This window comes from Aestuariispira insulae (assembly GCF_003385955.1).
Classification (GTDB): Bacteria; Pseudomonadota; Alphaproteobacteria; order UBA8366; family Aestuariispiraceae; genus Aestuariispira; species Aestuariispira insulae.
Genome location: NZ_QRDW01000007.1, coordinates 57,672 through 114,328, shown reverse-complemented (window position 1 = coordinate 114,328; position 56,657 = coordinate 57,672). Strand labels below are relative to the sequence as shown.

The following is a 56,657-nucleotide window of genomic DNA, read 5'->3' as shown; positions in this document are numbered from 1 at the left end:
CGGGTAGGCTGCGACCGGTCTCCGCACCATTGCGGATGGCGCTGCATATAGCAGTTTTACTGGGGTTTGGGAAGAGTTGGAGGGGAAATCACTATCCCGGATTTTTTGAAGCTGTCCCAAGAAACCCTGAAAGGCGCCTCTATTTCTCCAGCAGTCTCGGCATCAGCTCGACGAAGTTGCACGGACGGTGGCGGAAATCCAGCTGGCTTTCCAGGATGCCGTCCCAGGCATCCTTGCAGGCGCCGGTGCTGCCGGGCAGGGCGAAGAGATAGGTGCCATGGGCAACACCCGCCGTGGCGCGGCTCTGGATCGTGCTGGTGCCGATTTTCTCGTAAGAGAGCATGCGGAAAAGCTCGCCAAAGCCGGGGATCTCTTTTTCGCAGACTGCCTCAAACGCTTCCGGTGTGACATCGCGCCCGGTGACACCGGTGCCGCCGGTGGTGATCACAACATCGACCTGGTCATCCTCGATCCAGTCGCTCAAACAGCCGACGATTTCGTTGGCGTCATCCTTGATGATCGCGCGGTCGGCCAGCACATGGCCTGCCTTTTCCAGACGGTCCACCAGGGTTTGCCCGGATTTGTCATCTGCCATCGTCCTGGTGTCGGATACGGTCAGGATCGCGATGCGCACCGGTTTGAAGGGGCGGTTCATATCAAGGGCCATAGAGTGATGCTCCTGGAAAACTAAGGAAAAGGGCTCTTGCTATATACGGGGTTGCAAGGCCGCCGCCAAGGGCGGCCTTTGCGTCGTCGGGTTTAATTAGAGACCCTGGCCAGGCGCTGTTTGCCATCCTGGGCCACATAAACCGGCCACTGGCCCGACACAATCGCATCCAGGGACGGTGATTGCTGTCCCATCCGGTTGCGGTAGATCCACAGGTTGGACAGCACATGCTCGACAAACAAGCGGGTCTCCCTGGACGGCAGGCTCTCGATAAAGAGCAGCGGATCATCCTTGTAATCCACTTTGCTCATCCATTTCTGCAGGTTGCCCGGCCCGCCGTTATAGGCTGCGGTCAGCATGAAGAGATTGCCGCCGTCGGTGTAGGATTCCAACAGGTGCGAGATGTATTTCTGGCCCAGACTCAGATTATAGGCCGGATCATACAGTTCCTCCCGGGTTTTCCCGGAAAACCGCTTGCCCGCGACAAATCCCGCAGTGGCCGGCATCAGCTGCATCAGGCCACGGGCACCGACATGGCTTTTGGCGCGCGGACGGAAACGGGATTCCTGGCGCACAAAGGCATAGATCAGCGCTTTGTCCAGGCTGAACCCATCTTGCGGTTCCCAACCGGGAAGCGGATAGATCGCTGAATCAAGTTGGACCTGATCCCTGCGTTCCAGATGGGCACCGATCCGGTAGGCAACATCAGCCAGGCCTGCCGCATCGGCAAAGGCCAGCATGGAACGTGACAGGGATTCCGGCAGGTTGCCGACAAATCGGCGCAACTCGGTCTCTGCCCGGCGTGCCTGACCGATCTGGATTAGGGCCAGAGAGCGGCGCACGGCCGGCACACGCAAGACCAACTGGCTTTCCAGCGGAGACAATACTGGCGGCATCCAGTCAAAGCCCGGATCCTGGCCCAGCGCCCGATTGGCCAGTAGGCCATAAAATGTACGCGGTTCTTTGGCGGCCTGGGCCAATGACGGGTTCACCAGATGTGGCTGGCCGCCGACAAGATAGGCGCGGGAAGCCCAATAGTGGGCGGCGGTCCGGGTCTGGGTGTCAACATATTTGCTCTCGCCCAGCTTGGTGAAATAGCGCGCAGCCAGATCATACTGTTCCGAGCGGAAAGCGGCCAAACCACCCCACCATAGCGCGTTTTCCGCCGTTTCCGGTGCCAGGCGATAGGCGCGATCGGCAACGTCCAGCGCCTTGTCATCCAAATTGTAACGGTAATAGCCGCGCACAACGATACCAAGGCTTTCCGCGTAGGAAACTTTGTCGAACAGCTTGACCACCGGCTTTTGCTGAAGCTTTTCATAGGCGATGGTGACGCTGCCGCGTTGGACCAGACGCCGGACCCGGCTTTGGTAGCTGCGGATTTTCTTGCGGTCCGCCTTGGACCGGTAAGGGCGCTGCGGCTTTGCCTTTTTCGGGCGCGAAACCGGTTCGTCGGGCGAAACATCATCTGCCAGATCGGAAAGATCCACATCTTTCGGGCGGACCGGATATTTGTAGTTTTTCGGCCGGCGTTTGATTGCCAGATCATAGATGCGTGGCGCACCCGGATGGTCGGCATAGGCCTCCATCCAGTCTTTTAGTTCCAAATATTTCGACCGGTAGTGGGTAGGGTGCATATAACGCTGGAACAGGACATGACCCATCAGGATGTCGTCACCCAACTCCCGGATCAGTCGGTCGGCCTTGCGCCAGTTGCCGCTTTCCTGGATCTCGAAAATCTGCCGATACAGGCTAACATCCTTTTCGGTGAGCAGGCGTGGCAGGTTGAATTCGGGCTGTTGCTCGGCGACGCTGCCGGCAGGCGGCAATGCCGCTGTTTCCTGGGCGGCAACGTTGGGTGCCGCAAACGCAAAACAGGCCGCCACGATCGTGGCAGCCATACAGCTGTTCACTGTTTTAAACCAAGCCCTTGCCATATATTTTCCACGCCCGGGACTGCCATCCCGTTACTGTACCGACCCTTTGGGTCATTAAGTTACCAAAGGATACACATAGCTTATCTTGCGGATTTAGACAAGATATAGCAGCATTTCTGCCGTTTTTCGGGTGGTCCAAAACTGGGGGCGGCGTTTCCGTCCATGATTCCAGCAGCTTCCTAAATGCCGGTTTCTTCCATTTTGCGTTTCAGGGAAAGCAGATCCCGCCAGACAAGCTGTTTCTGTTCTGCATTGCGCAACAGATAGGCGGGATGGAAGATCGGCAGCGCCGGTATGGCGGCCGCCATGTTCTGGGTCTGGTATTCCGACCATTTCCCGCGCAGCCGGGTGATCCCCGCGGTGGTTGCCAGAAAGGTCTTGGCCGAACGGTTGCCGACCAGCACCAGTATTTTGGGATCGACCAGTTCAATCTGACGTTCCAGGAAGGGCAGGCAGCTTGCCACCTCGCCGTCGGTGGGCGTTCTATTGCCCGGCGGCCACCAATAGAGTGTGTTGGTGATATAGAAATTTGTCTGCCGGTCCAGCCCGATAAAAGACAGCATTCGGTCCAGCATTTGGCCGCTGACACCGACAAAGGGTTTGCCTTCCCGATCCTCGTCCCGGCCCGGCGCCTCGCCGATAAACATAATATCGGCATTTTCCACACCATCCCCGAAGACCGTGTTGGAAGCGGTCTGTTTCAAGGCGCAGCCCTCAAAACGTTCAACAGCCTTGCGCAATTCTTCAAGATTGTTGCAGGCCATTGCCAGCTTGCGGCTTTCCGCCGCAGCATCGGCCGTCCCCAGAGGTGCGCTTTCGGAAAGGCCGGGGCGATAGCTTGCCGGGGCTTCTTGCATCTGCTGGCCTGCCGGTGGCATGGTTGCACGCGGGCTCGCCCGCCCGGAAGTGCGCGCAGCCAGTTGCTCGGCCACCCATTGGTAGCGGTCGATCGGCATATCGGAAACGGATTCGTCGGCCCCCATGGCTAGCTGCCAGGCCAAAGCTTGCACCAAATCGTCGCTATCGGTCATTTTACTGTCGTACTGGATCATTTATGCCCCTGCAATCCGGCTATTTTAACACATAAGCATTGGAACCCAAGCCATCTTTGGGTAAGAAAGCGCGGGATCAGGATTTTTTTGTGGGAGAAGACGATGACCGTTGAACGGGAGTCAATGGAATATGACGTCGTGATTGTAGGCGCGGGCCCGGCGGGCCTGTCGACCGCGATCCGTCTGAAACAGTTGGAACAGGAAACCGGAAAAGAGATTTCCGTCTGTGTTCTGGAGAAGGGCTCGGAAGTGGGCGCCCATATCCTGTCAGGTGCCGTTCTGGAGCCGCGCACGCTCAATGAACTGATTCCAGACTGGAAGGAAAAGGGCGCGCCGCTCGACACGCCGGCCAAGGAAGACCATTTCCTGCTGCTGAGTGAAAAGGGCAGCATCCGCCTGCCGACACCACCGCAGATGCATAACGAAGGAAATTACATTATTTCCCTCGGCAACTTCTGCCGTTGGCTGGGCGAACAGGCCGAAGCCATGGGCGTTGAGATTTATCCGGGCTTTGCCGCAGCAGAGATCCTTTATCATGAGGACGGTTCGGTCAAAGGGGTCGCCACCGGCGATATGGGCGTTTTGAAAGACGGCAGCCACGGGCCGATGTATCAGGTCGGCATGGAGCTGCATGCCAAGCAGACCGTCTTTGGCGAAGGTTGCCGCGGGCATTTGGGCAAGGTCCTGATGGACCGGTTCGACCTGCGCAAAGATTCGAGCTTCCAGACCTATGGGATCGGCATCAAGGAATTGTGGGAGATTGATCCCGCGAAATCCGAACCGGGCAAGATCGTGCATACCACCGGCTGGCCGATGAAGGCCGATACCTATGGCGGTTCCTTCCTGTATCATCTGGAAGGCAACCAGGTCGCGGTCGGTTTTGTTGTCGGGCTTGATTATTCCAACCCGCATCTGTCGCCTTATATGGAATTCCAGCGTTTCAAACATCATCCTGATATCAAGAAATATCTGGAAGGTGGCCGACGCATTTCCTATGGCGCGCGCGCCATTAACGAAGGCGGTTTCCAGTCGATCCCGAAACTGACCTTCCCGGGTGGTGTGATGGTCGGCTGTGAGGCAGGTTTCCTGAACGTGCCGAAAATCAAGGGCACGCACACCGCGATGAAGTCCGGCATGACCGCCGCCGAGGCGATTTTCGAGGCCCTGACCGGTGAGGCGGAAGCGCCGCGCGAGATTGTGGCCTATTCGGATGCCATGAAGAAAAGCTGGGTCTGGGATGAGCTTTACCGGTCCCGCAACCTGCGCCCATCCTTCAAATGGGGCTTTTATGCAGGCATGCTCTATTCCGCGATCGATACCTTCCTGTTCCGGGGCAAGGCACCCTGGACCCTGAAGCATCACGGGCCGGATCATACCTGCCTGAAAAAAGCATCGGAAGCGCCGAAGATCGATTATCCGAAGCCGGATGGTGTGATCAGCTTTGACCGCCTGACCAACGTGTCTTTCTCGGCCACCGCCCATGAAGAGGACCAGCCCAGCCATCTGACCCTGAAGGATGAGGCTGTGCCGATCGAAGTTAATCTGAAGGAATATGATGCGCCGGAACAGCGTTTCTGCCCGGCAGGTGTTTACGAGATCGTCGCCGATGATGATGGCTCCAACCCGCGCCTGCAGATCAACGCGCAGAACTGCGTCCATTGCAAAACCTGTGACATTAAAGACCCGACCCAGAACATCAACTGGGTTACTCCGCAGGGGGCCGAAGGACCGAACTATCCGAATATGTAAGGCCCGCAGGTTTTACGAAAAATTAGGGTCGCCTGAGAGTGTCGGGCGGCCCTAATTTATGGATTTCCCTGATCTGCTGTCAATGAGACCCTCAAAAGGCTATAGGCTTCAAGGGGTCCGGTTTCCGAACGATACTCAAACAATAAATTGTTTTCCAAAATTTCGCCTGTTTGCTCGTCGAGCAAAATGTATCCACTGCATTGTATCAGGTGAGATGGGCGAGGCATCGTTGGCATGTTGAGCAAGGCGCCATAGTGGCAATTTGTCTGCAAGACCAAAACTGATCTTCCTTCAAGCTGAGACAGGCCAATTGGTCTTTGAAAGAATTTCAGAATGTCATTGCCCGCCTGGGCTAAGAATTCATGATCTTTCCCATCATGATACCCCTTCGCAGAAAGAACAGGGAAAACCACCTGGCTGATATCGGTAAACCAGCGTCCCAATAACCGTCTGTCGCGGTTCGGCATATCAAAGGTTATATGACTGCCGTTTTGCCAAGGAAAGCCAGTTGCATCTGTGACTAAAAAGTATCCTTGATCTTTGTAGCTGCCTTGTGAATCTATCGTCAGGCTTTCGAAACGAATTTGTTGTTTTAGGAATTTATTCGGTCGATTGCTTGGTTCCCTCATGGATAAAAACAGAGGGAGCTCACCTTCAAAGACATGGTCAGTCACAAAGACCTTTCCAGTTCCTTGAGCGACGCGACCAATGCTCTTCCCGCTTTCATTATAGTTTTCGATTGAAATAGAAAATTTCCAGGGCGGATGGATTGTTTTCTCGAGCAGTGTTGTCTTCTTTAACGGCTGGATTTTACCTCCGAATTCGGGAATTGCAGGTTTGGTGTCTGCGTAGCCTGCACCCGCAGCTTGGCCTACAAGAAGTGCGCCAACGACAACTGCAAATAAGTATCTCACTCTATCTCTCCGCTATGAAACCCATCTGAAGGTGGGGCTGTGATGAGGGTAATTTATTTCATTTTTTCAAAAAGGTAAGGATGTAAATGCCAGCCTATGGTAATGCTTCCATGGTTTGGCAGGGATGGCTGGGGACCGGAAGTTGCAAATGATCTTGGCGGGTGCTGAGGTAAGGGTCTGTTAACCCAAAAAAGCTACAATTTCCCCTGAGCAACCTTTGGGGGAAGGTGCCTTTGAGGCTGAGATTATCGTTTTTCATGTTTGCGCTATTCCAGGGCGGCTGTCTGGCGGCCCTGTTCCTGACCCATCTGCGCGGACAGGAAAATACCATCAATCAGATGATGATTTTGATCAGCGCAGGCTCATTCGCGGTTTCGGTCGCCTTCATGATCTGGGTCTATTTTCAACTGGATGTGCGCCGCACGGCCCATGAACGCTCGGAAAGCCGGATCCGGGAGATATTCGAATCAAATCCCAACGCCCTGATTTTGTGCGACTCGCGCGGGCGCATTCAGATGGTGAACCGGGAAACCGAGGAATTGTTTGGCTTTTCCCGGGAAGCCCTGGTGGGAGAGCCAATAGAAATTTTGGTACCCCAGGACCGCCGCGATCATCACAAACGCCATGTGGAGAAGTTTTTCGAAGATCCGGAAAAACGCAACATGGGCGAGGGCTGGGATTTGGGGGGGCGCCATGCAAGTGGCGAAGAATTCCCGGTTTCTGTTGGTTTGACCCCGATCATGATGCCGGAAGGTTTGTGCACGCTCGCGGCGGTGATCGATATCAGCGACCGGGTCGAGGCAGAGGAGGAAATCAAACGGTCCAATCGCGAATTGGAGCAGTTTGCCTATGTCGCCTCCCATGACCTCAAATCGCCGCTGCGCGGGGTTGCGCAGCTTGTCGAATGGATCACGGAAAAGCTGCAGGGTGATGAGGATGAAGAGCTAAAGCGTTATCTTGAATTGCTGGGCAGCCGTGTGGATCGCATGCAGGTTATGCTGAACTCATTATTGGAATATTCCAGGGCGGGCCGCCGGGAGGATCGCCTGGAAGAGGTGGATGCCAATCAATTGGTGCAATCCATATCTGAAAGCTTGGCGCCGATGAATGGTTGGACCGTCAGGATTGACCGCTCTTTGCCGGTGTTGATTACTCAACAAAGTGCCCTGAGTCAGGTATTCCATAACCTGATCGGCAATGCCATCAAACATCATGACAGAGACACGGGGGAGATTGCCGTGTCGGCATTGGATAACGGGGCGTTTTGCGAATTCAGCGTCTATGATGACGGGCCGGGGATACGCCCCGAATTTCACGAACGGATCTTTGGCATGTTCCAGACCTTGCGACCGCGTGACGAGGTTGAGGGCAGCGGTATGGGGCTGTCTTTGGTGAAGAAGCTGGTGGAACAGCAGGGCGGTGTTATCCGTATTGAATCGGACCCGGCGCAGGCCAGGGGCACCTGTTTTCGCTTTACCTGGCCAAGGGAGGTGGAATGTCGCCGGAGCGCATGAATATTCTGGTTGTGGATGATGACGAGATCGATACCGAAAGCGTGCGTCGGCTGTTTCGCAAACGCCAGATGCCGGTCAATCTGCATGTTGCCAAGGACGGTGTTGAAGCTTTGGCTGTGATACGGGGTGAGGGCGGGTATCCCTGTCTGAAACATCCCTGCATGCTGTTGGTGGATATTAATATGCCGCGCATGAATGGCCTGGAATTGTTGGAGGCAATCCGGGAGGATCCGGCCCTGAGGGATCTGCCGGTGTTCATTCTGACCACATCTGATGCGGCACAGGATATTCAGGCAGCGAATGAATGCGCTGTGGAAGGGTATTTCCTGAAAGGACAGGACGAGGATTATTTGATGCAGGCGATCCAGTCGGCAATGGGGGTTGGGGCAACATGAGGCTGTATATTCGTTAATTTTAAATAAACTAATGGTTGCTAATCTTTGAGGGGTGCCATTATGGGGTTGAATGAAACATCATATATACCGGAAGTAAATCCCAACAATAATAACCATAAGGTTGTAATTCTAAGATGCGGGATTCAAGTTTGGTTCAACAAATCTGCCGATGGCTGCTATGTGCGAGGGCCGATGGTTGGAAGAAGGTGACACGCATATGTTGAATAGTGCACAGACCTCGGGAGAGGGGGCCGTTGGGGAGCCGGAAGGAAATGAGGCGCAGCATCGCCGAATCTGTGTATTGATCATTGATGACGATCACCTGGACCGGTTGGTAATTAAGAAAGCCCTGATCGACTCGGGGCGCCGGGTAGAGATTCTCGAGGCGGATCGTCTGGAGACTGCTGAGGAAATTCTTGAGCAGCGATCGCCGGACTGTATTTTTCTCGATTATCTGATGCCCGATGGTTCCAGCCTTTCATTTTTGGAAACACTGCAAGCGGATTTCAAAAACCGTTATCTGGGCGTGATCCTTATTACCGGCCAGGGCGATGAGGAGGTGGCGACCACGGCCATGCGGCTTGGCGCCATAGATTATCTGCCCAAGGACCGTATGACCCCAGACAAGATCATGGCGGCGGTGCGACAGGCACTGGCCGATTTGAAATTGAAAAGGGAGGTGGATGCCCAACGTCACGTGATCGAGAATTTCGCGGCTCTTCTGGCGCATGATTTGCGCGACCCGCTTTCGGCCACGCTTGGCTTTTTGAATTTGGCACTTGAATCTGACAGGCTTGAAGGCGAAGACCGGACCAATGTCACCCGCGCTCTGGAAGGCGCGCGCTATGCGGTCGGTTTGGTCAATGAACTGGTGCAATATGCCCGCAATGGCAGCCGGGAATTTGCCATCAAGGCTGTCTCGCTGGAGGAAGTCCTGCTTTATGCCCGTGATGTGGTCCTGCAATCCCAGGCCGTCGCCGAAGGGGTTGAGATAGAGTTGCACGGCCCCTTTCCCTGGGTGGAGGGCAATTTCGAGGCGCTCACCCTGTTGTTCCAAAATCTGTTTCAAAACAGCGTGAAATACCGCAAGCCGGACGAAATCGCGCATGTATCGGTCCGTTTCCGGGAAGTTGGGGATAAATCCGAAATCCGGGTGCGCGATAACGGGCGCGGGATCGCGCCGGAGGAACGGGACAGAATATTCCGTCCCCTGACCCGTGGCAGCCAAGTGGGCGAACAGCGGGGATATGGACTGGGTCTGGCGACCTGTGTCCGGGTTGTCGGTTTGTTTGACGGTGATATCAGGGTGGAATCGGCGTTGGGTGAAGGGGCTGAGTTTATTGTGACCCTGCCAACCCTGTTCAAGGCGGACCCGGAATAGGGATCAGATGGTTTCGCGCCCCCGGGTGGCATGGGTGCGCAAATACCGCAATTCGCCGCTTTCCAGCGCCCGCATCAGCCAGAGCCAGCGCTGGCCTTCGGCGAGCAGGTGGTCGACAAATTCACTTTTCATGTCGTCTTTTTTCAAGCTGGCGACAAAAATCCCCCACCCTTCCAGAACCATATGACGGTACTCTTCGGTTTTATCCTCGAAGATATGCAGATCCATGGACAATTCCATGATCCGTTTCTTGTAATCGGCCATGGTCCAGGGGCGCGCGCTGCCGGGAACCGATTTGATCCAGGTTTCAACGGCCTTGTTATCCTCTGAATCGGATGTTTTCAGGACAAAATCAGTGAATACAAGGTCGCCTGCGGGTTTCAGGGCATTGAAAACCGTATCGAGTATCGCGCGTTTGTTTTTCATGGCGTAGAATACTTCCCGGGCGAGGATCGCGTGATATTTTTTATCCGGCAATTCCAGTTTGTCCGGATCGTATATGCCAATGGGTGCGCGTTTGGACAGGCCGTGCTGTTCCGAGAGTTTGGAAGCGTGTTCTGCGAGGCCCGGATCCATTTCCAGACCGGTGATCCAGAGATTAAATTCCTTCGACAGTCGCCTGGTGCCGCCGCCCAGGCCGGAGGCCAGATCCAGCACGGTCTTTTTTTCGTTTAATGCCATGGGCTTGGCCAGGGTCAGGGTGTATTCGGTGCCGCCGGGCTGAACCACTTCTTCCTGATTTTCCCCGCCCCATAACAAACGACAAACGGCGAGCCTGGTTTCCGGCCAGCTCTGATCGGCGAGGGTTTCTTCGGTCTTTAAGGCGGCTTTTGGACCTGAGGCCGTGCTGGCGTCCGCCTGATCGAGATCCTCATCCGCCAGCAGCGCCATCTCCGGATCGCGGCCTTCCCACCAGGCGACGAACCGCTTTTTGAACGGGATATAGGGGGCATCCCCGGCGGGATCGTCGTCCCCTTTCTTTTTAAACAGTTTGAGCAACGGGGCCTGCGCGCTAAGAGTTGATAATGATTAATTAAACAGCGATTCGCATTAAAAAACGATGAATGATTGGCATCTCGGTCTCATCCCAGAACTTCAAAAGCATCTTCCTGGAGCCGGGCCCGTCCATCCGGCTGTAAGACCCAGATTTCCCTGGTGATTATCCCGTGGGCCTTGTTCATGCGCCAATGGGCCGTCAAATTGATGCGGCGGCTGTCCAAGATCTCCAGTTTGGGCGCGATGTAGGTTACGTCGGTAAACCCCTGTGAGATGAGATCCCGCCAGAAAGCTTCAATCTGGACTGCGCCTTCGAACCGGCCGAAGGGGCTGGCCTCCATCACCGCATTTTCTTCATAGGCGCCTGCGCAGCCTGCGGCATCCCCCCGGTTGAACGCATTCATCCAATCCTGGCTGGCTTTGTTAACGGCTTTGATCAAAGTGGCATGATGTTGATCGCTCATCTGCTTTCTCCTGACTTGAATTTGGTCGTTGGAGAGACTTTAATTGAATGATCTTCTTTCTATAATCAGTCTATTCAAGAACAAACTGTTTAGCTAAGATTAACAATGAAACCGAATATTGCCGATATGCTGTTGTTCGTTGCGGTGATGGAGCAGGGAAGCTTCACCGCAGCCGCAGCGCATCTTGGCTGTACAAAATCCGCAGTCAGCCAGGGCATCAGCCGGATGGAGGAGATGCTTCAAACCCGCCTGCTCCACAGGACGACGCGGCGCTTGACCCTGACCGATACCGGGGCACGGTTTCATGATCATTGCCGGGCGATTGCGCGCCTTTATGAACAGGCGGTGACAGAAGCGGCCGCCGGCGATGGCAAGGCAAGGGGGCAACTCGTGCTGACCGCGCCCACGGCCCTTGGCTCCGGGCTGCTGGCGCCGGTGCTGGATCGGTATCTCCAGGAAAATCCCGATGTCAGGCTGGATCTGAGGATATCGGACGAACGGCTTGACCTGATTGCGGAACAGGTGGATCTGGCTATTCGGGTCGGTGAGCCAACCGAGCAATCGGCCCGGATTGTGAAATTGGGTGATATGCATGATCAATATTGTGCCAGCGAAACCTATGTGAACCGCAAAGGCGGCTCGCCCGGATCCTATCGGGAACTGGCGCAGTGGGATCATGTGGCCAGCCGGTGGCAGGGAAATAATCCTGCGGTCCTGGCCCCGGATGGCAGTCGCTTCCCCGCCCAGGTGCGGATCCGATGTGACCATTTGCAGGATGTGCTGGATTTTGTGCGACGCGGCTTTGGTGTTGGTCGGTTGCCGGATTTTGCCGTGCGGGATGATCTGGCGACCGGGCGTTTGCGACCGCTGCTGGTGGAGGGGCCGGTTGTCCGCCAGGGGATCTATGCGCTGCATCATTATGAGCGTCATCCGCCCGCGAAACTAAGGCGCATGATTGCTTTGCTGCGCGAGGAGCTGGATTTCCCCGCCGGGGCATGACAAGAGAACCGTTGCGGTGGTGTGGTTCCGGCGACACTATGCCGAACCGGCTTTGAGGCCGGTTCTGGTCATTTCCAGGAAATTTGCGGGAGAGGGGAATTCATGACGCCGCCAGTGATTTTGACAATTGCCGGTTCCGACAGCAGCGGTGGGGCGGGCATCCAGGCCGATCTGAAGGCGATCGCGGCCAATGGCGGCTATGGTGCAACGGCGATTACCGCATTAACCGCGCAAAATACCGCTGAAGTGCGGGCGGTTTATCCGTCCAGTCCGGAGAGTGTTCAGGATCAAATCGAGGCGGTCCTGGATGATATGCCGGTGCGCGCGATCAAGATTGGCATGCTGGCCGAGGCAGGGATTGTGGCGATGGTGGCGGCTTGCCTTGCGCGGGTGCCGGCTATTCCGGTGGTTTTGGATCCTGTTCTGGTCTCTTCCAGCGGGCGCGCCCTGCTGGCGGCTGAGGCGTTGCAGCTGTTCCGGCGGGAACTGATGCCGAAAGCAACGCTTATGACACCGAACCTGCCGGAGCTTGCGGCCTTGCTGGAGGTTCCTGAGCCGCGTTCTCCAGACGAGATTCTGACCCTGGGGTCTGATTTATTGGCCCTGGGCGCGCAGGCATTGTTGATCAAGGGCGGGCATGGCGCGGGCGCGGTCCTGACGGATTTTCTGCTGACCGAGCAAGCGATGGTTCGTTTTGACGCGCCTCGTCAGGAGAGCTGCAATCTCCATGGCACCGGCTGCACATTATCCGCGGCCATTGCCACCTGCCTGGCGCGCGGTATGGCTTTGCCGGATGCGGTGGCCCGGTCCCATGCTTATCTGCAGCGCGCTATCGCCGCCGGGGCGGGCCAGTCCTATGGCGCTGGCGCCGGGCCGGTCGATCATTTCTATTCCATAGCAATCGAGGGCGCCGATGTCTGATCCTATTCTGGTCCGCAATCGGCAGGCGCGACATCTGTTCATGCAGTTGCAGGGGCTGTCGGCCCCGGTCCGGGCCAAGCAATCCCCCGAGGATCTGCTTGATTTGATCCGGCAGCTGGGCTTTGTCCAGGTGGATAGTATCCAGACGGTGGCGCGTGCCCATCATATGATCCTGTTTGCCAGGAACCAGACCTACCGGCCGGAAGCGCTGACCGGTCTCTTGGAGCAATCTCGGGATTTGTTTGAACATTGGACCCATGATGCGGCGGTGATCCCGGCGGCTTTTTATCCCTATTGGCGGCACAAATTTGAGCGGGAACGCACCCGCCTCAAGGAGCGTTGGCAGAAATGGCGGCGCGACGGGTTCGTTGAGGTGATCGACCAGGTGTATGAAACCGTGTGCGACCGGGGGCCCACCATGGCCCGGGAGTTGGGCCAGGATCAGAAAAAGCCGTCTGGCGGCTGGTGGAACTGGCATCCGGAAAAAACCGCGCTGGAATACCACTGGAGAACCGGCAATTTTGCTATTTCGGGCCGGGAAAACTTCCAGAAGGTCTATGACCTGACGGAACGGGTGTTGACACCAGATACCCTGTCAGCGGAGTGCGATGAGGCCGGGTTCATCGACTGGGCCTGCCAAAGTGCTCTGGCACGGTTGGGGATTGCGACGTCGGGAGAGATGGCCGCCTTTTGGGACCTGATCAAACCGGCGGAGGCGGCAAATTGGTGCAAGGCAGAGCTGGAGGGAGGTCGCCTGGTGGAAGTCACGGTCGAGGGCGCGGACCGGAAGGCGGCGCCGCGCAAGGCATTTGCCTTTCCGGATATTGAACAGCAGCTGGCCGAGGCCGCACCGCCTTTGAAACGGCTCAGGCTGCTGTCCCCCTTTGATCCGGTCATCCGGGACCGGAAGCGCCTGGAACGGCTGTTCGGCTTTGATTACCGGATTGAGGTGTTTGTGCCTGCGGCCAAACGCAAATACGGCTATTACGTTTTCCCGATTTTGGAAGGGGACCGCTTCATTGGCCGGATTGACGTCAAACATCAAAAAGACCGTGACAGTTTGCATGTAACCGGCTTGTGGCTGGAGCCGGGTGTCGGTTTCGGTCGGCAGCGCGAACGCGGCCTGATGGCAGAGTTGGACCGCCAGCGGCGCTTTGTCGGCGCGTCGGCGGTGACATTTGAAAAGGGCTATCATAAATGCTGATCCGGTCACAAAGCTCGCCAGACGGGCGGCCAGTTGATATATCCGGCGGTAAATAGTTGCAGATGGAACGGAAAATGTCCGCAGAAACAAGACCCAGCCAACCGGGCGATCTCGCGCTCGGGGAATTTGTCACCCTGATGGCGGTGCTGATCTCGCTGATCGCGCTTTCCATTGACGCCATGCTGCCCGCCCTTGCCATGATCGGCGAGGATCTCGGCGTGGCCCAGGCCAATGACACCCAGATGGTGGTGACTTCGCTGTTCTTGGGGCTGGGGGTCGGCACATTGTTTTATGGGCCGCTTTCCGATTCCATCGGGCGCAAACCCTCGATCTATCTGGGGCTTATTATCTTCATCCTGGGATCGGTTGTGTCGATCATCGCCCCCACCTTCGAAATTTTGCTGGCGGGGCGTGTTTTGCAGGGCTTTGGCGCGGCGGGGCCACGCATTGTCACCATGGCGCTGGTCCGGGATCAGTATGAAGGCCGGGCCATGGCGCGGATCATGTCCCTGGTGATGGCGGTTTTCATCATTGTGCCGGCCTTGGCGCCGTTGGTTGGGCAGGGGATTTTATATTTTGCGGGCTGGCGCTCGATTTTCACGGTTCTCCTGGGCCTGGCGCTGGTCGGGCTGGTCTGGTTTGGTTGGCGCCAGCCGGAAACCCTGCCCAAGCACAAACGTGTGGCCTTTTCCCTCACCCGCCTGGGCGGGGCGGTTTGGGAGGTACTGAGCAATCGGATGTCCGCCGGTTATACGGTGGCCTCTGGGCTGATCTTCGGGGCCTTTGTCGGTTATCTCTCGACCGCGCCGCAGATCTTCCAGGGACGTTATGGGCTGGGGGATCAATTCCCGTATTATTTCGGGGCGCTCGCGCTGGCCATTGGTGGCGCGTCCCTGGTCAATGCGCGGCTGGTGATGCGCCTTGGCATGCGCAGGCTCTCCTGGATTTCCCTGATCGCGCTCACCCTCCTTTCCTGCCTGTTCTTTGTGATCGGCTGGCAGATCGAGGGCGGATTGCCGCTCAGCCTGTTTATGGCCTATATGCTGATGGGTTTTTTCTGCATCGGCATCCTGTTTGGCAATTTCAATGCGCTGGCCATCGAGCCGCTGGGCCATATTGCCGGGGTTGCCTCTGCCGTGATCGGATCGGTGCAATCCTTTGTCTCGATCCTGTTTGGCTATTTCGTCGGCCAGGCCTTTGACGGCACCGCCCTGCCGCTGGTTGGCGGTTTCGCTATTCTGGGCATTGCCGCGATCCTGATGATGGCCTGGACGGAACGCGGCCAAAAATCCTGAGCCAGGGTATCGTTCTCCAGATCCAGAAAAAAAGAAAGGGCGACAGGGAGGTCGTCGCCCTTTCCGGCCCAAGCCCGGCAATCGGACTAAGGCCTTCCTCCCGTTTGTGGGGAAACAGGAGGAATTCCGATGTTTGAGGTTATTCTGCCGCTTCGGCCTCCATATAGGCGGACATCGGCGGGCAGGAGCAAACCAGGTTCCGGTCACCATGGACATTGTCCACCCGGCCGACCGGCGGCCAGAATTTATCCTCACGCAGGCTGGAAAGCGGGAAGAAGGCTTCTTCCTTGCTGTAGGGATGCTCCCAAGCGCCGTCCAGCAACAGTTTGTGCGTGTGCGGCGCGTTGCTCAGCAGGTTGTTTTCCTTGTCCGCGCGGCCTTCTTCCACATCCTTGATCTCGGCATGGATCTGAATCATCGCGTCACAGAACCGGTCCAGCTCACGCTTGGCTTCGGATTCGGTGGGCTCGATCATCAGGGTGCCGGGCACGGGGAAGGACATGGTGGGGGCATGGAAGCCGTAATCCACCAGGCGCTTGGCCACATCATCCACGGTGATCCCGGACGCATCGGTCAGCGGGCGCAGGTCGATGATGCATTCATGGGCAACCCGGCCCTGTTTGCCGACATAGAGGATCGGATAATAATCGGCCAGGCGATGGGCGATATAGTTGGCGCTCAAAATGGCCTGCTTGGTCGCCTGGGTCAGGCCCTCGGCCCCCATGGCCGCCACATAACACCAGGTGATCGGCAGGATGCTGGCAGAGCCCCAGGGGGCGGCCGAAACCGGACCGATAGTGCCGGCATCGCCTTCCGCCGGGTTCAGGCCGGGGATCATCGGATGGCCGGACAGGAACGGTGCCAGATGGGATTTCACCCCGATCGGGCCCATGCCGGGACCGCCGCCGCCATGCGGGATGCAGAAGGTCTTGTGCAGATTCAGATGGGAAACGTCGGACCCGATGTCGCCCGGACGGACCAGGCCGACCATGGCGTTCAGGTTCGCGCCGTCCATATAGACCTGGCCGCCATGTTCGTGGATCAGATCACAGATATCGCGGATCGCTTCCTCAAACACACCATGGGTGGACGGATAGGTGACCATCAATGCCGCCAGATTGGCCGAATGTTTTTCGGCCTGGACCTTAAGATCCTCCACATCCACGTTGCCGGACTCATCACAGGCAACCACCACAACCTTCATGCCCGCCATGGCGGCAGAAGCCGGGTTGGTGCCATGGGCGGATGCCGGGATCAGGCAGATGTCACGGTCCATGTCGCCATTGGCTTCGTGATATTTCTTGATCGCCAGCAGGCCGGCATATTCACCCTGGGACCCGGCATTGGGCTGCAGGGACATGGCGTCATAGCCGGTGATCTCGCAAAGCTGGGTTTCCAGCTCTTCGAACAGCTGCTGATAGCCCTGGGTCTGGTCTTCCGGTGCGAAAGGATGCAGATGGCTGAAATCACGCCAGGTGACCGGGATCATCTGGGTGGTCGCATTCAGCTTCATGGTGCAGGAACCCAGCGGGATCATTGCCCGGTTCAAGGTCACATCCTTGTCCCGCAGCCAGCGGATATAACGCAGCATCTCGGTTTCGCCGTGATACAGGTTGAAGACCGGATGGGCCATATAGCCACTGGCGCGTTTCAGGTTTTCCGGCAGGAAGTCGGAGACTTCCGCATCCAGCGCCTCGATGGAAAGATCCTTGCTGGCACCGGTTTTGAACACTTCCCAGAGCGCCACGATATTGGCGCGCTTGGTGGATTCGTCGACTGAAATACCCACATGGTCGCTGTCAATCACGCGGATATTGATTCCGGCCTCGCGGGCCTTGGCCGCCAGACGTTCAGCCTGACCGCGGGAACGGACCGTGATGGTGTCGAAGAAATGCTCGGTCACCAATTCCGCGCCGGACCGTTTCAGGCCTTCGGCCAGGATGGATGCCATGCGATGCACCCGGCTGGCGATCCGGTGGATGCCGTCGGGACCGTGATAGACGCCATAAAAACCAGCGATCACCGCCAACAGCACCTGTGAGGTGCAGACGTTGGAAGTGGCTTTTTCACGGCGGATATGCTGTTCACGGGTCTGCAACGCCATGCGCAGCGCCTGGTTCCCGGCGGAATCGACCGATACGCCGATGATCCGGCCCGGCATTTGGCGCTTGTGGGCGTCCTTGGTCGCGAAATAGGCCGCGTGCGGGCCGCCAAAGCCCATCGGCACGCCAAAGCGCTGGGTGGAGCCAACGGCAATGTCAGCGCCCATTTCACCCGGTGGGGTCAAAAGCGCGAGGCTCAGGATGTCGGCTGCGACCGTGACCAGGACCTTGTCGGCCTGGGCTTTTTCAATCACCGGCTGGATATCGCGGATCTCACCGCCTGAGCCCGGATACTGGATCAGCAGGCCAAACAGGTTGCTGGTGTCCAGGTTATCGAGGGGATCGCCGACAATCACGTCAAAGCCCATGGAACGGGCGCGGGTTTCAACGACGGACAGGGTCTGAGGATGCACATCCCGGTCGACGAAGAAGGCGTTTGTCCCTTTTTTCTTGGAAACACGATGCGACATGGCCATGGCCTCAGCCGCCGCGGTGGCTTCATCAAGCAGGGAGGCGTTGGCAATCTCCAACCCGGTCAGGTCGGTGATCATCTGCTGATAATTCAGAAGCGCTTCCAGGCGGCCCTGGCTCACTTCCGGCTGGTAAGGGGTATAGGCCGTGTACCAGCCCGGATCTTCCAGCACGTTGCGCAGGATCACGTTGGGCAGGATGGTGCCGTAATAGCCCATGCCGATCATGTTGACGAAAACCTTGTTGCGGCCGGCCATGCGGCGCAGATCGGAAAGCGTCATGCGTTCGGACCGGACCGGCGGCAGGTCCAGGCCGCGATCCATGCGGATGTTTTTCGGGATGGTTTGGTCGATGAGCGCGTCCATACTTTCCAGGCCAAGCGTATCGAGCATGGCCTGGGTCTGCGGATCGCCGGGGCCGATGTGGCGGCGGACGAAATCGTCCCGCTTTTCCAGATCGTCCAGGCTTGGGCGTGTTGCAGTCATGTTTTGGTTCCTCAGATAATAATATCCTGTGGCGTTCGGCTGAACGCGGAAAAACTTCTGTCGAAAGAGAGTGCCTGTTCCAGGCTTACTCTTCGGTGAAGGCCTTATAGGCGTCCGCGTCCATCAGGTCGTCCAGTTCAGCGGTGTTGGACAGTTTGATCTTGAAGAACCAGCCTTTTTCCTCCGGATCTTCATTGGCCAGGCTCGGCTCTGCCTCAAGGGCTTCGTTCACTTCAACGATCTCGCCGGTGACCGGGGCATAGATTTCGCTGGCCGCTTTCACGGATTCAACAACACCCGCATCGCCGCCTTTTTCAATCTCATCGCCCACTTCGGGCAATTCCACGAAAACCACGTCGCCAAGCTGCTGCTGGGCGAAGTCGGTGATGCCGACGGTGGCTACGTCACCGTTGACCAGGACCCATTCATGCTCTTCAGAGAATTTCATTGTCATTGCTACCGTTCCCAAAGTTAGTTTTTCGTTTCGTTTATTGTTCTTTGCCGCAGGCCGCTATCGGCCCTTGGCGGCATTGTTTGATTACCCGCGGTAAAAGCCGGGTTTCACAAAAGGCAGTTTGACCACCTTGGCCGGGACTTCCTTGCCACGGACCAGAAGGTGGATGGCTGTGCCCGGCTCCTTGTGGGAGGCGGCCACATAGCCCATGGCGACAGGCCCACCCACGGTCGGGCCGAAGCCGCCGCTGGTGATTTTGCCGATCTCATTGCCGTTGCCATCGGTGACCGGGGTGCCTTCACGGGCAGGTGCGCGGCCTTCCGGCTGGATGCCGACACGTTTGCGTTCCACACCGTCGGCGATCTGTTTTTGGATCACGGATGCCCCCGGGAAACCGCCTTCTTCGCGACGGCGTTTGCCGATGGACCAGATCAGGCCCGCTTCGATCGGGGTCGTGGTGGTGTCGATATCGTTGCCATAGAGGCACAAGCCCGCTTCCAGGCGCAGAGAGTCACGTGCGCCAAGGCCGATTGGTTCAACGATGTCCTGATTGATGAAGGCACGGCTGAGCGCTTCCGCCAGATCGGCAGGAACAGAGATCTCATAGCCGTCTTCACCGGTATAGCCAGAGCGGCTGATCAGGCAGGGTTTGCCTTCAAACGGCAGGACCTGCTGGCTCATGAAGGATTGGGTGCGCACAACATCACCAAAAATCGCGGCGGTCGCATCAACGGCCTTCGGACCCTGGATCGCGATCAGGGCGTGATCATCGATGATTTCCAATTTAGCGCGGCCAGCCAGCTTTTCGGTGATCAGGGCGAAATCCTGATCCTTGCAGGCAGCATTGACCACCAGATAGAGGCGGTCCTGTTTCTCGGTTTCCACCGGGCGGGTGACCATCAGGTCATCCAGGATGGTGCCGTCTTCGTTCAACAGTTGGGTATAGCGCTGCTGCCCGGCTTCCAACGCCTGCAATTCGGCGGGCACCAGGGTTTCTAGCGCGGCGGCGGCATCTTCGCCGACCAGCCAGGCCTGTCCCATGTGCGAAACATCAAAAAGGCCGGCATTTTCGCGGGTGTGATTATGTTCTTTCAACACTCCAAGCGGATATTGCACCGGCATTTCGTAACCGGCAAAGGGGACCATCTTGGCGCCCAATTCCACATGGAGATCGAAGAGCGGTGTGCGCTTACAGCTTGCGGCTGGCGTCTCGGCCATTCTCACATTCTCCTAACAGGTTGAGTTACCACGCCGATCCTTATACCGGATCGGATGGACCCCTTCTGTCATCGAACCTGAGAGTGTGACCATTTACATCCTTCCGGGAAAATATCCCAAGATGTTCCGGCTTACCCCTTCGGTGGAATGGCCCTTTCCTATCCCTAAGTCCCGGCCAATCACTTTCCAGAATGCCTTCCGTGCGCGGTCCCTTTGCCTGAGAGATTCCGGGGTGGTTGCTCCTTCGGCGTCAAGACATCCCGAATAACTCCGGGCATCGTGAGCTCTCCCACGCACGTCAGTAGGCTGACGCACCTAAGCTATAGAGCGTCGCACAGAAGTCAATACGCTAAATTAGGTAGATCAGAAAAGAGTAGAGTTTTTATTGAACTTATATTCTTCACGGCTCAGTTCAAATGACAGGAAAATCACGAAATCATCGGCTTTCTGGCCTTCCTTGAGCGGGATATCGATCAGAAAACGCTCCAGATAGCTGATTTTGCCACGGTTGCCGGTGAAATCGAGACTGATATCCATGGTCCGGCGGTTGATGATATTCCGGTCCAAATCGGTAACCGCCATGATGATGCTCGTGGTTGTCTGGTCGGATTCGAGCGCTGGGCCTTTGGTGGCATCCAAAACCACCAGAAGTCCGACTTCGACCATTTCGTCATCGACATTGCATTCACCGGCCACCCGAATGAATTCCGTTTCCAACAGCACATCGGTGATGTCGCGGCCGCCGCCGGGCTGATACCGGACCAAGTTGGCGCCTCCGTCCAGGACGCGGGCTTCGGGGCAGGAGGCTTCCACGGGGGCGGCGAAAAAATCGCTGCTGCAGGCGGAAAGCAGGGAAGCGGTCAGAATCAAAAAGGTTACGGACAGCGCCTTGTACATGGGATTGGTCGGCCTCGGCTCAGGTTGGACGGATGGTTTTGGTGAGAAAGTTAAATCTTGTTGTGGCTGCCGTCGCACAGTGGTTGTTTATGCGAATGTTTGCAACCGCAGAAAAACACGGTTCGGTCTTTTTCCGCGCTATATTTCATTGGCACGAAGTCGGATCCCTTGTGGGAGCCATCGCAAAATGGCTGTTTCGCCGATTTTCCGCAGCTGCACCAGAAATAGGATTTGCCGGCTTCGACCTCAATGGAATAGGGCGTTTTTGAGGCTATGACTGGATCAGACATCTCTGCTCTTCCTTCATCGGGCCTGCTGGTATAAACATGCGCCAAAGTGAATTACCAATCTAGAGCCAGTTGCCGGTGGCGGCAAGTGATACCAGATGACCAGATGAGGATGAAATGACAGGCGCGTTGAAGATATTGCTGGCAGGGCCGCGCGGTTTTTGTGCGGGTGTGGACCGTGCGATCCTGATCGTGGAGCGCGCCTTGGAAAAATATGGCGCACCGGTCTATGTCCGCCATGAGATTGTCCATAACCGCTTTGTGGTGGAAACCCTGGAGGCCAAGGGCGCTGTCTTCGTCGACGAGCTGGATGAATGCCCGGATGACCGGCCGGTGATCTTTTCCGCCCATGGCGTGCCGAAATCCGTACCGGCGGAAGCCAGCCGCCGGGAGATGTTGTATGTGGACGCCACCTGTCCGCTGGTCTCCAAGGTGCATCGTGAATCCGAACGCCATCATCGCAATGGCTGTCATATTGTCCTGATCGGGCATGCTGGCCATCCGGAGGTGATCGGCACCATGGGCCAGTTGCCCGAGGGTGCGATGAGCTTGGTGGAAACCGTTGCCGATGTGGACAAATTGGTGGTGCCGGAAGGTGAGCCTCTGGCCTATGCCACGCAGACAACCCTGTCCGTGGGGGAGACGGCAGATATCCTGGGGGCATTGCGCAAACGTTTCCCGGAAATCAAAGGGCCGAATAAGGAAGATATCTGTTATGCCACCACCAACCGCCAGGTGGCGATTCGTGAGGTGGCGGGGCGCAGCGACATGGTTTTTGTGATCGGGGCACCGAATTCCTCCAATTCCAGGCGTCTGGTGGATGTGGCGGTGGAAAGCGGCTGTGCCAATGCAATGCTGATCCAGCGCGCGCGCGATATCGATTGGTCGGTATTTGAGGGGATCTCGGTGCTGGGAATCACGGCCGGGGCTTCTGCGCCGGAAGAGTTAGTGGCCGAGGTGATTGACGCATGCCGGTCGCACTTTGACGCGGTAGAGGTCGAAGAAGTGGTTACGGCCGTTGAAGATGTCGAATTCAAACTCCCGCGCCAGCTGACGGCGTGAGGCATAAACGTTATCGAACAGGGCTTAACTGATGGCGGTCTATACGGAAGTCACCGACGACGATCTCGAATCCTTTGTCGCCGACTATAATGTCGGTGAGGTGCTGGCTTGTAAGGGCATCGCGGAAGGGGTGGAAAACTCCAATTTTTTCCTGCAAACCCAACAGGATTCTTTCATCCTGACCTTATATGAAAAACGGGTAAATGCAGATGATCTGCCGTTTTTCCTGGAATTGATGGAACATCTCGCCGATCGCGGGATCCGCTGCCCTTTGCCGGTGAATGGCCGTGACGGCCAGTCATTGCGCCGCCTGTCAGGCCGCCCGGCGGCCCTGTTCACCTTTCTGGAAGGGATGTGGCCACGCAAGATCCATCCCTTTCATTGCGCGGAGCTGGGCAAGGCAATGGCGCAATTCCATGTGGCGGGGCTGGATTACGGCAGGACACGCGCAAACAATCTGACGGTTGGCAATTGGCGGCCGCTGCTGGAAAGCTGTGGCGGGCGCGGGGATGAGGTCAAACCCGGGCTGACTGATTTTCTTGCGCGCGAATTGGATTTTCTGGAAGCAAACTGGCCCAAAGACCTGCCGCGTGGGGTGATCCATGCGGATATGTTCCCCGATAATGTCTTTTATCGCGGGGAAAGCCTGTCCGGCATCATTGATTTCTATTTCGCCTGCACGGATTTCCTGGTTTATGACCTGGCCATCTGCCTGAATGCCTGGTGTTTCGAGCGCGACGGCAGTTTCAACATGACCAAGGCAAAGCTGTTGCTGGGCCATTATCGCAAGGAGCGTGCGCTTTCCAAGGCCGAGATCGATGCCTTGCCGGTTCTGGCACGCGGCGCTGCCATGCGGTTCCTGCTGACGAGGCTGTATGACTGGATCAATCATCCGGAAGGGGCCTTCGTCAAACCGAAGGACCCGATGGAATATCTGCGTTATCTGACGTTCCATCAGTCAGTAACCGGGCCAAGTGCCTATGGGATCGGGGAATAGGGCCATGACGCGGGAATTGACGGATAAATCGGCGGAGCTGCCGGTTGAGATTTTCACCGATGGTGCCTGTTCCGGGAACCCGGGGCCGGGCGGCTGGGGCGCGCTGCTGCGCTGGAAGGGCACGGAAAAAGAGCTGTCCGGCGGTGAGCAAGACACCACCAATAACCGGATGGAGTTGATGGCGGCGATTGCCGCACTGGAAGCCCTGAAACGGCCGAAGAAAGTGGTTTTGACCACAGACAGCATCTATGTGCGCGACGGGATCACAAAATGGATCCATGGCTGGAAGAAAAACGGCTGGAAAACAGCAGCCAAAAAACCGGTCAAAAACGCCGATCTCTGGCAGCGGTTGGAGGCGGCCATGGCCCCTCATGATGTGGTCTGGAAATGGGTCAAGGGCCATGCAGGGCATCTGGAAAATGAACGGGTGGACGAGTTGGCCCGATTGGCTGTTCCCAAGGGATGAGATTATCCAAATGACGTGGCTGTGAACGCGCAAGGCTTCCCAGAAATCGATTAAGCCGTTAAGATGGCTTATCTTTTCTGGAGATCGCGCGCGCATGCCGTATCGGGATATCGCTGCCAAGATCAAGGCGCTTCTGCTGCATGAAAATCTCGTGCTGCTGTTCCTGGCCGTGGTGATTGGGGTGATCGGGGCCTATGTGGCCCTAGCTTTCCGGGAAGTGATCACGGTTCTACATTGGCTTTTATACAGTTCTGACATTGATATGGCGCAGGAGTTTCTGGCGCTCTTCATCGAAGGTTCGGCAAGCCATCGGGAAGAGGCGGAGCAATTGACCTCCCGCATCATCCGTCTGCAATGGTGGCACGTCCTGCTGGCACCGACATTGGGGGGGCTTCTGGTCGGCTGGATCAATCATCGGCTGTTGGAAGGTGGTCGCGGTCAGGGCATCGCCAATATCATTGAGCGTAACGCCCTTCATGGTGCGGAAATGCCGGTCAAACGCGGTTTGTTGGGGGCCATGGCCAGCGCGCTTTCCATCGGGGCCGGCGCGTCGGTCGGGCGCGAGGGGCCGATTTTGCATCTGACCTCGACGGTTTCAACCTGGGTGGCGCTGAAGATGAGGCTTGAACCCCATCATCGCCATACCTTGCTGGGCTGTGCGGTGGCGGCGGGCGTGGCGGCATCTTTCAATGCGCCGATCGCGGGGGTGTTTTTTGCGCTGGAGGTGGTGTTGCGCCATTATGCGCTTTCCGCCTTTGCGCCGGTGGTGCTTTCTTCCGTGATCGGCACCATGATCACAAGAGTGCATTACGGCGATTTCCCGGCCTATGTATTGCCGCATTATGAGATCACCACCTATTGGGAATTCCCGGCCTTCATTCTGTTGGGCATCGTCAGCGGTTTTGCTGCGATCATCTTCATGTGGTCGATCTTTTTCGCTGAGGATAAGGTCAAGAAGGTCAAGATTCCGCTCTGGCTGAAACCGGGGATCGCGGGGCTGATGATTGGTGGGATGGCGTTGGTTTTTCCCCAGGTGCTGGGCGTTGGGTATGACACGACGACCCTGGCGCTGAATGAAGGGTTGAATATCGGGGTCGAGCTGTTGCTGTTGCTGGTGGTGATGAAAACCGCGGCGACCGCGGTCTCTATCGGTGGCGGCTTTGGCGGCGGCGTATTTTCCCCCTCCCTTTTTATCGGGGCGATTGTCGGGTCCGCCTTTGGCATCATCGCAGCCGGGTTTGTCCCCGACCTCAATATTCATACAGGGCTTTATGCTATTGTTGGCATGGCGGCGACCTCTGCAGCGGTTCTGGGTGCGCCGATTTCGACGATCCTGATCATTTTTGAACTGTTGGGCGATTTCAAGATCACCATCGGGGTTATGTCGGGCGCGGCGGTCTCGTCCGTTCTGGTCCACAGCCTGCTTGGAAAATCCTATTATATCTGGCAATTGAAGCGGGCGGACGTTGAGTTGGACGGGGCGCGGGCCATGCAGATCCTGCGCCAGCAGGTAGTGGGCGATGTGGTCAAAAGGGAGTTCCAGTCGGTGGAATCCACCACCAAACTGATGGAGTTGATTGATTTTCTACATACCCAGCCGGAAGACGCGGAGGTGGTTGTGGTGGAAAACGGTCACCGGTTTATCGGCACCATCGGGCTGGAGGATGTCAAAGATGTGGCCTTTGATCCTCTGGCCAACCAGGATGCGATCGAAGCACAGATGTTTTCCAGGCTGTATCCGGTGGTGCTGACCGTAGACCAGTCCCTGGCCCAGGCGATCACCCTGATGGAGCGCTGGGATCTGGACCGCTTGCCGGTGGTGGAGGATGAGGACAGCATGACGGTGGCTGGCATGACGGACAAGAATACCTTGCTGTCGGCCTATGTGAAAGCCCTGCTGCAGGCGGAGGCAGAGGCCCATGGCGGCGGGAAGTAAGGCCAGGGCTTAAAGGGTTTTTTCATGATTAATCAAAAATAAACCGGTCTTTGTTAGCTTTCTTATCGAACGGGTTGCATGAGTGTCTTTCCTGTCAATCAAGGGAGTTGAAAGATGCTTGGAAAGAAACTGGTCCCGCTTGCCGCATTGGTGGCCCTGATGTCATCGGTGAGCCTGACCCAGGCGGCACAGCAGGTGACAATATACGGCGATAATGCCTATCCGCCTTATTCCTATAAGGAAGGCGGGGAAGAACGCGGGATCTATACGGCGATTCTCAAGGAAGCCTTTGCCAAGATGGGGGATTATGAGGTCACCATCGAAATGGTGCCCTGGAAGCGGGCGCTTTCCAGCATTGAAAAAGGTGATGGTTTTGCACTTTATCCGCCTTATCACCGGCCCAGTCTCCGGCCTTGGATCACGCCTTATTCCGAGCCGATTCTGGATGAGACCACTGTTGTTTATTGCCGTGAAGCGGTGATAGCGGAACGGGCGCCGAAGAGTTTTCCTGATGATTACAAAGGTTTGGTTTTTGTGAATAATACGGGCTATGCCTCCGGCGGGGACGCGTTCATGGCCCTGGTTGAGGCAGGCGAGATTAAGATGCAGGAAGCCAAATCGACCCAGTTGAATTTGAAAAAGATGCTGTTGGGGCGCGGCGATTGTTTCATTAATGACCGGCTGAATATTCTGAGTGAGATGAAGAAGCTGGAGGCGGCCGGAGAAGTGAAAGCGGATTCGGAAAAACTGGCTGAAGCCGCAACCCTGACGGTGGAGAAGGGCTATCTGGGCTTTTCCGGGCCAGGGGCGGCCAATTTCCCTTTCATGGGGGATTTCCTGGCCAAGTTCAACGCGATCATTAAGGAGATGCACGCGTCCGGTCGCATCGACGCGATTATCGCAGAGCAGACCGGCGGCTGATCCTTCCCCTTTGCGTTCAAGCCCTCCATTCCCAACCACTGGAATGGAGGGTTTTTGATCTCCGGCAGGTTTGTGATACAATTTCACCAATCGACAGAGGGTGATACCGCGCCCCGGAACATTTCCTGATACATGGCAGTTGTTGGCTCTGGATGGGAGACAGCTCATGAAAGTGAGTGACCTTCAGCGCGATTGCTGCCGCTATTATGATATGGCATTCAAGCCGCCGAAACCGGATCATCTGGTCTGGATTTCAGCCGGTTTTTATGATCCGACCCAACCGGTTGAAGGATCCAGGGGCGCGCTGGATTTTCCGCTGAGCGGCTGGGTGCTGACCACGCCAAAACATGACGGTCGGCCTGACAGTTTGGTTCAGGTGCATTTCCATCATATTGTGGAAAAGCGCCCGGATCTGGCGGTCTATATGGCCCTGCCGCCGGGCTCCAGTTTCCTGCTGGGCAGCCAGAGGGACCATGTCCGGTTTGAAGAATTGCCACCGCCGGAAAATGGTCTATCCAAACTGGCGTGAAGAGATCTTGATCGACAGCCGGGCTTAGGCAGGTGTGCAGGCTTCCCATTCGCCCAGGCGGCTTTCATTGACCTGGGCGGCGGCGCGTTCGATCACACCGGCATCCGCGCCGCTCTGATAGGCGTTTTCGCTTAAATAGCGGCGGAACTGCCGGGCACCGGGACAGCCGTTGAACAGGCCCATGATATGACGGCTGATATGATTGAGATGGATATCTTGTGACAACATCCGCTCCACATAGGGCAGGAATTCCCGGATGATGTCATGGCGTGTCTTGGGCGTTGTTTCCGGTTCGCCAAAAATCCGATGGTCTGCTGCCACCAGGCAATAAGGATCCTGATAGGCCGCCCGCCCGATCATCACCCCATCCAGTCTTTCGAGCTGTTCTTCCGCCTCACCGAGTGACTTGATCCCGCCATTGATTGAGATATTCAGATCGGGCAGGGTATTTTTCAGCCGGTGCACATAATGATATTTCAGCGGCGGCACATCGCGGTTTTCCTTCGGGCTCAGCCCCGCCAGGATGGCGATCCGGGCATGCACGATGAAATGATGGCATCCGGCATCCATGACAGTGCGGACAAATTCCTCCATCTCTTCATAGGTCTCACGCCCGTCAATGCCGATCCGGTGCTTGACCGTAACCGGGATATCAACGGCCTTGTTCATGGCCTCGACACATCGGGCGACCAGCGCCGGGTCCGCCATCAGGCAGGCCCCGAAATTACCATTCTGGACCCGGTCCGACGGGCAGCCGACATTGAGATTAATCTCGTCATAACCGAAATCGGCGACAATCCTGGCTGCTTCGGCCAGATCCGCCGGGTTGGACCCGCCCAGCTGGCAGGCGACAGGATGCTCAAACGGATCAAAGCCGATCAGGCGCTGGCGCTCGCCGTGAATGACCGCACCGGTGGTGACCATCTCCGTATAGAGCAGCATATGTTTGGAGAACAGCCGCAGGAAATACCGGTCATAGCGGTCGGTCCAATCCATCATCGGGGCGATGGAAAGCCGGCGGTTGAAATCTGTCAGGCGCTCGGTCACGGCCAAAGGCCTCCTTGATATGGAACATGATACCTGGGCGCAGAGATAAAGGTGAATAGCGGGAAAATCCAGCCCTGGCTTTGGAACTGGCGGTCCTTGCCCCGGCAGAACCAGTTATCGTCATCAGTGGACATCCACCTAATGTAGTGTATCATTTAATCTAGCACTCAAAGGTAGTTTTTGGTGGCGAGGGGAAGATCATGACAGCTGTTACTGACGGTGATTCCGGCTCGGCAGATACGCCGGAGTTGACGGGGGTCCAAAGAATTCTTATTGGAGTTTCAGGGGGCTTGGCCGCCGGGATCGTCAAATATCTCGGGCAGGATCATGCCCGGGCATTTCCTTCCGATGAAATCATTAACATGAATATGGTGGTCAGTATTCTGATTGGCACCGCGGTTTTGTGCCTGGCCCTAGCAATCGTGGGAGCGATATGTACCTGGGCTTCCACGGGGGAAAAAAGCAGGATCAGGTTGCTGGCAATCGCGGTGGCGGCCCCTTCGATGATCACTACATATTTTGGCGGCGACTCATCTTCTCAGGTCATCGCTTCCTTGCAAACTCAGCAGACAGATGTGGCCGCCGGCATCTTTATCTCAAACGCGCATGCCCAGGCGGTTGAAGATGATAATCGTGTCAAACAGTACGAACAGCCGGGCATTCTGGACTTGGCCGTTGGCGGGTTGAAATCTGTGCTGCGTGTTGGGGAGCGCCAATATTGGATCGTTGTGGGTTCTTTCGAAAACAGGGGGGATGCAAAGGCCTTCATTCAACGTATCGATTCCGTCGACAAAGGTTTAGGCGCTTTCGTGGGACTAAAGAGTAACGGTTTCTATCCTGTCCTGGTGGGCGGTTTGCTGCCTCGGAGTGAAGCAAAAGAGGTATTGGAACGCGCCAAGAATATTGATTTCATTGCAAGGCACGACCCGTTCCTCTCTCCGGGGTGAGGCTGCCTCCATGATAGAGGGCCCAGTGGCCAAGAGCTGCCGCGACGATAGACCAGATGTTAGTTATTGACTGTGATCAATGACTGCAATAGCGGTCGGTAATGTTCAACCGGCGGGGTTTTGACCCCGACATTTTTTCCGGCTTCTTCAAAACGGCGCAGTTTCAAAGCGTCTTCCAGATGCGGATTGGCGGCAAAGACCTTCACTTCTTCGCCATTCATTGGGCCGCCCTGAACCTCCAGGCTCTGTACCGAAGCGGGGGAGAGCATGCTAAAATAATCCGGTTCCACAGCGCAGAGATAACGTTTTGCGCCCACATGCATACGCACCGGTTCCGTGACCTCCGGCGGGAAAAAGGGGCGTAGGAAATCCGCGCCGACATCCTCATGATTATTATCGATCCCCTGTTCCAGGCAGTCCTCGTCCAGTTCATGCAGGAAATGTCCGATATCATGCAACAGGGCGGCGGCAATCAAACTGTCCGGGCTGTCGAACTGGTCGGCCACCACGGCGCATTGCAGGCCATGTTCCTCCTGGCTGATATCCTCGCCAAGATAGGAATGATTGCCCATGTCGTTGAAGAGATCGATGATGAAATCGACCACATTGTCGTGGGTGACATCCTGTTTGGCGATCATGACTGTGCCTCCAGCACGCGCAGCGCGCTCAAGAGTGAATCTTTGTCTGCATAACAGCCCTGGAGATGGCGTTTGCCCCCGCCAAATCCTTTTCGGCCATGCAGGACACGTTGGTTGTCAAAAGCCATCAGCTGGCCGTCGGTCAGTTTGAAGGTCAGTTCAAATTCCGGCCGGTGCAGCATTTTGGCAAACAGACGGTAGGCGTCATAATAGGCCTCCATCTTTTCGGCCGGCAGGTCAAAGGGCGCTGCCGAGCGGTTATTGTAACGAACCGCGATGATCCGGCCCCGGTCGTTCAACTGAATGATCGGCCCCCGGGCCTGCAGGTCAGAGGAATCGCCTCGATAGCGGAATGGTACCCAGTTTTCGCACAAAAGGCCAAAGGCAGCCGGGTTTTCCCGGCGCAGGGTTTCCGCCACATGAAAGCCGTCCACCAGCAGAGTGTCCCCGCCGTCGGGATTGGAAATCAGACAGTGCAACAATTGCAGGCCCGGCACCGGATCGCGATAGGGATTGTCCGTATGCACATTCAAGCCTAAGCCCGTATAGGCGAGATTGACCGGGTTTTCCTCGCTGCGCACCTCAAACAGGCGGCCATAGTTGGTTTCACGCACATAACCGAAAATTTCGGCGGCCCGGCATACCATCCCTTCCTCGCAAGGGACATTTTCCAGAATGCCGAAACCTTGGTCGCGAACCGCCTGAAGCCAGGCCATCCGGGTCCGGTCATCCTCCAGAACACGGGAAAAGTCGAAAACCGGCAGGGATGTCTTCAAATGCGCGCCCCAAAGATCGGGCAAAACTGTTTCGTGCTCCCGGTCATATCGGTTGTCGAAAAGCCAGGAAACCGGGAAACGTGCCACATGCCCATCGGCGGCAAAGGCCACATCCAGATGGTCATCGGTCACGACCGCCCCCTCGATGGAAAGGTCGTCCGGCAGTTCGGTGATATCAAATAGGCGCTGGTCATTATCTGCGTGCCGGGCGCTTTGCCCCCGGTCATTGTCACGCAGCCAGGCCCCGTGAAAGCGGCTGACGGTGCCGTCGGAAAAAACTGCGGTCACACCCTGTTGATCATGCATGACCTCGTTTAAGGAAACCATGGTCGAAATCTCTCCTGAACCCAAATCCGTTTCCAAAGCGATTACCATAGATCAGAACGCCATGGGAAAGGAGGAATTCTCATCGGCTTCATGGATGCATGAGGATACCCTCATGCTGTAACAAAAGAGTATTTTGGATGTCACGAAAGTGGGCCAGGGCGATAGCCGGTGACGGATTTACCACCAATCCCGGATTTCCTCGGGAATAAGCTGTCGGTCGTCAAGAGGCTGGGATTTTCCAGGTCCCGATCGAGGGCCTTTCCCATTGGCTGGGTTGAGGGGGCGGAACGTGCTGTCGACAAAGCTGCAGGTGAATTCCGGAATGGTAAGCAACTGCCCCTGTTTCTCGATTACCAAGGCCTTTTCCGGGTCGGCGCAGGTCACAAGCTGTCCATAGACCTGCGTCTCCGGCGTTTTCACCCTGAGCCGGTATTTGCCGAGCGGTACGGAGGCAAATAAGAAGCTGCCGTCAAATATTGAAACCGCCTCCCGGACATCGTCAGAAGCTTCATTCAACAGTTCCAGCTGAATGCCTTGGAGAGGCCGTTGCATCGGACTGTTATCCGCATATCTTCCCTTCAGCATGATTTGGCCCGTGATTTCGCCGGTCGGTACCAATGGTATGTCCAGAGGCAGCAATATTCCTGTTTTTAGGCGCACTTTCCATTGATTGTCCGCATTGAGGTAAAAGGGGCTTTCCAGGGTATTCTGGTCCAGGAAAATTTTGATCGGGTGGTTAACCCCCAGGGATGTGAGATGTGCCAGGCCGTCATTATTGGTGGTTGCCTGACGGCTCAAAGTCTGAACAACCACATTGGGCAGCCCCGGTTCGCCCGGATCATAAACGCCGTTGCGGTTTAGATCGGAAAAAACCCGGGCGAGTACCGCGCCCGAACTGAGGCCTTCAGGGCGGCGCATGGTGACACCTCCCTCGCTGGCGTCATCTTGTAGGCCGAATGAAAGGGAAAAAGAGAGAGAAAGATCCCCGCTGCTGTTCATGGTCAAAGAACTGCCCAGGTCGCTGTGGCTGTTTTTTGTAAGCACACCCATGGAAAATCCTGTGGTGCGTTCGGCCTTTAGGCCCTGGGTGACGCTGGCGGTCAGGTTCCAGTTTTCATTAATTGATTTGCTGAGCCGAAAATCAGCATTGTTGAAGGATTGTTCGGGGGTAACGTCATAGCTCAGGCGGGACCGGAGGGTCAGATCCTCCCATCGGTTTTGGTAGCTCAGGCTGCCTTCACCATTCCTTGAAGCCGATCCGTTGTCACTCTGCTGCCATGTCAGACGGAAGGTGTTCGATAAGGTGCCATAAGGTGTCGACAAAGACAGGTTGGGCGCGAGGGCAATCTCGGTTTTCTGGTCAGTTGTTTCCTGCCGGTCGATGTTAAATGTGTTCTGGAGCCGCCAGGAGCGGGATTGCCAATCATTGAGGGTGGCATGGGGGAGGGAAAAGAAGATATCAGTTTCCCGTTCCAAATAAGCGTCGCCTTCTTCATTCGTCAGACCCGCGAAACTGAAATACTCATTATGATTAACGCTGACAGACCTGTTAAAGAAAGGCAAACGGCTGGAGAATTTGAGAGCCTGGCCATTTGCAAACTCATGCCCCTGGGTCAGGTCAAGGGCATAGGGAACGGACGCAATACTGTGCCGGATGCCGACACCTGTAAACCCGTATCTTCCGTCATCATTGGTGGTGTGGGAGAGTGACAGATGTGCCGAGAGATTATTGCTGATGCCGTAGATAATGTTAGCCGCGTAGACTGGGTGACTGTCACCGGTTTCATCATCTGTGTTGTCTTCCAGGAGGCTTTCATTATAGCCAAGCAGGGTCCGGTTATCGTCGACAGCGGAAAAGGCGTACCAGAGATTGCCTTTTGAAGGGCGGCCCGCATTGGCGATCAAGGTTTTCTCCTGCGTTTGGACCTGGCCTTCCGGGCCGTAGAAAACGATTCGCATATCGTTGACGCCGCCATTCAAATTCACGTCTTCGAAGCGGTAGCGGCCGTTGTCGCTGACATATTGGAAATCGATGAATTGTCCGTTCCGGTAGAGCTCGACCTCCCAACCGGGCGGACCGTCGCCTTCAAACGTTTCTTCGCCGAAAACGTCAGGTGTCTGCAAAGGGCGGTTCGAGATGCCAAAACCCAGACCCTGGGCGGCAGGTGATCCATTGATGGTGCTGTAACCGGTTACATCGCCCAGAGACAGCCTGGTATAGGGAAAGCTATCATCAAATTCCGCCCGGCTGAAACTGACCCTAAGATCGCTGAGGCCGGTTTCACTATTGGCGACGGAGACCAGCTTTGCGTGGCTGCCGAGGAAATCCGCTTGGACGATATTCTGTGTTCTGCTGGTGAATTGGGCATCGGAATCCTTGTTATCCCGATAGGTGCCGCTGATAGAGGTGGACAGCGAAGGCATGCTGATCAACTGGTGTTCACCATCGACCCAGTCCTTGGGCGCTTCAGTATTCTGTTGGTTCCTTGAATTCTGCAATCTGGCGCGATCCTGTTCCCGGATGATCCGGCTTTCTGCCGGCACAGGTGAACCAGACAGCAGCATGCGCTGGCTTTGACTGTCGATATCGGCTTTCAACTGAAACCAATCATTCAGGCGTTTCCAGTTCACGAATATCCGGTTTTCACGGATCAGGAAGTCGTTTTCCGCGATAGATGAATATTCCTCCCGGATCCTGACCGTGTGGGCCGGGATATTGAGATCGAACAGCCGTTCCGGTTGCCGGATCCAGCCGGAAATCCTTTCGCCATCACGGCGGATGGCAAAATTGGCGGTCTGGGCGAGCGCCATGATATCCAGATAGATGATCTCGCGATCCCGGATCGCAGGCAGGGCATCGTGCAGGACAATGCCGCGTTTCGTTTCGACATGAAAGAACATGCTGCTGGCTTCATCGGGGCTGAATCCGAAAAGCTGTTCGAAAAGAGCCGTGCCGGAATCCGCACCGAAGGCGGAAACCGGCACGACCGGGCAGGTGACTGTGAAAAGGAACAGCCAAACCAGCGTGCCATTCAGGCCCATTCTAAAGGTCGTGGGTTTAGGCCTGGCCGGATGAGACTGTTGTGGAAACTGTGACGCCTTAAAGCGGGAAATCACGTTCAATGACAACGGGGTATGGCACTTTGCTGGTTTCATTGAATGAGATGCTCAACTTGCCGCCTGGATATTGTGCGCGGGCTTCTGTCAGTGCGGTGCTGTCCACCGGCAGCCGGACCAGCATTTCATCCAGCTCGCAATAGGCAGCCACCCCTTTTACATGTCCAAGCAAAACAGGGGCTGCGCCTTGGGTCGGGGCGATGTAATGCGCCTGCAGATTTCCACGGATGGAACGTGCAACGGACTTTCGGATCTTGATGGCCAATTGGTTGCCGCCATTGGTCGTGGGCATCAGGCGGATCTTTTCTATTTCCATTGGGTCGGTTTCGGCAGCGGGCTGGCGTAGTTTAAACAGGGGCACGATCTGGGCTGTCAGCCCGATCAGAGTCACGTTGTTTTCCTGTTGCTGGCCAGACGAAGCCTTCAGGACGGGCAGAGAGTCCGGGCTGGGATAGAAATTAAAGGCTAGATGCACCCGTTCTTCTGGTTTGCCTGCGGCAAGCGGGGCTCGCTGGATAATCTTGATTTCCTGCTGGGTGTTCCCTTGAAGAGTGAATTGCCGGGGCGAAATTTGGAAATCCGCGGGATCCGCGAAACATTCATGCGCGGTGTCATCGGATACCTGCTCCAACGCGCCGACTAGCGACATCATCCGCTTTTGAAAGGTGATGCGGACCAATGCCGGTTCCAAACTGTTATTGATTACGAGAAAAGAGCTGGTCTGGTTGCCATCCTGTATGATCTGGCGTTTGGGCCAAAGCATCATTTCCTGCGCCTGGCTTGCGGTGGCCAGGCTGAGCATGAAGATCATGCCCAGCACTGGACCGAAACTGCCCCTTTGCAGTTTTTTCATGATGAAATGCATGATGGGTGCAGATCTAAATGATCATTTGTAAGCCGCGCCGACGGTATAGCTGCAGCCGCTTTCACCATTGGTGTTGGCGTCGACAGTAACTGTGCCCCCGATATAGATTGCGGTTTTGCCGGTTTCGTAAGTGATGTCTGTGGTGGCAGAGGTGCCGTCTGCCGCGGCGGAGAGGGTTACGTCTCCGGCGGCTTGAGGATGGGTGCCAGTCAATGTCGTAAAGGCTAGCCCCGTATCACTGCAACCACCGTTAGTCAGGGTGAGTGTGACGGGCTCTGCATCATTGGCGATGAGAGAGATTTCACCCGGAGTGGAGGTGGACGAGGTGAGGCGGTAACCGTCGCCGCCGGCGACGGTGTAATCACTGCCTGCGGTATAGCTGCTAGGCGCCTTGGCTGGAATGGTGAATGCCGTGGCGGTATTGCTGCTGGAGGTGGAGGAAACCATCGTTCCGAAATTCAGGGCAGTGGTGCTGGAAATGGTGATCTGGATGAGTGCCTTTCCCCCAGTTGTTGCAGAGACCTCATCAGCCCAGGCAGTTGGGGATGCGGCCAGCAGTGCCGAAAGGCACAGTCCGGTTATGGAGAAACGGTTTTTCTTGAACATGGATCAGCTCCTGGAAAATATCTTTTAGCCTTCAGACCTTTCCCCGCTTCTGGGGAGAAGGAAATATTTGCTCGAGGTATCCAAGAACTGTCATTAGATGGCATTTTAGACAATTGTCACTTATGGCAATGGGGTTTGCAGGAAGGAAGAAGCTTTGGCGCTAAATATAGTTTCTTCAAGACTTTAGAGCTGCTCCTGAAACCATGTTCGTTTCCGGTTTTAAGACCGGCTGTTGCCTGGATGGCATGTTGATGACGTTTCGTAATCTCAAAAACCCCGTCTCCGGTCATAGAGAGGATACGGGGTTTCTCCCCGCTCCAGGCGGTGAATATTTTCGGCAACGATGCGGGCGGCGGAACGTGCATAGGTGGCGCCGCTCATATGCGGGGTGATATGGATCCCGTCATGCTGCCAGAGCGGAGAAGTTTCAGGCAGCGGTTCGGTTTCAAAGGCATCCAGTGCCGCGGCGGCCAGGTATCCACGATCCAGGACACCCAGCAGGGCGTCATGATCAATCACACCGCCGCGGCTGATATTGACCAGGAATGCCCCTTCTGGCAGCCGGGCCAGGAAATCATCATCGATCATGCCGGCGGTGGCCGGGGTAAGCGGTAGACAGTTGATCACCAGGTCCAGGCCGGTGAGAAAGCCCGCAAGCGCGTCCCCGCCATGGTGACAGGCAATTTGGGGAAGATGCTTTTCACTTAAATCCCAGCCGGAAACCGCGTAGCCGTTTCCGGCGATGGTGCGGGCAACGGTCTGGCCGATCTGCCCCAGCCCGAGCACGCCGACCTGAAAGTCAGCGGGGGCGGAGGCCTGGTGGCGCTGCCAGTGTTTTTGGGGCTGTTGGGTGGCATATCGGTGATAATGGCGGTGGAAATTGAGTACCCAATAGAGGCTGTGATGGGCCATGTCGCGGGCCACGGCCGGATCAGCCAGACGTATCACAGGCACATTCGGCAGGTCGGGGTCCCTGGTCAGATGTTCGACACCTGCACCGAGGGATAGGATCGCCCGGAGGTTTGGATAGCGCTGCAGGTCGCCATCCGGATGATCCCAGACCAGGGCATAGCGAATCGCCATGGGGTCGGGAATGTCGGGATAGACATGAACCGACATATCGGGCAGCAGTTGGGTGATTTCGCGCGCCCAGCACGCATTCCCATAGCCGTTATTATTGAGCAGGATCGTCATTCGGATGGCCCCTCACTATCCATAGGCGTGCAGGCCGACTACACCGATGCCGATGAAGGCGATGAAAATGAGCTTTGGCGCGGTCACGGGTTCGCCCAGGAAAAGGATTCCGAGTACCGCGAGGCAGGCGATACCGACCCCGGACCAGATCGCGTAGGCAACGCTCATATCAATGGTTTTCATCGACAGGTTGATCAGTGCCAGGGCAATGGCAAAGAAAATGACGAACAGGACTGAGGGGACCATATGGGTGAAGCCATGGGAAAGCTTCATGCAAAAAGTGCCCGCCACCTCCGTCACGATGCCCAACAACAGGAATGTCCAACCGCTCATCTGATGGGCCTCGTGCTAAATGGAAAGATCAAAGACGGGTTCGCCCAGCACATCCCAGCGTGGGTTTATGCCAAGGCCCGGTCGGTCGGATACCATCATGCGCCCCTCGGCCACCTTGGGCGCGCCCTCGGCAATAGATCCAATATTATACCGGTTGAGGTCGGTGGCGTTCAGCATCACCGGCGGCGCCGTCGAAATGGCCAGATGGCCCAGTGCCGCGGTCACGATATCACTGCCCCAGACATCCTCGACCGTCATGGCGAGGCCCATGGAGGCGCACAGATCCCTGATCTGCCGCGCCTTGCTCAGGCCGCCCACCTTGGACACCTTGAGGCAGACCACATCCATGGCGTTTTTCTGCCAGCCATCCAACAGGGCATGCACGCTGTCGATGGTTTCATCCAGCTTGAAGGCATGGGGTGATTTTTCCCTGACCGCCAGGCATTCGGCCAGGGTCGCGCAGGGCTGTTCAATATAGACCTGGATATTGCGCACGGCCTGGATCACGGTCATTGCCTCATGCTGGGTCCAGCCCTGGTTGGAATCGGCGATGAAGGTTTCTCCCGGCTGTCTGGCACCACAGACGGCGCGTATCCGGGCGATATCCATTTCCACATGGCCGTCGCATTTGATCTGGAAATGCCTGTAGCCCTTTTCCCGATAATGGGCGGCGTTGGTCACCATGGCTTCCGGTGTATCGCTGGTAAGCGAGTGATAAAGCGGCACGCCAGTTTGCGCCCGGCCGCCCAGCAGACGCCAGACCGGTTGCCCCGTTGCCTGTCCCAGAATGTCCCAGCAGGCCACATCAATGGGCGATTTGACATAGGCATGCCCTTTAAAAAGAGCGTCCATCCGCCGGTTCAGCGGATCGATCTCGATGGCGCTCCGGCCCAACAGGTTCGGTGCCAGCTCGGCCAATCCCGGAACCACGCCACCGGCATAGGCCGGCAGATAATTCGAGCCCAGCGGGCAGGCCTCGCCATGACCGGCCAGCCCGCCATCGGTCTCGATCCGGACCACGATGCTGACCGCTTCCTTGATCACTTTTCCATGGGACATGCGATATTCGCCGCCGACCACGGGCAATCTGGCTTCATAAGCGGCGATCCGGGTGATGGTGTGGTTGTCTGACATATCAGCCTCTCTGTCCGGTATCTACGCCGGGATGCGGGGAAAAAGAGTTTCAGTGTGGCCGTCGACGCCGATGATCTGACCGGAGATATGCCGGCCATGGTCAGAAGCCAGGAAGGCAATGAGACCGGCGATTTCCTCTGGATCGACATAACATTGCATGGAGGTGCCTATGGCATAGAGGGCGCGTACTTTTTCCTCTGCGATACCATCGGCTGCGGCATGATCACGGATGACACGCTCCATTCGTTCGCCATTGACATTGCCGGGCACGATGCCGTTGACCCGGATGTTGGCAGGCCCCAGTTCCATGGCCAATGTCTTGGTAAAGCCGGTCACCGCCCATTTGGCGGCCACATAGGGCGCACGGTTTGGGAAACCCATGATCCCGGCTGCAGAGACCAGATTGATGATCACCCCGCCCTTCGCGCGTTTGAAAGCCGGTATGGCGGCGCGGGCGAAATAAAATTGGGCATTGAGGCAGATATCCTGGGTGCGCTGCCAATCCTCAATTAAGATCTGTTCAACCGGTGCGGTGGGCCCCGCGATGCCTGCGTTATTGACCAGGATATCCAGTCCGCCTGCTGTGACTTCGGCCATCAGATTGGCAACGGCGTCCGGTTCTGCCACATCGCAGGTGAATGCGTGGATGTCATCCGGCAGGCTTTCCAGTGCCGTCCCGTCTATGTCACAAGTGAAGACCTCGGCCCCCAAATCGCGAAAGGCCAGGCAGGTGGCGCGGCCCATTCCGGCCCCGCCAGCGCTGACAAAGGCGCGTTTTCCTTCAAGCGATATCCGCATCATCTCCCTCCCAACAAAAAAGGTGGCGCCTCCCTATGGGGAGAGGCGCCAGTCTCAATCACTGCCGGTAGGACGGATCTTTCTGATCCAGCAGTCGGAGCAGGGCAGGCCATTCATATTTGCCCGGCGGGAAATCGTTATATTGACGGCGGGACAGGTCCCAGATTTCTTGCGGTCCCTTGTCCAGTTCCAACCCGGTGGAATGGGCCTGGATCATCACTTTGCAGGCGCGGATCAGGTAATACATATTCATGAAGGCTTCGCCCGCCGTCTCCCCCACGGTCAGGAAACCGTGGTTACGCATGATCAGGCAGCTTTTGCCATCAATGTTTTTTGCCAGATGATCCCGCTCTTCCAGGGTGAGCGACAGGCCCTCCCAATCATGATAACCAATATCGCCATAGAGCATGGAGGTGTCCTGGATCAGATAATCCAGTCCGTCTTTGAGCGCGGTCACCGCCAGGCCCTCCGGGGCATGGGCATGAAACACCACCTTCATATCGGGATGCGCCAGATGGATTGCGCTGTGGATGACGAAGCCTGCGGTATTCACGTCGGTCGGGCCGTGCAGCACATTGCCCTGCTCATCCACCTTGATCAGGTTGGAGGCGGTGACCTCGTTATAGAGCAGGCCGAATTTATTGAGCAGGAACTGATGATCGGTGCCTGGCACCCGCATGGTGATATGGTTCCAGATCAGATCGTCATAACCGAACAGGGCGGCCAGCCGGTAAAGAGCGGCCAGTTCGACACGGGCCTCCCATTCTTCCGGCGAGATACCGCTGTTGCCCACGGCGCTCTTGAAATCTTCTGCTTTCAGTTCGCGATTCATTGTCTTCTTCTCCTAAATCCGTTTTGCGGGGTTAAGCGGTTTCCCGCTGGTCCTGTTTGCGCAGATATTGCCCATTGGCCTCTTCCAGCAGGCGCAGGGCCATCAAATGGTTTTGGTCCGGGCCGAAGGCTTTGACGGCGCGGCCATAGAGATCTTCGACCTGGGTGCATAGGGGCAGTTGCGCGCTGATCGATTGCGCCAGTTCCAGTGTCAGGCGCATGTCTTTGTGCGCCAGGCCCAGGGCAAAGCCCGGATCATAGGTGCCGTCCAGCAAAGGGGGCCCGTATCGGTCGGCCACATAGGATGTGCCGGTGCTATTCTGGATGATGGCGAGCATGGTGGCAGCGTCGACCCCGCCCTTGACACCCAGCATCAGAGCTTCGGAAAGGGCGACGGAATGCAAATAACACAGAACCACCTGGGCAATTTTGGCGACATAGCCCGCCCCATGATCGCCCAGATGCATCACATTGCCACCGATCACTTCCAGCAGAGGCTGGCAGCGTTTGAAGACCGGCAGATCACCGCCGACCATGATGGTTAAGGTGCCTTTGGCCGCGCCTTCGGTGCCGCCGCTGACCGGGGCATCGAGCATTTCAACGCCTTGTTTTTCTGCTTTTGCCCGGACCGACCGCTCTACCTCCAGGTTATTGGTGGAAAGCTCGATCCAGACCGATCCCGGTTTCATGGCCTCCAGCATGGCCGGCCCGGCCATGGCTTCAATCTGTTTCGGCCCCGGCAGTGAGGTCATCACGATATCGGTATGCTGCACCGCCTTTTCGGGGCTATCCACGAACGTGGCGCCCAATGATTGCAATTCAGTTGCCTTGGCCGGATCCAGGTCACAGACGGTGAGGTCATATCCGGCACGGGCCAGGTTCGCGGCCATGGGAGCGCCCATATTGCCCAAACCGATGAAGGTTATTTTCATGGCGGTTTCCCTTTCTAATCTGCCAGCCGGTCGGGGCGGATCGCCTCGCGCTCAAAATGGATCGGCAGGGCCCGGCCATAAAACTGCTTGGCCCGTTCCGGGCGGTTGACGCTGTCGGGATCTTTCACATAGGTCGGCAGGGCGATGATCCGCTGGCGTGGGCCTTGAACTTTGGTGACCCGGTGCATGGAGAAGCGCCCCTTGAACAGCTGCAGGTCGCCCGGTTTCAGGGGCAGTTCCCGCACCCCGTCACGCCCGCCGTTCAAAACGGACTTAACATGATCAAAATTTTCGGCCTCCGGGCTGCGGATATCCGGGCAATATTCAAAAATGCCGCCAGCCTCGGCTTCCTGGACCAGGATCGAGACGGTGAATTCATTGCCGTCAAAATGCCAGGGGAAATAGCCGCCTTCATTCATGATGGAATAAGGGTTGCGGCCCAAGGGGTCGGCCCAGCAATAGAGGGGTGCGACACCAACGCAGGCACTGATGAAATCGGTCATGCCCTGCCAGTCATAAATGGTGCGCAGATCCGAGCTTTCTTCCAGGAAATCGGAATTGATGAAGCCGCTGGTGCGTTTCTGGAAAAAGCGCCGGGGGTGATCGGCAGGCAGGGATGGATCGTCCTTGGTCATGTAGGGGGTATGGTCATCCTGGCTCCAGAAGGTCTGCGGCATCAACCGCTCGGCTTCGGCCTGCATGCGGGCAAGTGAGGCTGTCGTGACGAAATTGGAGATGACAGCACAGCCCACATCGTCCAATTCCTCCCGGCAGCGACGGATCAAAGCCTTTGTCTCGGGGTGATCGGGCTGGTGAATGGGATAGCGTTCCAGATCAATGATCTGGGAAAGGGCCGGGCGGCTGCCCGGAATGCCTGATTGGCGTTGCTCAAGGGCCAGATTGTCGCTCATGTCTGCCTCCGAATGAAAACCGAATGACTGGAGGATTCCTGATTTTCCTTTGACAAAGCAAACGAATATAATTTAACCGTAATATCGAATTTTTCAATTTTACTGAGGCGTGGTGGGGCTAAGTGCTATGAATATCGAACATATGCGTGCCTTCCTGGAAGTGACTGCCACCGGCAGTTTCCAGTTGGCAGCGGACAAGCTGCATGTGACCCAGTCCACGATCAGTGCACGGATCAAGGCGCTGGAAGATCGGTTGAACCGCCCCCTCTTCGTGCGCAAGCGCAATGGGGCGGAACTGACCGCGGGTGGCCATCATTTCCACCGTCACGCCCTTACTGCCGTACGCGCCTGGGAACGGGCCCGCCAGGAAATTGCCCTGCCGGAGGATCTGAAGGCGATTGTCAATCTGGGGGTGCAGCTCAATCACTGGGATCGGATCGCTGCGCCCTGGCTGGGCTGGATGCAGGCCCATGCACCCGATATCGCCACCCAAATCCTGTCGGAATACTCGGAACCCCTGATGCACCGATTACGTGATGGCTTGCTGGATCTGGCGATCCTCTATGACCCTCAGCAACGGGCAGAGTTGACCATTGAGCCCTATCTCACTGAAAAACTGATCCTGATTTCAACTTCGCCCCGAGTGGTGGAAAGCGGCCGGGTGACTGGCTATGTGTTTGTCGACTGGGGGGATACCTTCCGGGCACAGCATAGTCTGGCCTTTCCGGAAACACCGGCACCAAAATTATCGGTGGGGCTTGGCGCGGTGGGGTTGGAACATATCCTGAAACATGGCGGGTCCGGTTATTTCCTGGAGGAAACGGTGGCCCCATTGATTGCCCAGGGCCGCCTGCACCGGGTTGCCAATGCGCCGGAATTCGAGCGCCCCACTTATCTGGTTTATCAATCGGATCCTATTGACGCGGACCTGCAGGAAACGGCCCTGGCAGGTCTGAAAAACATTGCCGGCATCGTGGAGGAAAGCGCATGAAGATCACCAGGCTGAAGACCATTCCTGTGGATGTCCCGCTGGACAAGCCGTTGAAAACCGCCATCCATGATATCCGGTCGGTGGGATGTGTGCTGCTGCGCTTGGAAACCGATGTAGGGTTGGTGGGGGAAAGCTACATCTTCACGATTAATGCGGTACGTCTCAAGGCCTTTGACGAGATGATCAAGGGCTTTGCCCATCAGGTTGAAGGCCGGGACCCCCATTATGTGGAGGCGATCTGGCAGGCGATCTGGTCGGAGATCAATCCAACGGGTCATAAGGGGGTGACCATATCAGCGCTGACCGCCATCGATACGGCCTGCTGGGATCTGGTTGGAAAGGCGGCGGAAAAACCGTTGCATCATCTGTTCGGTGCGGTGCGTGACCGGATCTGGACCTATGCCAGTGGTGGGCTGTGGCTGCATCAAACAATCGATGAATTGCAGGCGGAGGCGCAAAGTTTCCTTGACCAGGGCTTCCGATCCATGAAGGTACGCGTTGGCAAGCCGGATGCGCGAGAGGATTTCGACCGGGTAAAAGCGGTGCGCGATGTGGTCGGGCCTGAGGTCCAGCTGATGGTGGATGCCAATCAATCCTTTGCCCCCAAGCAGGCTGTAAGACTTGGGCGGATGCTGGAAGAGCTGGATCTCTATTGGTTTGAGGAGCCGGTGCCCGCATATGATCTGGAAGGCCACGCGGAAGTGCGGACACGTCTGGATATGAATATCGCCAGCGGAGAAACCGAATATACAAAACATGGCATGAAGGCGATGATTGAGACGAAGGCCTGTGATATTCTGATGCCGGATTTGCAACGCATTGGCGGTTTGAGCGAGATGCGTCGGGTTGCTGCCCTGGCCGAAGCCCATAATATGCCGATCTCAACCCATATTTTCACCGAACACAGCCTTTCTATAGCGGGCAGCGCCAGCAATTGTATTTCGGTTGAGCATATGCCCTGGTATGCGCCGCTGTTTAATGAGGAGATGCCGGTGAAGGATGGTTATCTTCATATACCGGACAGGCCCGGCTGCGGTTTTACATTCAGTGAGTCTGCCATTCAGCGCTATATGCTCTAATCCGTTTTGCAAGGAGAAGATGATTTGTTAACTTGTTGCCGGTAACATGGCCTCAGATTTCAGGGGGGCTTTTTGCTTGATAGGTATTTTGTGCGTTTTCGTCTTTTCCCTGCATTATTCCTGATTTGGTTTTTCCCCTTTGCCGCCCTTGGCGAAGGCGATGCCTTGCGCGTGATTCCGATCGTCACGGAAGAATATCCCCCTTATGAAATGAGCCAGCCGGTCAACGGACTTAGAGGGTTTGATTATGAGGTTCTGAAAGAGGCCTTTGCCCAAATGGGATATCGCGCAGATGTACGGTTCCTGCCCTGGCGGCGGGCGTTGGCCTATGCCCGCAAGGGGGATGTGGCGGCAATCCTGACCTGTGCGCACACAGAAGATCGCGAGGAATTCATCAATTTCTCCGACCCGATCAGTCATTTTACCAGCGGTTTTTATATGCGTGCCGATTTTCAGGCCGAGAGGCCGACCTCCCTTGAAGATGTTTCCCAGGTATTGGTCGGTTCGGTCGGCGGGTATGAGAGTTTCGCCGAGTTGGAGGCCGCCGGAGCCACACCTATGGTCGCGCCGAATACGCAAAGTGCGGTCAAGATGCTGCAGATGGCGCGTTTCAACTATCTCTATCTCGGTCGGGAAACAACGGATTTTGTCATCAAGCAATTGGGGCTTGAAAAGGCATTCCGTTTCCAGCCGATTAAGACGGCCCCCTTCTATCTCTGCTTTTCCCGCAAATTCCGTGGTTCGGATAAGTTGCGGCAGGAATTCAATCAGGCGCTTCGCTTGATGCGTGCCGACGGCCGCTACGAAGCCATTCACGACAAATACCGCTGAGGGGCCTTATTCTCTGGCTCAGGCCTTGGATTGGGCTTCGCGGAGGACCAGATAGGCCATCATCAGATGATACATGCTGCTGGCCGGGATAAAGTCGCTGGTCACGGTGAGGTCTTGGGCCAGATGTTCGTGCCAGCGGCCGTCATGCTGCAGATAGTGGTCCATCAGGAAAGCCAGGCCGTCGGCGAGACGTTCCTGTCGCTGAACGGGGGCCAAGGACGGCAGGGTTGAAACGGCCTTCAAATACTCTGTGACCGGCCATAGGCGCATGGCCTTGTCTTGAACTGCCCCGGTTATGTTCAACTGGTTATAGATACCCCCGGTCTGTGGATCCATGCCGGTGCGTTCTGTCCATTCAAAAACAGCCTGCCGCTTTTCCTCCAGGCCGCCTGAAGGGCCGGCAAGCCGGGCGATCTCACCGATCAGCCAGCTCCATTCAAACTGGTGGCCGGGTTCTACCAAGTCGCCTCTTTCCGGACAGGGCGCACCATTTTCATCAAAATATTCGCGGATGAGGCCGGTTTGCGCATCCATCAGTTGGCTGACGGTCAATTGGGCCATGGTAAGGATGCGTAAGCGCCATCGCGGATCATGGTCAGATGCCTCCAGGGCCAGATAAGCCTCCAACAAGTGCATGTGCGGGTTTTGTCGAAGCGCGCGATCCTGGATCTGCCAGTCCTCACTGGCTTCAAAGGCGAACCAGCCGCTGTCCAGTTTCAATTTCTCTTGCAATAAGTCGTCGGTCTTCCGGGCCAATTCGATGGCTTCTTCGACTTCAAAAACCCGGTTGAAATGGGCCAGGCCAAATAACAGGAAGGCATGGCCATATAGATCCTTGCGCCTGTCCTTGGGACTGCCATCGGCATGGATGCTGAAAAACCAGCCACCGTGGGTTTCATCCCAGAATTTTGATGTCAGTGTTTCGTAAAGGCATTTGGCGTGATGTGCATCAACCGGGTTGCGCCACATTTTAAAGGCACAACTGAAGACAAACAGCTGGCGTGAGAGGTTCATCAGCCGATGAAAATCCTGAACCGGTGCCAGGCTGTCACTATCCAGCCGTTCATGGCAGCCAATGCCATCTCGCCAACCGTACCCGCGCCATAACGGCAGCATGCCTTCGCGGATATACTCTTCAAATGCATGGAAATGGGCGCGCAGATGGTCGGATGCGGTTTGCACGGAACTTACCCTTGTTCATGGCTGGAGATGTCAAAGCGCCTCTTTCAACCATATTCATCGGGGGATTTAAAGGGGGGGTGGATATTTTCAGGCAAGTGGCTCTAATTGCGACAGAATTTCGCAGTCCGAAAAGCTTGTAAAATGCGGGATAATACCCAAATCTTTTATATGTCGGGTTGCCGAATGCCCGGATGCCTATGGAGGGTCCGGAATTTGCGGTAACATGGATTGTCTCTAGCTGTCCCGCCGCTTAACGGGGGGCTTAAAGAGGATTAAAACATGAATTTTGAAAAATACACGGACCGCAGCCGTGGCTTCATCCAGTCCGCCCAGGGGCTGGCCATGCGCTCGGATCACCAGCGTTTTACCACTGAACATCTGCTGAAAACCCTGCTGGACGACCAGGAAGGCCTGGCCGCCGGCCTGATCCAGCGCGCGGGCGGGGACCCGAAACGGGTTTTGGAAGCAACCGAGCGGGAATTGGGCAAACTGCCCAAGGTGCAGGGTGCCGGAGCCGGTCAGTTGCACCTGGATCCCGGCATGGCGAAGCTGTTTGACCAGGCGGAACAGCTGGCGGAAAAGGCCGGAGACAGTTTTGTCACGGCGGAACGTCTGTTGCTGGCGCTGGCCATGCTGCCAGACATTGCGTCTGGCCGGATCCTGAAGGATGCCGGTGTTGCGCCGCAGGGGCTGAATGCCGCGATCAATGAGTTGCGCAAGGGCCGCACGGCAGACAGCGCCGGGGCGGAGGATAAATATGACGCGCTCAACAAATATGCCCGGGATCTGACCGAGGCGGCCCGGAGCGGCAAGCTGGATCCGGTGGTCGGCCGGGATGAGGAAATACGGCGCACCATCCAGGTGCTCTCGCGCCGGACCAAGAATAACCCGGTCCTGATCGGGGAGCCGGGGGTCGGCAAGACCGCGATCATCGAAGGGTTGGCTTTGCGCATCGTCAATGGTGATGTACCGGAAAACCTGGTTGATAAGAAGCTGATGAGCCTGGATCTGGGGGCCATGGTCGCCGGGTCGAAATTCCGTGGTGAATTCGAAGAACGGCTGAAGGCGGTCCTGGAAGAGATCGCCGCCGCCGAAGGTCAGATCATCTGCTTCATAGATGAATTGCATACCCTGGTCGGGGCCGGTGCGGCGGAAGGCTCGATGGATGCCTCCAATATGCTGAAACCCGCCCTGGCGCGGGGTGAGCTGCATTGCGTCGGCGCGACAACCTTGGATGAATATCGCAAGCATATTGAAAAGGATGCGGCGCTGGCCCGGCGGTTCCAGACGGTATTCGTCGCCGAACCGACGGTGGAGGATACGATCTCGATCCTGCGCGGCCTGAAGGAAAAATACGAGCTGCATCACGGTATCCGGATCACCGACAGCGCCATTGTCTCTGCCGCGACCCTCTCTAACCGCTATATCACTGACCGGTTCCTGCCCGATAAGGCGATTGACCTGGTGGATGAGGCAGCAAGCCGTTTGCGCATGGAGGTGGATTCCAAACCGGAAGAAATCGAACAGCTGGATCGCCGGATCATTCAGCTGAAGATCGAGCGCGAAGCCTTGAAAAAAGAGACCGATCGCGGTTCCAAGGATCGGCTTGAAAAACTTGAGGAAGAGCTGAGCGATCTGGAAGCCAAATCCAACAAACTGACCACGGCCTGGCAGTCGGAAAAGGACAGTCTGCATTCCGCCCAGGATCTGAAAGAAAAGCTGGATTCGGCACGGATCGAGCTGGAGCGTGCCCAGCGTGACGGTCAGTTCGAGCGTGCCGGTGAGTTGGCCTATGGCATCATTCCGGATCTGGAGAAAAAACTGACGGAAGCGGAAGAATCCGAAGCTGGTGCCATGATCCGAGAAGAAGTACGCGATGATGATGTCGCCGCGGTGGTTTCCCGCTGGACCGGCATTCCGGTGGATAAGATGCTGGAAGGCGAACGGGAGAAACTGCTTCAGATGGAGGCCGGACTGGGGGCGCGCGTGATCGGCCAGGAAGAGGCGATTGTGGCGGTTTCCAACGCGGTGCGCCGTGCGCGTGCCGGATTGCAGGATCCGCACCGCCCGATCGGCTCTTTCATGTTCCTTGGCCCTACTGGCGTCGGCAAGACCGAGTTGACCAAGGCGCTGGCCGAGTTCCTGTTTGATGATGAACAGGCCATGGTCCGGATTGATATGTCGGAATATATGGAGAAACATTCCGTTTCCCGTCTGATCGGCGCGCCTCCCGGCTATGTCGGTTATGATGAGGGGGGCGCGCTGACCGAAGCGGTCCGGCGCAGGCCTTATCAGGTGGTGCTGTTCGATGAGGTGGAAAAAGCCCATCCGGATGTCTTTAACGTGCTGCTTCAAGTCTTGGATGACGGCCGTCTGACCGATGGCCAGGGCCGGACCATTGATTTCCGCAATGTGCTGATCATCATGACATCGAACCTTGGCGCGGAATTCCTGGCCAATCAGGCCGATGGCGAGGATGTGGAGGCGGTCCGGCCGCAGGTGATGGATGTGGTGCGGGCAGCCTTCCGCCCTGAATTCCTGAACCGGCTGGATGAGATCCTGCTGTTCCGCCGCTTGACCCGGGATAATATGGCCGGGATCGTGGATATTCAATTGGGCCATCTTAAAGGCCTGCTGGAAGACCGGAAGATCAGCCTGGATGTGGATGAACAGGCCCTGATCTGGATCGCGGATCACGGCTATGATCCGGTCTATGGGGCCCGTCCGTTGAAACGGGTGATCCAGAAGCAGCTGCAAAACCCCCTGGCGACCCAGATTCTGGATGGTCAGGTGAATGATGGCAGTACGGTCCGTGTCTCCGTTGAAGAAGGGCGTCTGGCCATCAATGGCCAGCAGATCAAGGCGGAAGCGGCCTGATTGGCGCATTCAATGTAGAAAAGAATGCGGAGGGGCCGCGGCATTACCGCGGCCCTTGCCGTACATACGCCGGTTTAATCGGGGATCCCGGCGCCGATATCGATATAATGCCGGTCACTGACGTTATAGAGGCGTGCCGGATCTTGTTCCCAGAAAGCCGGCAGGTCGCGCCACTCCATCGGTGTGCTGTGGCAGATCAGCAGTTTGCGGCCATGCTGGCGGTCGGTCATGGGAAAGCCGATGGTTTCTGACAGCGTTTCAACGCCCTTGTTGCTTTTCTGGACCAGCATCACCTGCATGCCACAGGGCTGATCCCACATGCGCCATAGGGCTTTTGCGGCTTCGGGACGGCGTTCGGCTTCGACAAAATCCAGATAATTTTGGCCCGTGCGGTCGCAGCCATGCATCTGCACCAGTTTGGTGCCGATCAGGCGCATGCAGATCAGATCAGGGGCCTGCAACTCCATCAGCATGATCCGCGGCAGCAGACGGGTCTCATCCTCCGGGCGGAAACTCTGTCGGTCCGGCATCAGGCCTTCTTTGGGCAGCCGCAGCCAGAAATGTGCAAATGCAATTGTCTCCGAACGGAGATCCCGGCCGGTCAGACCCGGTATGTCTGTCATGGTGCTGGTCATGCGGATGCCGCCAATTGTCGAATTGGTTTGGCTTAAGCATGCTATGTAAACCCTTACATTTAGTGAATCTAAAGATGGATCTCCGAAAGCCGGGGGGGCTCGCGTTAATTTGATGATGCTTCATGCTTCCGGATGATGACCGAATGCACCCTTGGCGTTTACTCTGATCCATCTGTGGGGAGATGATCAATTGCATTCAGATGGGCAACGGCCGAATGACGGGGTGGGACTGTTCTGGGTTTGTGCGGCCTGGGCGGCTTTTCTGGTGCTTGGCCATGCCCGGCTTAGGGCGCATCATCAGGACTTGTCCGATGCCTATTCGGTGGGGGTTGCCCTGTTGATTGAAATCGGCTTGTTGCTGGCGGGTGTGTTCTTGGTGATGCTGGTAGTCCGCAAGCCGCGCCTAACCCCGCGTTCCGCCTTGATTGCTGCGGTCTGGATTATATTGGTGGTGGTCGGGCATTATCTGGCTTTTGTGGAAAAGATGAATGCCGAACAGATCCTGGCCATGATGAATTTGGACAAGGGGTGGGGCAGTCTCTTACTGGTGTCGTTACTCTATGCCTTGCTGATCGCCATTCCCTTTGTACCCGGGCTGGAACTGGGGCTGGCCATCATTATGCTGTTTGACTGGCAGGGGCTGGTGCTGGTCTATTTTTCGACCCTCTTTGGCTTGGTGCTTGCCTTCATGGTCGGCCGGTTGACGCCGGTGCCTTCTTCGCTTGCTGCCTATGAGGCCGGGCAGAAACAGTTATTTGGCCGCCTGGCGCCGTTGCTGATCCGTTACCGCTATCTGGCTGTGGCGCTGTTGCTGAATATGCCGGGCAATTCGGTTCTGGGCGGCGGTGGCGGGATTGCGCTGGCCTGTGGGGTTAGCCGCCGATGTTCCTGGCCCGGCTTCCTGTTGACCATCATCCTGGCCACGGCACCGGTTCCGGTGATGCTATGGTTCGGGGTGATTTCCCTCGATCAGCTTTTGGGTCCCCATCCCTAGACCGAATATACGGTTTGTCTGCTGAATTGAAATATCCCCGTAACGCTACCGTTACACTTGCCTGTTAGCTTCCGCCGGATGGGTCGCATCTGATAAATGCCCTTGAAAAATTAGATGTATGCACATACACATATATTATTGAGTGCATATGCACATGAATGTCGGAGAGTGAGACATGCGTGAAGTTGTTGTGACGGGTATGGGGCTGGTGACGCCTTTGGGTGTTGGCTTGGAAGCCAATTGGGATAAGCTTTCCAACGGGGTTTCCGGAGTGAAAAAAATCACCGAGGATTGGGCGGAAGAGATCCTGGTGAAAGTGGCCGGCTTGGTCCGTGATGAGAATTTCCGCCCTGAAGAGATTGTCCTGCCAAAGGATCTGCGCAAGATGGACCGCTTCATCCAGTTTGCCATGGTGGCCGCCGAGCAGGCGGTCGCCCAGGCAGGCTTGGATGTGAAGAATGATATGGCCGGCTTGAAAGCCGGGACCGCGATTGCCTCGGGCATCGGCGGGTTCCCGGCGATCATGGAAGCCGAGCGCGAGCGTGTCAAAAAAGGCAACTGGCGTATGTCACCGTTTCTGATCCCATCTTTCCTGGCCAATCTCGCGGCCGGGCAGGTATCCATCCGTCATGGATTGAAAGGCCCGCTTCATACGCCCGTTACTGCCTGTGCCGCGGGGGCCCAGGCCATTGGCGGCGCGGCGCGCCTGATTGCGACTGGTGAGGCCGACACCATGGTGGCCGGTGGCAGTGAGGCCTGCATCGATCCCATATCGCTGTCCGGATTTGCGGCGGCCAAGGCGATTTATACCGGTGAAGAGCGCCCAGCGGAAGAATCATCCCGGCCGTTTGACAAGGACCGGGCGGGGTTCGTCATGGGGGAAGGCGCCGGGATCATGGTGCTGGAGGCGCGCGAAGTGGCCGAAGCCCGCGGTGCCAAAATCCTCGCCCGTGTGGCGGGCTATGGTGAGACGGCGGACGCCCATCATATGACTTCTCCGCCGTCCGATGGCGAAGGGGCGGTGCGCGCTATGGCCAATGCGCTTGCCCAGGCGGATATGTCACCGCAGCAGGTGGGCCATTTGAATGCCCATTCCACCTCCACCTCCGTTGGTGATGCGGCGGAGCTGCGCGCGATCAAGACAGTGTTCGGCAATTGGGCAACAAGGCTCGGCATTTCCGGCACCAAATCCATGACCGGGCATCTGCTGGGGGCCGCCGGTGCGGTGGAAACCATTTTCTCCACCTTGGCCTTGATGAATAACTTCATTCCGCCGACCGCCAACCTGGATCAGCCGGATGATGAATTTGCCGATCTGGATCTGATGGCCAAACAGGGTCGCCGTCAGGATCTTGAGGCCGTGATTTGCAACGCCTTCGGTTTTGGCGGGGTGAATGCCTCACTGGTGCTGGCGAAGGCTTAGAGGTTAGCTTGGGGACTGGCTCAGCAAACCTGTTCCGGTCGTGGATTATTCGGCTGCTTCGCTGGTCTCACCGGAGGGCGTCAGAATCTCCTTGATCTCCCGGTTGGCGCTATCCAACCGATCTTTCATGGTTAGCCAGTTATAGCGGCCGAAGATTTCGACGGCCTCATGCTGCGCCTGTTCCCAGCAGGGCCGGGCGCGTGCCAGCACTTCCGCGCCGTCCGGTGTCAATGTCAGGGTCCGAACCCGTTTGTCTTCACCAGGGGTGACTTTGATCCAGCCTTCCCGTTCGAGCGGCTTCAAATTGCGGCTCAGCGTGGTGCGATCCAGCTCCAACCGGTCGGCCAATTCATTGATGGTTGGTTTTTCCATGTCGCCGACGGAAAACAACAGGCCGAACTGAGTCAGTTTCAGGCCACTTGGTTCCATATGTCGGTCATAGAAACTGGTGATCAGGCGGGAGGCCTGGCGCAGGTTCAATCCGATACAGGCACCCGTCGCCGGGTCAAAAAGATCGTTTTTCATGGCCGCTTCAAATGGTTTGGGACAAGGTCATTTCGGCAAGTGTAGTCACTTAGGCTAGCGCTGTCCCGCAATAATCCCTAATGAAGAGTATATTGCACATCCACAAAGCGTGAGTCACCCGGAGTGATCAATTCCTGGGAAGATACCCGGACCGAATGAAGCGGACCGTCCAGATTGTCCCGCCAGAAATCGAGAAATTTATGAAGTTCGGGAAAGTCAGGGATTACGTCGTAAAACTGCCAGAGAAAGCTCTGCAACAGTTTCGGATGGTCGGGCAAATGATAGATGATTTCGGCGGTGGCAAGCCGGTAGCCCTTGAGTTGCAGGTCGAGCGGGTTGGATTGTTTATAGTCCATATGGCACCTCCATGGTTGTTAAAACGCGGTAAAATCGATACTGTTCGCCTGGCAATTGACTGGGGCGGATCGTGTTTACAAAACCATAATATCACGATTTGCGAGAAAATTTATATATTTTCCAAGGCATTAGCAGCCATCAATCCAGAGTGCTAACAATTTTCACTGACTCCCCTTGAAAATTACGGGCTTCTGTCTTAAATCGGACTCGGCTCGCATTAGCACCCGGCTGGTGCGAGTGCTAAAAATGAAACGACCTTTGTCTAAACTGAGGAGGTTCTCTGATGAAATTCAGGCCTTTGCACGACCGCGTTCTCGTTCGTCGCGTTGAAGAGAATGAGAAAACGGCTGGTGGCATCATTCTGCCGGATACCGCAAAAGAAAAGCCGATGCAGGGCGAAATCGTCGCTGCTGGCCCCGGTGCACGCGCTGATAACGGCGAGTTTATCGCACTCGACGTCAAAGCTGGCGACACCGTTCTGTTCGGTAAATGGTCCGGCACCGAAGTCAAAGTTGACGGTGAAGACCTGCTGATCATGAAAGAGAGCGACATTCTGGGCGTGATCGAAGCCTAAGAAATCGCTTCACTGAAGTAAAAGCCAACTCAAACTGCCTAAGAAGGGGTTATTAGCATGGCTGCTAAAGACGTAAAATTCTCCACCGACGCCCGCACGAAGATGCTGGAAGGCGTCGACATCCTGGCCAACGCCGTTAAAGTGACCTTGGGCCCGAAAGGCCGGAACGTTGTTCTGGACAAATCCTTCGGCGCTCCGCGCATCACCAAAGACGGTGTTTCCGTTGCCAAGGAAATCGAACTGGAAGACAAGTTCCAGAACATGGGCGCTCAGATGGTTCGGGAAGTTGCTTCCAAAACCAACGACATTGCCGGTGACGGCACCACCACTGCGACCGTTCTGGCCCAGTCCATCGTTAAAGAAGGCGCGAAAGCTGTTGCTGCCGGCCTGAACCCGATGGATCTGAAGCGCGGCGTTGACCTTGCTGTTGAAGCGGTTGTTGCCGAGCTGCAGAGCCGCGCGAAGAAAATCTCCTCCTCCGAGGAAATCGCCCAGGTTGGCACCATCTCCGCCAACGGCGACGCTGAAGTTGGTGGCATGCTGGCACAGGCGATGGAAAAAGTTGGCAACGAAGGTGTTATCACCGTTGAGGAAGCCAAGAGCCTGGAAACCGAGCTGGATGTTGTTGAAGGCATGCAGTTCGACCGTGGCTACCTGAGCCCGTATTTCGTCACCGATGGCGAAAAAATGAAAGCGGTTCTGGAAGATCCGTTCATCCTGCTGCACGAGAAAAAACTCACCAACCTGCAGCCGATGCTCCCGATCCTGGAAGCTGTTGTGCAGTCCGGCAAGCCGCTGTTGATTATCGCTGAAGACATCGAAGGCGAAGCACTGGCTACCCTGGTTGTGAACAAACTGCGCGGCGGCCTGAAAATTGCTGCTGTCAAAGCTCCGGGCTTCGGCGACCGTCGTAAAGCCATGCTGGAAGACATCGCCATCCTGACCGGTGGCCAGGTTGTTTCCGAAGATCTGGGTATCAAACTGGAAAATATCTCCCTCGACATGCTGGGTACCGCCAAGCGCGTTGAGATCTCCAAAGACGAAACCACCATCGTTGATGGTGCGGGTTCCGCGGACGACATCCAGAACCGTTGCGGTCAGATCCGTGGCCAGATCGAAGCTTCCACTTCCGATTATGACCGTGAAAAACTGCAGGAACGTCTGGCTAAACTGGCTGGCGGTGTTGCTGTTATCCGCGTTGGCGGTGCGACCGAAGTTGAGGTTAAAGAGCGCAAAGACCGCGTTGACGATGCCATGAACGCAACCCGCGCTGCGGTTGAAGAAGGTATTGTTGCTGGTGGTGGTTCCGCTCTGCTGCACGCTGTTAAGTCTCTGGAAGGTGTTAAGTCCAAAGCGGTTAACGCTGACCAGGAAGTTGGTATCGACATCGTTCGCCGTGCGCTGCAGGCGCCGGTTCGCCAGATTGCTGAGAACGCTGGTGTTGACGGTGCGGTTGTTGCCGGCAAGCTGTCTGAAATCGACGATTTCAACCAGGGCTTCAACGCTCAGACCGGTGTCTATGAAGACCTGGTGAAAGCTGGTGTGATCGATCCGGTTAAAGTTGTTCGCACGGCTCTGCAGGATGCGGCTTCTGTTGCCGGTCTGCTGATCACCACCGAAGCCATGGTCGCTGACAAGCCGGAGCCGAAAGGCGCTGGTGCACCGGCAATGCCGGACATGGGCGGCATGGGCGGCATGGGCGGCATGATGTAATCATCGGCCCCAAAAGCCGGACCATATGGTTCAAGGAGAAGGGCGGTGCCAGATGGCACCGCCCTTTTTCTATTGCTGTGTGGATACGGCCTGATATTTGGATTTGGGTGCCGTTGTCATGAAAATTTCACAGCTATCGGTTTTCTTCACTCTTGTCCTTTCCAAGATATATCGATAAATCCAGATGTATGGAAAAGAATGAGATATTGGAAGCCTTGTCGGCCCTTGCTCAGGAGACCCGGCTGGATGTTTTCCGCCTGCTGGTGCGGGCTGGGGATAAGGGCATGCTGGCCGGAGAGATCGCCCAGGCCTTGGAATGCCGCCAAAATACAATGTCGACCCATCTGGCGATTATGAATCGGGCCGGATTGGTGACAAACAGTCGCGAAGGCCGTTCGATCCGCTATGCCGCGGATATGGAGGGCATGTCGGCGTTGCTGACCTATCTGATGGAAGATTGTTGCGATGGCCGGCCCGAGCTCTGTTCACCGGTATTGAATGTCTTGGCCATGGCGAAAGAAACAGAAGGTGCAGTCTAATCATGTCCTTGTTTGAACGGTATCTGACCCTGTGGGTCGGGCTGAGCATACTGGCTGGAATTCTGTTGGGGCAGGTGGCACCGGAGGTTTTTGCCTTTCTCTCAGGCCTGGAATTTGCCCATGTGAATCTGGTGGTGGCTGTGCTGATCTGGGCGATGGTTTATCCGATGATGATCGCGGTTGATTTCGCCAGCATCAGCCATGTGAGGGATGAACCGAAGGGGCTGCTGATCACCCTCGTGGTCAACTGGCTGGTGAAGCCATTCTCCATGGCGGCGCTTGGCATCCTGTTTTTTCAATATCTGTTTGCCGACATGATCAGCACCGAGGATGCCTCAAGCTATATTGCAGGCTTGGTTCTGCTGGGGGCGGCACCTTGCACGGCGATGGTTTTCGTCTGGTCGCAGCTGACAAGAGGGGACGCCAATTACACCCTGGTCCAGGTCAGTGTGAATGATGTCATTATGGTTTTTGCCTATGCGCCGATCGTTGCCCTGCTCTTGGGGGTTACGGATATCCCGGTGCCTTGGGACACATTGGTGTTGTCGGTGCTGCTCTATGTGCTGGTGCCGCTTTTGGCCGGGATTGTGACTCGTCATCTTCTGATGCGCCGCGGAAAGGCAGCCATGGACAGGTTTATGGAGCGGCTGAAGCCGGTTTCCATGGCTGGATTGCTGGCGACCGTTGTTTTGTTGTTCGGCTTTCAGGGTGGGGTGATCCTGGCGGATCCTTTGATTATCTTGATTATCGCACTTCCGCTGTTGGTGCAGTCCTATGGGGTTTTTGCCCTGGCCTATGCGGCGGCCTGGGGGCTGCGGGTTCCCTTCCGGGTGGCCGCGCCCTGTGCGCTCATTGGAACATCCAACTTCTTTGAATTGGCTGTTGCTGTCGCGATCAGCCTTTATGGCCTGAATTCGGGCGCGGCCCTGGCTACGGTGGTCGGGGTTCTGGTGGAGGTGCCGGTAATGCTGACCCTGGTTGGGTTTGCCAACCGGACCAGAGACTGGTTTGACCGCCGGACAGCTTTGCAGGTCAGGAATTGATTACGCCGATCCGGTGCCTTAGGCGGTTACCTGTTCGGGCATTCTTGTGCCGGCCTGGGGTGGCCCGGCGGCGATCCGGTCCACATGGAACCCCTGGAATGCCTGCAGACCGGCGGACTGCCCGA

General features: G+C 56.5%; 55 protein-coding genes and 2 riboswitches (1 of these 57 only partly in view). Of the genes, 26 read left to right on the top strand and 29 right to left on the bottom strand.

Features of this window, described 5'->3' with window-relative positions:
- Positions 1–139 precede the first annotated feature (139 nt).
- From moaB to DFP90_RS16100, 3 genes are all read right to left on the bottom strand, one after another.
- A complete protein-coding gene (gene moaB, locus DFP90_RS16110) occupies positions 140–667 on the bottom strand; it encodes a molybdenum cofactor biosynthesis protein B (RefSeq protein WP_115937544.1) in 528 nt (175 codons plus the stop codon).
- A gap of 92 nt (positions 668–759) precedes the next feature.
- The gene (locus tag DFP90_RS16105) at positions 760–2,568 is read right to left on the bottom strand and encodes a lytic transglycosylase domain-containing protein (protein WP_181905402.1); all 1,809 of its coding nucleotides are present in this window, start codon (positions 2,566–2,568) and stop codon (positions 760–762) included.
- Positions 2,569–2,783: 215 nt separating this feature from the next.
- Entirely contained in the window at positions 2,784–3,656 is an 873-nt protein-coding gene (locus tag DFP90_RS16100; RefSeq protein WP_245957095.1) for a uracil-DNA glycosylase, read from the bottom strand.
- A gap of 102 nt (positions 3,657–3,758) precedes the next feature.
- Here DFP90_RS16100 and DFP90_RS16095 point away from each other — a divergent pair, with 102 nt between their 5' ends.
- Entirely contained in the window at positions 3,759–5,405 is a 1,647-nt protein-coding gene (locus DFP90_RS16095) for an electron transfer flavoprotein-ubiquinone oxidoreductase (protein WP_115937542.1), read from the top strand.
- 56 nt (positions 5,406–5,461) lie between these two features.
- Here DFP90_RS16095 and DFP90_RS16090 read toward each other — a convergent pair whose 3' ends face one another.
- The gene (locus DFP90_RS16090) at positions 5,462–6,319 is read right to left on the bottom strand and encodes a hypothetical protein (protein ID WP_115937541.1); all 858 of its coding nucleotides are present in this window, start codon (positions 6,317–6,319) and stop codon (positions 5,462–5,464) included.
- A 257-nt stretch (positions 6,320–6,576) separates the two neighbouring features.
- Here DFP90_RS16090 and DFP90_RS16085 point away from each other — a divergent pair, with 257 nt between their 5' ends.
- The 3 genes from DFP90_RS16085 (at position 6,577) to DFP90_RS16075 (ending at position 9,609) form a co-directional block, all read left to right on the top strand.
- On the top strand, positions 6,577–7,833 hold the full coding sequence (locus DFP90_RS16085; protein WP_115937540.1) for a sensor histidine kinase: 1,257 nt from the start codon (positions 6,577–6,579) through the stop codon (positions 7,831–7,833).
- Complete coding sequence (locus DFP90_RS16080; RefSeq protein ID WP_115937539.1) at positions 7,815–8,228, top strand: response regulator; 414 nt, start codon at positions 7,815–7,817, stop codon at positions 8,226–8,228. The genes DFP90_RS16085 and DFP90_RS16080 overlap by 19 nt, the downstream gene beginning before the upstream one ends.
- 217 nt (positions 8,229–8,445) lie before the next feature.
- On the top strand, positions 8,446–9,609 hold the full coding sequence (locus DFP90_RS16075) for a sensor histidine kinase (protein ID WP_181905401.1): 1,164 nt from the start codon (positions 8,446–8,448) through the stop codon (positions 9,607–9,609).
- Between the two features lie 3 nt (positions 9,610–9,612).
- Here DFP90_RS16075 and DFP90_RS16070 read toward each other — a convergent pair whose 3' ends face one another.
- Complete coding sequence (locus DFP90_RS16070) at positions 9,613–10,608, bottom strand: class I SAM-dependent methyltransferase (RefSeq protein ID WP_115937537.1); 996 nt, start codon at positions 10,606–10,608, stop codon at positions 9,613–9,615.
- 83 nt (positions 10,609–10,691) lie between these two features.
- Positions 10,692–11,069 carry a nuclear transport factor 2 family protein gene (locus DFP90_RS16065; protein WP_115937536.1) on the bottom strand — a complete coding sequence of 126 codons (378 nt, stop codon included), beginning with the start codon at positions 11,067–11,069 and terminating at the stop codon, positions 10,692–10,694.
- A gap of 105 nt (positions 11,070–11,174) precedes the next feature.
- Here DFP90_RS16065 and DFP90_RS16060 point away from each other — a divergent pair, with 105 nt between their 5' ends.
- The 4 genes from DFP90_RS16060 to DFP90_RS16045 all read left to right on the top strand — a co-directional run bounded on the left by DFP90_RS16060 (position 11,175) and on the right by DFP90_RS16045 (position 15,488).
- Positions 11,175–12,068 (top strand): LysR family transcriptional regulator, encoded by an 894-nt coding sequence (locus DFP90_RS16060; RefSeq protein ID WP_115937535.1) that lies wholly within the window; start codon positions 11,175–11,177, stop codon positions 12,066–12,068.
- 102 nt (positions 12,069–12,170) lie between these two features.
- Positions 12,171–12,989, top strand: a complete 819-nt coding sequence (gene thiD / locus DFP90_RS16055) for a bifunctional hydroxymethylpyrimidine kinase/phosphomethylpyrimidine kinase (protein WP_115937534.1) — start codon at positions 12,171–12,173, stop codon at positions 12,987–12,989.
- Complete coding sequence (locus tag DFP90_RS16050; RefSeq protein ID WP_115937533.1) at positions 12,982–14,193, top strand: winged helix-turn-helix domain-containing protein; 1,212 nt, start codon at positions 12,982–12,984, stop codon at positions 14,191–14,193. The genes thiD and DFP90_RS16050 overlap by 8 nt, the downstream gene beginning before the upstream one ends.
- A gap of 74 nt (positions 14,194–14,267) precedes the next feature.
- Entirely contained in the window at positions 14,268–15,488 is a 1,221-nt protein-coding gene (locus tag DFP90_RS16045) for a multidrug effflux MFS transporter (protein WP_115937532.1), read from the top strand.
- Positions 15,489–15,627: 139 nt separating this feature from the next.
- Here DFP90_RS16045 and gcvP read toward each other — a convergent pair whose 3' ends face one another.
- The 5 genes from gcvP to DFP90_RS16020 all read right to left on the bottom strand — a co-directional run bounded on the left by gcvP (position 15,628) and on the right by DFP90_RS16020 (position 21,405).
- Entirely contained in the window at positions 15,628–18,546 is a 2,919-nt protein-coding gene (gene gcvP / locus DFP90_RS16040) for an aminomethyl-transferring glycine dehydrogenase (RefSeq protein ID WP_115937531.1), read from the bottom strand.
- Between the two features lie 85 nt (positions 18,547–18,631).
- Positions 18,632–19,000 carry a glycine cleavage system protein GcvH gene (gene gcvH, locus DFP90_RS16035; protein WP_115937530.1) on the bottom strand — a complete coding sequence of 123 codons (369 nt, stop codon included), beginning with the start codon at positions 18,998–19,000 and terminating at the stop codon, positions 18,632–18,634.
- A gap of 84 nt (positions 19,001–19,084) precedes the next feature.
- Entirely contained in the window at positions 19,085–20,218 is a 1,134-nt protein-coding gene (gcvT, locus tag DFP90_RS16030; protein ID WP_115937529.1) for a glycine cleavage system aminomethyltransferase GcvT, read from the bottom strand.
- 61 nt (positions 20,219–20,279) lie between these two features.
- Positions 20,280–20,412, bottom strand: a riboswitch (glycine riboswitch).
- Between the two features lies 1 nt (position 20,413).
- Positions 20,414–20,520, bottom strand: a riboswitch (glycine riboswitch).
- A gap of 61 nt (positions 20,521–20,581) precedes the next feature.
- On the bottom strand, positions 20,582–21,115 hold the full coding sequence (locus DFP90_RS16025) for a hypothetical protein (RefSeq protein WP_115937528.1): 534 nt from the start codon (positions 21,113–21,115) through the stop codon (positions 20,582–20,584).
- Between the two features lie 50 nt (positions 21,116–21,165).
- A complete protein-coding gene (locus tag DFP90_RS16020) occupies positions 21,166–21,405 on the bottom strand; it encodes a CDGSH iron-sulfur domain-containing protein (protein WP_115937527.1) in 240 nt (79 codons plus the stop codon).
- A gap of 114 nt (positions 21,406–21,519) precedes the next feature.
- Here DFP90_RS16020 and ispH point away from each other — a divergent pair, with 114 nt between their 5' ends.
- From ispH to DFP90_RS15990, 6 genes are all read left to right on the top strand, one after another.
- Complete coding sequence (ispH, locus tag DFP90_RS16015) at positions 21,520–22,464, top strand: 4-hydroxy-3-methylbut-2-enyl diphosphate reductase (RefSeq protein ID WP_115937526.1); 945 nt, start codon at positions 21,520–21,522, stop codon at positions 22,462–22,464.
- A gap of 31 nt (positions 22,465–22,495) precedes the next feature.
- Positions 22,496–23,461: a homoserine kinase gene (locus tag DFP90_RS16010; RefSeq protein WP_115937525.1), complete on the top strand. Its 966-nt coding sequence runs from the start codon at positions 22,496–22,498 to the stop codon at positions 23,459–23,461.
- Between the two features lie 4 nt (positions 23,462–23,465).
- Positions 23,466–23,927 carry a ribonuclease HI gene (rnhA, locus tag DFP90_RS16005; RefSeq protein WP_115937524.1) on the top strand — a complete coding sequence of 154 codons (462 nt, stop codon included), beginning with the start codon at positions 23,466–23,468 and terminating at the stop codon, positions 23,925–23,927.
- A 94-nt stretch (positions 23,928–24,021) separates the two neighbouring features.
- Positions 24,022–25,863: a chloride channel protein gene (locus tag DFP90_RS16000; protein WP_115937523.1), complete on the top strand. Its 1,842-nt coding sequence runs from the start codon at positions 24,022–24,024 to the stop codon at positions 25,861–25,863.
- Positions 25,864–25,977: 114 nt separating this feature from the next.
- Positions 25,978–26,784 carry a substrate-binding periplasmic protein gene (locus DFP90_RS15995; protein ID WP_115937522.1) on the top strand — a complete coding sequence of 269 codons (807 nt, stop codon included), beginning with the start codon at positions 25,978–25,980 and terminating at the stop codon, positions 26,782–26,784.
- Between the two features lie 166 nt (positions 26,785–26,950).
- Positions 26,951–27,313, top strand: a complete 363-nt coding sequence (locus DFP90_RS15990) for an immunity protein Imm33 domain-containing protein (protein ID WP_181905400.1) — start codon at positions 26,951–26,953, stop codon at positions 27,311–27,313.
- Positions 27,314–27,337: 24 nt separating this feature from the next.
- On the opposite strand, the gene dusA is transcribed toward DFP90_RS15990, so the two are convergent.
- Positions 27,338–28,360 (bottom strand): tRNA dihydrouridine(20/20a) synthase DusA, encoded by a 1,023-nt coding sequence (dusA, locus tag DFP90_RS15985; RefSeq protein ID WP_245957094.1) that lies wholly within the window; start codon positions 28,358–28,360, stop codon positions 27,338–27,340.
- A 200-nt stretch (positions 28,361–28,560) separates the two neighbouring features.
- On the opposite strand from dusA, the gene DFP90_RS15980 reads away from it, so the two are divergent.
- Positions 28,561–29,307, top strand: coding sequence for an SPOR domain-containing protein (locus DFP90_RS15980; RefSeq protein ID WP_115937521.1), 747 nt, complete (start codon positions 28,561–28,563; stop codon positions 29,305–29,307).
- Between the two features lie 59 nt (positions 29,308–29,366).
- Here the strand turns inward: DFP90_RS15980 and DFP90_RS15975 are convergent, their stop codons facing one another.
- From DFP90_RS15975 to DFP90_RS22700, 5 genes are all read right to left on the bottom strand, one after another.
- Positions 29,367–29,945: an HD domain-containing protein gene (locus DFP90_RS15975; protein WP_115937520.1), complete on the bottom strand. Its 579-nt coding sequence runs from the start codon at positions 29,943–29,945 to the stop codon at positions 29,367–29,369.
- Positions 29,942–31,048 (bottom strand): 2-trimethylaminoethylphosphonate dioxygenase, encoded by a 1,107-nt coding sequence (tmpA, locus tag DFP90_RS15970; RefSeq protein WP_181905399.1) that lies wholly within the window; start codon positions 31,046–31,048, stop codon positions 29,942–29,944. The genes DFP90_RS15975 and tmpA overlap by 4 nt, the downstream gene beginning before the upstream one ends.
- 177 nt (positions 31,049–31,225) lie before the next feature.
- Entirely contained in the window at positions 31,226–34,204 is a 2,979-nt protein-coding gene (locus DFP90_RS15965) for a hypothetical protein (protein ID WP_147301037.1), read from the bottom strand.
- Positions 34,149–35,018 carry a fimbrial biogenesis chaperone gene (locus DFP90_RS15960; RefSeq protein WP_147301036.1) on the bottom strand — a complete coding sequence of 290 codons (870 nt, stop codon included), beginning with the start codon at positions 35,016–35,018 and terminating at the stop codon, positions 34,149–34,151. The genes DFP90_RS15965 and DFP90_RS15960 overlap by 56 nt, the downstream gene beginning before the upstream one ends.
- Before the next feature lie 33 nt (positions 35,019–35,051).
- Positions 35,052–35,477 carry a hypothetical protein gene (locus DFP90_RS22700; protein ID WP_147301035.1) on the bottom strand — a complete coding sequence of 142 codons (426 nt, stop codon included), beginning with the start codon at positions 35,475–35,477 and terminating at the stop codon, positions 35,052–35,054.
- Between DFP90_RS22700 and DFP90_RS15950 the strand changes: the two genes are divergently transcribed.
- Positions 35,443–35,664 carry a hypothetical protein gene (locus DFP90_RS15950; RefSeq protein WP_147301034.1) on the top strand — a complete coding sequence of 74 codons (222 nt, stop codon included), beginning with the start codon at positions 35,443–35,445 and terminating at the stop codon, positions 35,662–35,664. The genes DFP90_RS22700 and DFP90_RS15950 overlap by 35 nt on opposite strands.
- A gap of 239 nt (positions 35,665–35,903) precedes the next feature.
- On the opposite strand, the gene DFP90_RS15945 is transcribed toward DFP90_RS15950, so the two are convergent.
- The 7 genes from DFP90_RS15945 to DFP90_RS15915 are packed head-to-tail and all read right to left on the bottom strand — an operon-like array spanning position 35,904 to position 41,769.
- Positions 35,904–36,830, bottom strand: a complete 927-nt coding sequence (locus DFP90_RS15945) for a 2-hydroxyacid dehydrogenase (RefSeq protein WP_115937514.1) — start codon at positions 36,828–36,830, stop codon at positions 35,904–35,906.
- 15 nt (positions 36,831–36,845) lie between these two features.
- The gene (locus DFP90_RS15940; protein ID WP_115937513.1) at positions 36,846–37,163 is read right to left on the bottom strand and encodes a DMT family transporter; all 318 of its coding nucleotides are present in this window, start codon (positions 37,161–37,163) and stop codon (positions 36,846–36,848) included.
- Between the two features lie 15 nt (positions 37,164–37,178).
- Positions 37,179–38,297 carry a mandelate racemase/muconate lactonizing enzyme family protein gene (locus DFP90_RS15935; RefSeq protein WP_115937512.1) on the bottom strand — a complete coding sequence of 373 codons (1,119 nt, stop codon included), beginning with the start codon at positions 38,295–38,297 and terminating at the stop codon, positions 37,179–37,181.
- Positions 38,298–38,318: 21 nt separating this feature from the next.
- Complete coding sequence (locus tag DFP90_RS15930) at positions 38,319–39,098, bottom strand: SDR family oxidoreductase (protein WP_115937511.1); 780 nt, start codon at positions 39,096–39,098, stop codon at positions 38,319–38,321.
- 55 nt (positions 39,099–39,153) lie between these two features.
- Positions 39,154–39,927 carry a class II aldolase/adducin family protein gene (locus tag DFP90_RS15925; protein WP_115937510.1) on the bottom strand — a complete coding sequence of 258 codons (774 nt, stop codon included), beginning with the start codon at positions 39,925–39,927 and terminating at the stop codon, positions 39,154–39,156.
- Between the two features lie 31 nt (positions 39,928–39,958).
- Positions 39,959–40,858 (bottom strand): NAD(P)-dependent oxidoreductase, encoded by a 900-nt coding sequence (locus DFP90_RS15920; RefSeq protein ID WP_115937509.1) that lies wholly within the window; start codon positions 40,856–40,858, stop codon positions 39,959–39,961.
- 14 nt (positions 40,859–40,872) lie between these two features.
- A complete protein-coding gene (locus DFP90_RS15915) occupies positions 40,873–41,769 on the bottom strand; it encodes a HalD/BesD family halogenase (RefSeq protein ID WP_115937508.1) in 897 nt (298 codons plus the stop codon).
- 127 nt (positions 41,770–41,896) lie between these two features.
- Between DFP90_RS15915 and DFP90_RS15910 the strand changes: the two genes are divergently transcribed.
- From DFP90_RS15910 to DFP90_RS15900, 3 genes are all read left to right on the top strand, one after another.
- Positions 41,897–42,760 carry a LysR family transcriptional regulator gene (locus tag DFP90_RS15910; RefSeq protein ID WP_115937507.1) on the top strand — a complete coding sequence of 288 codons (864 nt, stop codon included), beginning with the start codon at positions 41,897–41,899 and terminating at the stop codon, positions 42,758–42,760.
- Positions 42,757–43,839 (top strand): mandelate racemase/muconate lactonizing enzyme family protein, encoded by a 1,083-nt coding sequence (locus DFP90_RS15905; RefSeq protein WP_115937506.1) that lies wholly within the window; start codon positions 42,757–42,759, stop codon positions 43,837–43,839. The genes DFP90_RS15910 and DFP90_RS15905 overlap by 4 nt, the downstream gene beginning before the upstream one ends.
- A gap of 72 nt (positions 43,840–43,911) precedes the next feature.
- Positions 43,912–44,670 carry a substrate-binding periplasmic protein gene (locus DFP90_RS15900; protein ID WP_115937505.1) on the top strand — a complete coding sequence of 253 codons (759 nt, stop codon included), beginning with the start codon at positions 43,912–43,914 and terminating at the stop codon, positions 44,668–44,670.
- Positions 44,671–44,688: 18 nt separating this feature from the next.
- On the opposite strand, the gene DFP90_RS15895 is transcribed toward DFP90_RS15900, so the two are convergent.
- Positions 44,689–45,852: an AGE family epimerase/isomerase gene (locus DFP90_RS15895; RefSeq protein WP_115937504.1), complete on the bottom strand. Its 1,164-nt coding sequence runs from the start codon at positions 45,850–45,852 to the stop codon at positions 44,689–44,691.
- 279 nt (positions 45,853–46,131) lie between these two features.
- Between DFP90_RS15895 and clpB the strand changes: the two genes are divergently transcribed.
- Entirely contained in the window at positions 46,132–48,729 is a 2,598-nt protein-coding gene (gene clpB / locus DFP90_RS15890) for an ATP-dependent chaperone ClpB (protein WP_115937503.1), read from the top strand.
- Positions 48,730–48,803: 74 nt separating this feature from the next.
- Here the strand turns inward: clpB and DFP90_RS15885 are convergent, their stop codons facing one another.
- Positions 48,804–49,364, bottom strand: coding sequence for a PAS domain-containing protein (locus DFP90_RS15885; RefSeq protein WP_115937502.1), 561 nt, complete (start codon positions 49,362–49,364; stop codon positions 48,804–48,806).
- 190 nt (positions 49,365–49,554) lie between these two features.
- Here DFP90_RS15885 and DFP90_RS15880 point away from each other — a divergent pair, with 190 nt between their 5' ends.
- Together DFP90_RS15880 and fabF are read left to right on the top strand one after the other, a co-directional pair.
- Complete coding sequence (locus DFP90_RS15880; protein WP_147301033.1) at positions 49,555–50,358, top strand: hypothetical protein; 804 nt, start codon at positions 49,555–49,557, stop codon at positions 50,356–50,358.
- A 175-nt stretch (positions 50,359–50,533) separates the two neighbouring features.
- The gene (gene fabF, locus DFP90_RS15875) at positions 50,534–51,781 is read left to right on the top strand and encodes a beta-ketoacyl-ACP synthase II (RefSeq protein ID WP_115937500.1); all 1,248 of its coding nucleotides are present in this window, start codon (positions 50,534–50,536) and stop codon (positions 51,779–51,781) included.
- A gap of 45 nt (positions 51,782–51,826) precedes the next feature.
- On the opposite strand, the gene DFP90_RS15870 is transcribed toward fabF, so the two are convergent.
- Together DFP90_RS15870 and DFP90_RS15865 are read right to left on the bottom strand one after the other, a co-directional pair.
- A complete protein-coding gene (locus DFP90_RS15870; RefSeq protein WP_115937499.1) occupies positions 51,827–52,306 on the bottom strand; it encodes a MarR family winged helix-turn-helix transcriptional regulator in 480 nt (159 codons plus the stop codon).
- Between the two features lie 77 nt (positions 52,307–52,383).
- Positions 52,384–52,662, bottom strand: a complete 279-nt coding sequence (locus DFP90_RS15865; RefSeq protein WP_115937498.1) for an usg protein — start codon at positions 52,660–52,662, stop codon at positions 52,384–52,386.
- A 284-nt stretch (positions 52,663–52,946) separates the two neighbouring features.
- Here DFP90_RS15865 and groES point away from each other — a divergent pair, with 284 nt between their 5' ends.
- From groES to arsB, 4 genes are all read left to right on the top strand, one after another.
- Positions 52,947–53,237 carry a co-chaperone GroES gene (gene groES / locus DFP90_RS15860; protein WP_115937497.1) on the top strand — a complete coding sequence of 97 codons (291 nt, stop codon included), beginning with the start codon at positions 52,947–52,949 and terminating at the stop codon, positions 53,235–53,237.
- Positions 53,238–53,294: 57 nt separating this feature from the next.
- On the top strand, positions 53,295–54,950 hold the full coding sequence (groL, locus tag DFP90_RS15855; RefSeq protein WP_115937496.1) for a chaperonin GroEL: 1,656 nt from the start codon (positions 53,295–53,297) through the stop codon (positions 54,948–54,950).
- A 188-nt stretch (positions 54,951–55,138) separates the two neighbouring features.
- Positions 55,139–55,489, top strand: a complete 351-nt coding sequence (locus DFP90_RS15850; RefSeq protein ID WP_115937495.1) for an ArsR/SmtB family transcription factor — start codon at positions 55,139–55,141, stop codon at positions 55,487–55,489.
- Positions 55,490–55,491: 2 nt separating this feature from the next.
- A complete protein-coding gene (gene arsB / locus DFP90_RS15845) occupies positions 55,492–56,532 on the top strand; it encodes an ACR3 family arsenite efflux transporter (protein WP_115937494.1) in 1,041 nt (346 codons plus the stop codon).
- Positions 56,533–56,550: 18 nt separating this feature from the next.
- On the opposite strand, the gene DFP90_RS15840 is transcribed toward arsB, so the two are convergent.
- A protein-coding gene (locus DFP90_RS15840) for an EAL domain-containing protein (protein WP_115937493.1) crosses the window boundary here: on the bottom strand, positions 56,551–56,657 show its final stretch. 1,102 nt of this gene lie beyond the right edge of the window; 107 of the gene's 1,209 nt are visible here — the last part of the coding sequence; its start codon lies beyond the right edge, outside the window; the stop codon is at positions 56,551–56,553.

Bases quoted from the DNA above. Each gene is read 5' to 3' on its own strand.
- moaB (WP_115937544.1), bottom strand. From the start codon at position 667: ATGGCCCTTGATATGAACCGCCCCTTCAAACCGGTGCGCATCGCGATC.
- DFP90_RS16105 (WP_181905402.1), bottom strand. From the start codon at position 2,568: ATGGCTGCCACGATCGTGGCGGCCTGTTTTGCGTTTGCGGCACCCAAC.
- DFP90_RS16100 (WP_245957095.1), bottom strand. From the start codon at position 3,656: ATGATCCAGTACGACAGTAAAATGACCGATAGCGACGATTTGGTGCAA.
- DFP90_RS16095 (WP_115937542.1), top strand. From the start codon at position 3,759: ATGACCGTTGAACGGGAGTCAATGGAATATGACGTCGTGATTGTAGGC.
- DFP90_RS16085 (WP_115937540.1), top strand. From the start codon at position 6,577: ATGTTTGCGCTATTCCAGGGCGGCTGTCTGGCGGCCCTGTTCCTGACC.
- DFP90_RS16080 (WP_115937539.1), top strand. From the start codon at position 7,815: ATGTCGCCGGAGCGCATGAATATTCTGGTTGTGGATGATGACGAGATC.
- DFP90_RS16075 (WP_181905401.1), top strand. From the start codon at position 8,446: ATGTTGAATAGTGCACAGACCTCGGGAGAGGGGGCCGTTGGGGAGCCG.
- DFP90_RS16065 (WP_115937536.1), bottom strand. From the start codon at position 11,069: ATGAGCGATCAACATCATGCCACTTTGATCAAAGCCGTTAACAAAGCC.
- DFP90_RS16060 (WP_115937535.1), top strand. From the start codon at position 11,175: ATGAAACCGAATATTGCCGATATGCTGTTGTTCGTTGCGGTGATGGAG.
- thiD (WP_115937534.1), top strand. From the start codon at position 12,171: ATGACGCCGCCAGTGATTTTGACAATTGCCGGTTCCGACAGCAGCGGT.
- DFP90_RS16050 (WP_115937533.1), top strand. From the start codon at position 12,982: ATGTCTGATCCTATTCTGGTCCGCAATCGGCAGGCGCGACATCTGTTC.
- DFP90_RS16045 (WP_115937532.1), top strand. From the start codon at position 14,268: ATGTCCGCAGAAACAAGACCCAGCCAACCGGGCGATCTCGCGCTCGGG.
- gcvP (WP_115937531.1), bottom strand. From the start codon at position 18,546: ATGACTGCAACACGCCCAAGCCTGGACGATCTGGAAAAGCGGGACGAT.
- gcvH (WP_115937530.1), bottom strand. From the start codon at position 19,000: ATGACAATGAAATTCTCTGAAGAGCATGAATGGGTCCTGGTCAACGGT.
- gcvT (WP_115937529.1), bottom strand. From the start codon at position 20,218: ATGGCCGAGACGCCAGCCGCAAGCTGTAAGCGCACACCGCTCTTCGAT.
- DFP90_RS16025 (WP_115937528.1), bottom strand. From the start codon at position 21,115: ATGTACAAGGCGCTGTCCGTAACCTTTTTGATTCTGACCGCTTCCCTG.
- DFP90_RS16020 (WP_115937527.1), bottom strand. From the start codon at position 21,405: ATGTCTGATCCAGTCATAGCCTCAAAAACGCCCTATTCCATTGAGGTC.
- ispH (WP_115937526.1), top strand. From the start codon at position 21,520: ATGACAGGCGCGTTGAAGATATTGCTGGCAGGGCCGCGCGGTTTTTGT.
- DFP90_RS16010 (WP_115937525.1), top strand. From the start codon at position 22,496: ATGGCGGTCTATACGGAAGTCACCGACGACGATCTCGAATCCTTTGTC.
- rnhA (WP_115937524.1), top strand. From the start codon at position 23,466: ATGACGCGGGAATTGACGGATAAATCGGCGGAGCTGCCGGTTGAGATT.
- DFP90_RS16000 (WP_115937523.1), top strand. From the start codon at position 24,022: ATGCCGTATCGGGATATCGCTGCCAAGATCAAGGCGCTTCTGCTGCAT.
- DFP90_RS15995 (WP_115937522.1), top strand. From the start codon at position 25,978: ATGCTTGGAAAGAAACTGGTCCCGCTTGCCGCATTGGTGGCCCTGATG.
- DFP90_RS15990 (WP_181905400.1), top strand. From the start codon at position 26,951: ATGAAAGTGAGTGACCTTCAGCGCGATTGCTGCCGCTATTATGATATG.
- DFP90_RS15980 (WP_115937521.1), top strand. From the start codon at position 28,561: ATGACAGCTGTTACTGACGGTGATTCCGGCTCGGCAGATACGCCGGAG.
- DFP90_RS15975 (WP_115937520.1), bottom strand. From the start codon at position 29,945: ATGATCGCCAAACAGGATGTCACCCACGACAATGTGGTCGATTTCATC.
- tmpA (WP_181905399.1), bottom strand. From the start codon at position 31,048: ATGGTTTCCTTAAACGAGGTCATGCATGATCAACAGGGTGTGACCGCA.
- DFP90_RS15965 (WP_147301037.1), bottom strand. From the start codon at position 34,204: ATGAAACCAGCAAAGTGCCATACCCCGTTGTCATTGAACGTGATTTCC.
- DFP90_RS15960 (WP_147301036.1), bottom strand. From the start codon at position 35,018: ATGAAAAAACTGCAAAGGGGCAGTTTCGGTCCAGTGCTGGGCATGATC.
- DFP90_RS22700 (WP_147301035.1), bottom strand. From the start codon at position 35,477: ATGGTTTCCTCCACCTCCAGCAGCAATACCGCCACGGCATTCACCATT.
- DFP90_RS15945 (WP_115937514.1), bottom strand. From the start codon at position 36,830: ATGACGATCCTGCTCAATAATAACGGCTATGGGAATGCGTGCTGGGCG.
- DFP90_RS15940 (WP_115937513.1), bottom strand. From the start codon at position 37,163: ATGAGCGGTTGGACATTCCTGTTGTTGGGCATCGTGACGGAGGTGGCG.
- DFP90_RS15935 (WP_115937512.1), bottom strand. From the start codon at position 38,297: ATGTCAGACAACCACACCATCACCCGGATCGCCGCTTATGAAGCCAGA.
- DFP90_RS15930 (WP_115937511.1), bottom strand. From the start codon at position 39,098: ATGATGCGGATATCGCTTGAAGGAAAACGCGCCTTTGTCAGCGCTGGC.
- DFP90_RS15925 (WP_115937510.1), bottom strand. From the start codon at position 39,927: ATGAATCGCGAACTGAAAGCAGAAGATTTCAAGAGCGCCGTGGGCAAC.
- DFP90_RS15920 (WP_115937509.1), bottom strand. From the start codon at position 40,858: ATGAAAATAACCTTCATCGGTTTGGGCAATATGGGCGCTCCCATGGCC.
- DFP90_RS15915 (WP_115937508.1), bottom strand. From the start codon at position 41,769: ATGAGCGACAATCTGGCCCTTGAGCAACGCCAATCAGGCATTCCGGGC.
- DFP90_RS15910 (WP_115937507.1), top strand. From the start codon at position 41,897: ATGAATATCGAACATATGCGTGCCTTCCTGGAAGTGACTGCCACCGGC.
- DFP90_RS15905 (WP_115937506.1), top strand. From the start codon at position 42,757: ATGAAGATCACCAGGCTGAAGACCATTCCTGTGGATGTCCCGCTGGAC.
- clpB (WP_115937503.1), top strand. From the start codon at position 46,132: ATGAATTTTGAAAAATACACGGACCGCAGCCGTGGCTTCATCCAGTCC.
- DFP90_RS15885 (WP_115937502.1), bottom strand. From the start codon at position 49,364: ATGACCAGCACCATGACAGACATACCGGGTCTGACCGGCCGGGATCTC.
- fabF (WP_115937500.1), top strand. From the start codon at position 50,534: ATGCGTGAAGTTGTTGTGACGGGTATGGGGCTGGTGACGCCTTTGGGT.
- DFP90_RS15870 (WP_115937499.1), bottom strand. From the start codon at position 52,306: ATGAAAAACGATCTTTTTGACCCGGCGACGGGTGCCTGTATCGGATTG.
- DFP90_RS15865 (WP_115937498.1), bottom strand. From the start codon at position 52,662: ATGGACTATAAACAATCCAACCCGCTCGACCTGCAACTCAAGGGCTAC.
- groES (WP_115937497.1), top strand. From the start codon at position 52,947: ATGAAATTCAGGCCTTTGCACGACCGCGTTCTCGTTCGTCGCGTTGAA.
- groL (WP_115937496.1), top strand. From the start codon at position 53,295: ATGGCTGCTAAAGACGTAAAATTCTCCACCGACGCCCGCACGAAGATG.
- DFP90_RS15850 (WP_115937495.1), top strand. From the start codon at position 55,139: ATGGAAAAGAATGAGATATTGGAAGCCTTGTCGGCCCTTGCTCAGGAG.
- arsB (WP_115937494.1), top strand. From the start codon at position 55,492: ATGTCCTTGTTTGAACGGTATCTGACCCTGTGGGTCGGGCTGAGCATA.